The organism is Cellvibrio sp. KY-GH-1 (assembly GCF_008806975.1).
GTDB lineage: Bacteria > Pseudomonadota > Gammaproteobacteria > Pseudomonadales > Cellvibrionaceae > Cellvibrio.
Genome location: NZ_CP031728.1, coordinates 2,132,012 through 2,189,682, shown reverse-complemented (window position 1 = coordinate 2,189,682; position 57,671 = coordinate 2,132,012). Strand labels below are relative to the sequence as shown.

The window sequence follows — 57,671 nt, the reverse complement described above, 5'->3', positions numbered from 1 at the left end:
AAGTTAAATCGCCTTTAATACCAACCGTCGGTTTGTAAAAGTCGACACTTTGTTCACTGTGATCATTACCAAAACCAACAAACGCACGCACACCAACACGTTCACCATCACTAACGCCCTGGTCTGCTCCGAAGTTGCCGTGCGCCAACTCAGCAGGAATAAGCGGGCTTCCACGGCGATAATCCATGGTGAGTTGGCGATAGCCCGTTTGTTCTGATTCACGGCGCGAGGCGAGAAGTTCACCATATACCTCCGCATTACCGAGAGCTTGTAAATCGTATTTGCCTTGTACAAAACCGGTATAAATTTTTGCGGGAGAAATTAAATCTTCGTTGAGCATGCGTGGTTCAAAGGTATCGCGAATGTTGATGCTCATGGGTACCAGAACACCATCGATTCTCTCAGATCCGCCCACTCCCTCATAGCCAATTACACCAGATAGCACGGCCGGATTTGGTCGAAAACGCGTAAATGAGCTATTCGCAGGATTAGGCGCATTGGGGGCACCAATAACCGGGCCGTTTAACCCCAAGGTTTCCCAGTTACTTGCGGTTATTCCCTGAGTGCCAATCGTATTGACCGTTACACCGTTTGAACCTGTGGTAGAGATTGGGTAACACTTTGATTTACCGGTTCTTGGGTCAATATCATCATAAGACTCACCCGTTTCCGGATCGCGGAACTTATCCTGATTACAGCGCGTCCACTCGCGATCACCTAATGCCAGTGCTTTGCGCTCGTATACATCAAACGAACCAGATAGAGAAAAACGTTCTTCATCCATGCCGCCGGAAATGGATAGGCGTGTTTGCTCACCTTCACCTTCAGTGGGATGGTTGAAATCGCCCTCGATGGAAAGCCCCTCAACCGTTTCGCGGGTGATCACATTGATTACACCGCTCACGGCGTCTGAACCGTAGATGGAGGAAGCGCCATCGCGCAGGATTTCAACACGTTCAATCATCGCCGTAGGTAGTACGTTCAAGTCAGCGGTGCCTACTGAGCCTTGTGTACCTGAGGGCGCGACACGGCGACCGTTGATTAATACCAGGGTTCTGCTCTCACCTAAACCGCGCAAGGAAATGGTATTGGCTCCCGGCCCGCCGTTAGTGACGTAACCCCCGAAGGCGTTGTTAATTTGTGAAGCGCCGCCGGTAATCGCGTTGGATTGCAGCAAATCTGCCGTGGAATTAAGTCCCGCCGCCGCCGCGTCTTCGCGGGTGATCAACAGCGTAGGCGAGATAGTTTTCAAGTTGGTTTGGCGAATACGTGAACCTACCACCACCATTTCTTCAATTTCTTCTTTCGCTTTAGCCTTCTCCGTGGTTTGTGCGAGCGTTTGTGGGCTCGCCCAAAGCAAGCTGCAAACACCGGCGGCGGTAAGTAGTTTGGTTAACGGAGAAGAGGCAAGCGAGGTAACTGTTTGAACTGTGTGTGTGTGAATTGCGAGGTATAAAGTATTTTGCTTGATCATCATAACTCCTTCGCTCATTGATGTTGGTCCGCGGGTCGCTAGACCTTATAAGTTGATTTCCACAGCATTTTAACCAGCCCAATTGGTGCAAATGCTGTTTGACAGTTTAGAGACAAGCAAAAATTCTGCCGAGAAAAATACGTCACTTTTGAGATTTTATGCACGTTAACGAAGCAAAAAAGGTAAAAGTGATTTTTAGTGGAATATTTAGGTGCCAGGGATGCGAAAGCAACCCTGGTGGGGGTGGGTAAAAGGGCGGGTTACAGTGGTTGGCTAAAGCGATCGATAAGTTGCATGACTTTTTGTGCGTCGGCAATGCTGCAAGGGTTGTCCCGTTCTGCGCGAAAATAAGCATTCACCTGCTCAATCATTGGCTGCTGGATATGTTGCGGGTTGGGAATGACGATTTCTTCGTCGCCACTGCGGGTGCTGATGCGAATCACTTGTTGGCCGAAAAAATTAATGGTTAATTTTCCAGCAGTTCCGATAATTTCGCACTGGTCGCGGGTTTGCTCCGGGGCCACGGCAAAATGCCAGCGCCCCTGCAATAACACCCCGGATTCCAGTTTGGCCCAACCGTGCACTGCATCATCGGCGCGATTAAATTGCCGTTGATTGGTGCCAAAGCCGCTGGCATTTATCACCTGCCCAAACCAATACAACATAAGATCGAGCTGATGGGGCGATAGATCGTGAAATAATCCACCGCCTGATAATTCCGGATTCACTCGCCAGTTGTCTTCTGTAGTTGTAATAATTTTGGAAACGGCGGGTTGCAGCATCTCCAATTGCACCATTAATGGATCACCGATAACGCCACTGCGAATCAAATCGTGCATTTTTATAAAGCAGGGTACATAGCGGCGATAGTGCGCTGCCACTACCTTGCGGCCAGTCGTTTTTTCTGCGGCAATAATTGCATCGCATTCAGCCGCATTTAAAGTGACGGGCTTTTCGATATACACATCCTTGCCGGCCTGCATGGCAGCAATGGCGTAATCTTTATGTTGTGCGGGAGGAGTAGCAATATAAACAGCATTAATGTCCGGATTGGCCAAGAGTGCTTCGGCATTGTCGTACCAAAGGGGAACTTGATGGCGCTGGGCATAATCGCGCGCTTTGTCACCGTTGCGGCGCATTACCGCGTGTAACTCTGAACCCGGCGCCTTGTAAAACCCCGGTCCGCTTTTTACTTCGCAAACATCGCCAACACCAATAATGCCCCAGCGGATTTGTTTCATTCGTTATTCACCTATTACAAGCAATGACAAAAAAATTAACCTCATAAACTCCATTACACCAAGGTAATCTTGTCTTTTTCAATCAGGATCTTACGTTGCTTGTACAGTAAACTCAGTGCATTTTTGTAATTGCCTTTGCTTACGTTAAAGGCTTTGTAAATAGCATCGGGTTCGCTTTTGTCGGTGAGGAAGGAAACTCCGCCGCGCTTTTGCAAATCCGCGAGAATTTTTTCGGCAAGATCTTCTTTACTGTCGCGTGCGTGTTGTTGCAAGCTCAAATCAATTTTGCGATCGGCGCGAATGGCTTTAATAAAGCCTTTTACTTTTTCGCCGTAGAGTAGTGTGCGAAACGCATCATCGCGAAAAATCAAACCCAGGTGCGAGTTGTTGACAACTGCTTTGTAACCCATATCGCTGCGGCCACAAATAATTAAATCGACTGCTTGTTGTGCGCGCAGGCCACTGGCGCGCTCTTCTAAATGGCGGTTTAAACGCGATGAGGCGGTAATGCGGCCGGTGTATTCATCCAGATAAATACAAACTACATAGGAGCGGCCCACTTCCATGGGTTTATGTTGTTCGCTGTAAGGAACTAATAAATCTTTGGGTAAGCCCCAATCCAGGAATGCGCCGACTTGATTAACTTCTTTCACTTCCAGAAATGCGCATTCCCCGACAGTGGCGTGCGGGGTGAGCGTGGTGGCAATAATGCAATCGTCCGAATCCAGATAAATAAATACGTCCAGCTCATCGCCAATAGTCATGGCCTCGGTCACGTAACGTTTGGGCAATAAAATGTTGCCAAACTTGCCGCCATCCAGAAAAATGCCGAAGTCGGTGCGCTTGATAATTTTTAAACGATTGTGATCGCCTACCCGTAACATAGAAAACCTGCGGTGAAATTGTCGAATGTTGATAGCTATACAGACGCCTAGTCTATGCGCGCACTGCCACGATTGCCAGTTAAACCACGGGTTTTGCCGGGTTGCGGCCCTTTTTTATCTGATAGTTGATCTGATGAGTTGATGTGTTATGCAGGTATTTTCGTTTGCTTACGCCGGGCGTGAGTTTGTAGTCGCGGCAACGCCAGCGACCGGGGAAGAGTGGGTGAATGTAGATGGTGAACGAGTGTCCCATTTGCGCAATTTTAATCCAATCAGTGAGCACCGTTTTGATCTGCCGGATTTGGGTGAAGTGCGGGTTGGATTTCAATTAAATCTGGCTACTGCCAGTGTGATTTATCAACTGTGGGTGGGCGGTACCCAGGTGTTGGGGGCGCAAGCGCGTTTGCAGCTAGTGCGCGAGGACGAGGGCGCTGTTGCTACTGAAACGGCGGATGAAACTGTCGCTGCTGCTGCGCCTGCACCAGCACCGGTAAAAAATACCTCCTGGGTTTCCCTGGCACTGGTCGGATTTAAATTATTAAAAACCGTACAGGTTATTAAAGTCGCATTGCTTGCTGCATCGGTCGCTGTGTACAGCGTGATGTTTACCCTGGAGTTTGCCATCGCGTTAATTGCAGTATTGGTGTTCCATGAATATGGCCATTTGCGCGCGATGAAAAAATGTGGCCTGCCCACTAAAGGCATGTACTTGATTCCCTTTGTCGGTGGTTTGGCCGTGGGCGACATGCCCAAAAGCCGCTGGCAAGATGTGTATATCTCCATGATGGGCCCGGTGTTTGGGTTGGTAATGACACTGGTGTTTTACATTTTTTACCTGGTGACAGAAAGTCATTTTGCTGGACTGGTTGCCTCCACCAGCGCGCTGTTAAATTTATTCAATTTGATTCCGGTATATCCGCTGGATGGCGGGCGTGTAGTGAAATCGCTGGTATTTTCCGGGCGCAATTATTTGGCTCTGGTTGCACTGCTCGGTATTTCGGCGCTGTGTTTTGTGTTCGCATGGAAAATGGGTTTTTATTTCATCACCTTTTTTATTGTTATTGGGGTGGTCGATATTTTAGCCGGTTGGCGGGTAGGGCTTGCCGAAGATATCACTCCTCTCAATCGCTACGGCATCTGGTTTTCGGTGTTCTGGTATCTGGCGATCGTCGCGATGTTCCTGGGGATGATTGTGCTGATCGCACAGGATGCTTTGCCAGGATCAGAAATCGCCATGAAGGTTTTGGCATCTTAATTTGCAAAATATTTTTGCACCCTTAAAAAATCAGTGAAAAACAAATAGCCCATCGCAGTATGGGCTTTTTTATGCACCTAAATCAGCAGTTTTGTGTTTCTGATCTACACTGTGTGAAGGCTTAGGCCAGTCGATTGAGTGGTTAAGAAAATCGACTTCTTCCAATAATTAAGAAAAGGAAATGCTTATGCACGCGCACCCTGTTAGTTCATCTCGCTCTAACTCTTCATCTCATTTTTTTTCTTCCCGATTGGCTCCGTCTCGCAAAAATATTCTGGCCACGTTGATTGGGTTTTGTTGTGCCACCGGTTTTGCTGATTCTGCCGTGGCGCAAATAGGCAGCGCCAGTTTGGGTGGTGTGATTGAAACACGCGACCAACCATTGGCAGGTACCTCGGTCACACTGGTAAATACCGCTAATGGCTACAGTGCAAAAACCACAACCAAAGCCGATGGTAGCTATGTAATTACTGGTTTGGCACCCGGAGAGTATCGCCTGGAAGTTGCGGGTAAAAGTTTGCAGGGGCAGCAGCCAATTAATCTGCGTGTGGGTCAAAAAGTAAATTTAAATATCGACCTTGAACAACAAAATCCTGAGCAGCCAGTAGAGGAGCTGTTAGTGCTGGGAACTCAAGTGAATTACAACGTGGGCGGTGAGGTGGGTACCAATATTACCCTTGAGCAAATTGAAGCCCTGCCGCAAACCACGCGCAATTTTTTGGCGTTTGCCGACCTCGCGCCCGGTGTGCAATTTAATGAAGGGCAGGATGGCAGTACCAGTATTCAGGGCGGTGCGCAAAGCCCCAACGCCATCAATGTTTTTATCGATGGCGTAGGGCAAAAAAATTATGTGCTACGCGGTGGTATTAGCGGGCAGGATGCGAGCCGTGGCACGCCCTTTCCGCAGTCGGCTATTTCCGAATACAAGGTGATCACCCAAAACTATTCAGCAGAATATGATCAATTAAGCAGCGCGGCGATTGTTGCCGTGACTGCATCCGGTACCAATGAATTCAAGGGTGGATTTTTTTACGATTACTCTGATGAAGGTATGCGCGAGAAAAATCCCAATGAGCTTAATGCCCATAAAAAAGTACCCAGTCAGCAAATCCAATACGGCGCTAATGTTGGGGGTCCAATTATTCAGGATACGCTGCATTTTTTCCTCGCCTATGAAGGTAAAAGCAATAGTGACCCGCGCGAGGTTATTGTCGGCTCAGGTTACGATGCCAATAAATTGCCTGAGGGAATTCGTGCGCAATTGGGTGGAGTTGCTGCCGATTTTGAAGAGGATTTAATTTTCGGTAAGTTGAGTTATGTCGTTAACGATGAGCAAAAAATTGAACTCACGGCCAAGTATCGCGATGAAACTGAATTGACCGGTATTGGCGGTCAGAATGTATTGGATTTTGGCACCGATAAAAATAATGAAGAAAGTCGCTGGGTGCTCAGCCACAACTGGCGTACTGAAAATTGGGTCAATGATTTTCGTTTTACCTACGAGGATTACACCTTTAATCCGCGCCCACATACGTTGGGTAACGGAACTATTTTATTAAACGCGGCAGATCGCACGGTATTGAATACTGGAGCAGGGCGGGATTTTCAAAAGAAAAGTCAATCGGGCTGGGGTTTGCAGGAGGATTTCACCTATCTTTCACTGGACGACCATCAAATTAAAACCGGCTTTAAATACAAAGCAATTGAATTATCGTCGGCGGAGCAGCAGCCCTATAACCCGCAGTATAAATACAATATCGATTATTCCTGGACACAACCCTATCGCGTTGAATGGGGTGCACCTCTGGCCAATATTGGCGATGGCACCGCGCAGAGCGACAATCAACAAATTGGTATTTACATTCAGGATGACTGGAGCGCGACTGAGCGTTTAACGATTAATGCCGGTGTGCGTTGGGATTATGAAAAATCGGATTCCTATCTGGATTATCAAACGCCGGATGCGGTAGTGACTGCACTGCGCAATTGGCCGAATCTGAAAAACTCCAATATCAATATCGACGATTACATTAGTACAGGTCGTAACCGCGATAGCTTTACTGGCGCATGGCAACCGCGTGTGGGTTTTAGCTATGACATAGGCAGTGACTACAACCTGGTTGCATTCGGTGGGGCGGGGCGCGCCTATGACCGCAACTTGTTTGATAATTTGCAATTGGAGAGAACCAAAGCCACCTTCCCAACTTACAGCATAAATTTTGATTCGGAAGATCCACAACACAATTGTGATCCTGCTGTAGAGTCCAATTGCGTCGCCTGGAATCCAAAATATTTAACGCGTGAAGGATTGGAGGAATTGCTTTACTCCAATACGGGCGGTGGTCGCGAAGTCTTTATGGTGAACAATGATTTAAAAACGCCTTACTCGGATCAATTCAGCTTGGGGTTGCGTGGTACCTTGGGGGATTGGGATTCTGAAATCAGTTTATCGCACATAAAAAGCCACGACGGGTTTGTGTGGATGCTGCTAAATCGCCGCCCGGATGGTAGCTTTTTTGAGTCGGGTGCCAGTTGGGGGCAGCCCTGGGGGTTCGGTATTCCCGGCTACAGTAACGGCTTGATTGGAATGAATGGTTTGGAATCCGAAGCGGATTCACTCTATATCAAACTCGATAAGCCCAAAGCGGATGATTTTTGGGGAATGACCATTGCCTATACCTATACCGACGCGCAGGAGAATCGTAAAGCCGGCGAAGTATTCGCGTTGGATTACCCGAGTATGGATGATTACACATGGTTCGATTCTGTCTCGGTACCTGAGCATCGTTTGGTGATTGCTGCGTTGTTTGATTTGCCGGGCGGCGTGGATTTTTCGGCGAAATTAAATCTGGAAAGTGTAAAAACTTATATGGGAACCGATTGCCGCGCGGGTTGGAACGCCTGTAAATACAACACTTTCAAACCCGAGAGCGATGGCTTTATTGGTTATAAACAGTTAGATATCGCGTTTAGCAAACAAATCCCGACGAATTCAATTGCTGATGGCAGTACTTTGAATTTGCGTCTGGACGTGCTCAATTTGACCAATGCCGTAAACCACGGTGGCTATCAAGATTGGTTTGGTGGTGCGGGCGAAGGCTTGCCAGCCAATTTCGCACAACCTAACGGCACGTTTGCTGGTCCACCTATGACGATCAAACTGGGTGTTAACTGGAATTGGTAAGGAACTTCAAAGCAAAAAAATCCCCGGATTTCCGGGGATTTTTTTATCTGTTGTTTTGTAGTTACAAAAACGGGTCATCTTCATCGGCGGGAAAGTAACGCTCAGCGGTAATAACTGCGGGTTTTATTTTATGCGCGAGTAGGTCATCAACATCCTGATTCACTTTGGTAACCAGCTGTAAGGCTTGATCCCGATCCAACGATTCCAGCAATGCATTTCCCCAGATGGATACGTGGCGCAAATAAATGGTACGGGTGTCCGATTTTTTGGCCCATTCTGCGGATACCTGACGGCCAATACGATCTACTTTATCTTTAATTTCTTTGGCTTCGCTTGGACTTTCAATTTGACTAAGTAGCTCATTGGTCATCTTGGTCCAACCGCGTCCGTATAGCTCCCAGCCATTGTAAAAGCGCACAATCCAGGTCATGTATTCCTGTTGAGTCTGGATTTTTTTATTAACCTCATCGGCCTCAAAGGCTTTCACAAAGTAGGCGCGTGGGGGCATGGTTGCCGGCCAGTTTTCGTCACGTGCCATTTTTTGGGTGCTACAGGCAAATAAGCTGGAGGTTAACGCAAGTAATGCCAGCAAACGAAAGATCGGTGCGGTGTTCTGCATAGGTTAATACGAACTCTGGGTAGCTAGGTTTGAGATAAGTGTGGCGCAGGTTTGTTGCAATAGTATAAAAGCAGCGATGTTTAGAATACAGGGGCTTTTGTGCGCGGTTTCAGAATATTCTGTTGTAGCACCGGCAGGTTTTGCCCGCCGGTGTGTATAAGTTAACCAGTGATTTAGCGTTCGCGGCCGCCGCGAATTTCGCTGCGATCATTGGATTGGCGGCTCTCACGAGCGCCACCGTTATCGCGAAATCTTTCAACGCGCTCGGCACGCGGCTCAAAACGCGGTTGCTCACTGCGCTCAATTCTTGGTTGTTCAGTGCGTTCAATTCTGGGCTGTTCGCTACGTTCGAATCTGGGCTGTTCGCTACGCTCAATACGTGGTTGTTCAGTTCTTTGTACGGATGCATTGGGACGCTCAATACGTTGTATCTGGCGTTCCTCGCGCTGGATTTGTGGGCGTTCCTGCTGGAATCTATCCGCACGTGGAGTTTGGGTGCGCTCAATTCTGTCTCTGTTCAAACGCTCCTGGAGATGGCTTTCTTGATTGCTTGATTGGCGCTCCTGCGTGCGATTTTCTGTGTTGTTCATTCGTTCATTGTTAGTGCTTTCATTACGGCGCTCAGTGCGATTGTTCATCCGTTCACGCAATTGATCCGCGCGCGGTTGTGCCCGCTCAGTACCGGTAATGCGATTGCTGGGCGTAGTTATCTGACCAGCCTGGCGACGCTCCAGGCGCTGTTGGAATTCATCAGAGCGATTCTGGCGTTGGTCGCGCGCCTGGTTGGGAGCGATATTGGGATTGGTGCGGTTGGCCCGATCTTCACTACGCCACTGGGTGCGGTCATTGCCACGCGCATTTTCTCTATGGCCTGCATCGCCACGAACATTATCTCCACGAACATTGTCGCCTCGTAAGTTAGCGCGGTAGGATTGCGAATCACGGAAACTTTCGCGCGGGCTATTAAAACGTTCGCGGGTGTGGTTGTCGTAGTAGGCAACGCCGCGTCTGTGCACTGGATTGTGGTTCCAGCGAGTGGCATCTACGTGGCGAACTACGCTGCGACTATCGTAAAAACGATGACCGTGGTGATGGTGATGATCGACCACGTAGACACGGCGATCGCGCCAGTGACAGCCACTAAAATAGAAGCGCGGGCCGATATAAACACGTGGCCCCCAGTAGAAGCCGGACACAAATACGTAGCTGCTGGGGTAATGCCAGTACACGGGCGGATAGTCTGGCCACCACCAGTTGCCGTAAACCACGCGGGTATCGTAGGCGGGTACGTAAACAACTCGCTCAACGCTGGGCTCGATCACAATGGTTTTTTCTTCGCGAATCACACGCACCTGCTCAACTTTATCCAGGTGGCCGGAGGCATAGGCGCGGTTGCGCAGCTTTTGCACGCTGTCCATCACGCCCTCTTCATCGGCGAGGAAGGCATCGCCCAACTGTTGGGTCCACTCCAGATCTTCGCTCATGCGACGCAATACCTCGGGGAAAGCAACCAGCGCCTTCACACTAGGGTCCCAATCGCGGTTTTCTACCGCGTTGACTGCTTCATCGCCTTTGTAGCGGGTATTGTTGCGCGCCCAACGGTCGGCTTCGACCACTTCCAGTGGATAAGTAGACGCAATTAGAACGTGGGATAGAACGGTATCCGGGTAGAGCGCGATGGGCGCAAGCAGCGAGTCCAGTTGCGCGTCACTAAAGCTGGCTTGAGCTGCAGTAGTGCTATAACTGGGTCGATCTACCGCCTGGGTCGTAGTGCAGCCAACCATCAGGGGTAATAACAGGCCGATGGTTAACGCAAGTTTGCCGGGGCGTTGCAGTAACTGGCTCATGATCTTCTCGCTCGCTGTGCGCGTGTTGGGTGTTAGTTTGATCTATATATAGGCGCCGGGCGCTTAATGCTGGCTGAACTGATTCTATCCTCGACGGATTTTGCCAATTCCATCTTGCTTGACTAATCGGGAGCCGCCCCGATAATGGCGCACTTCCTCCCAAATCGACCTATAACCCGGGAATTACGAATGATTGACGTCAATTTTCAGTTGAAAGGCAGCGCTATTACGGTAGTTGTGCTGGCCATTATCCGCTACGAACCCAAAAGTCTGGTGGATGAGCTGAAAGAAAAAATTGCCCAGGCGCCCCAGTTCTTTGTGAACTCCCCAGTGCTAATCAATCTGGATCGTCTGGAGAACCCCGAAGCCCTGAAAAAAGTAGGGGATTTGCTGACAATTTGCCGCGAACTGGATTTACAACCACTAGGTTTTAGCGGCGTACCTGAGGTATTGTTAGCGCCAGTCAACAAGACCGGTTTAGCGGTACTACCGACCCCGAACGAACGTGCGCTCAAGTTGCCAAAACAAGAGGCAGCCCCCAGTGTTGAGAGGGTGGTTGAAACCGTTGTAGAAACCGTGATTGAAGAGCGGGTTGTTGTTGAAGAGCGAATTGTCCAGCGCCAGAGCAAGGTGATTACCCGCCCGGTACGGTCCGGTCAGCAAATCTACGCTGAAGGAGCGGATTTGATTGTGCTGGCACAAGTAAGCGAAGGTGCTGAAGTACTGGCCGATGGCCATATCCATGTCTACGGCACCCTGCGTGGCAGAGCGCTTGCTGGAGTGCGCGGCGATGAAACTGCGCGTATTTTTTGCCAGCAGCTGGAAGCGGAGTTGGTATCTGTCGCGGGCAACTTTGTACTGCAGGATTCTCTGCCCAAAGAATTATTGAAAAAACCAACACAAATTTCCCTGCAAGGTGAAAAAGTGGTGGTGGAAGCCTTAGTAAGTAATTAATCGATTGTCAGATCGACGATCAAGCAGTACCGCAGAATAATGTTGTTGTATTGCAAACTCATGTCATTAAAAAATTTGCTATTTAAAGGAGCCCTCCCTTGGCCAAGATTATTGTTGTCACTTCCGGTAAAGGCGGTGTTGGTAAAACCACTTCAAGCGCAGCGATCAGCACCGGTTTGGCCATGCGCGGTCACAAAACAGTGGTTATCGATTTTGACGTGGGCCTGCGTAACCTGGATTTGATCATGGGCTGCGAGCGCCGTGTGGTTTACGATTTCGTAAACGTAATTAAAGGCGAAGCCACCCTGAACCAGGCGATGATCAAAGACAAACGCACTGAAGGTTTGTATGTATTGCCTGCATCACAAACTCGCGATAAAGATGCATTGACCCGCGATGGTGTAGAAAATGTTATCAATGAACTTTCTAAAGATTTTGATTACATAGTGTGTGATTCACCTGCGGGTATCGAGCAGGGCGCATTGATGGCTTTGTACTTTGCTGACATCGCCATTGTAGTGACCAACCCGGAAGTATCTTCGGTGCGCGACTCGGATCGTATCCTCGGTATTCTGCAAAGCAAGTCGCGTCGCGCTGAGCAAAACCTGGAGCCGATCAAAGAGCATTTGTTGTTGACTCGTTACAACCCGACGCGCGTAGACGCGGGTGAAATGTTGAGCGTGAACGATGTGGAAGAAATTCTGGCAATTCCATTGCTAGGGGTAATTCCTGAATCAGAAGCGGTACTGAAAGCGTCTAACCAGGGTGCTCCGGTGATTCTGGATGAAGCAACCACTGCAGGCCAGGCGTATAACGATGCGGTAGATCGTCTGCTCGGCAAAGATATTCCTCACCGCTTCCTGGAAGCGGAAAAGAAAAGTTTCCTCAAACGTTTGTTGGGGGTGTAAAGCGTGAGCATTCTGGATTTTTTAATCAAAAAGCGCGCGCCTTCCTCGGCCTCGGTGGCCAAGGAGCGCTTGCAAATTATCGTTGCGCACGAGCGCAATAAACGCAATCTGAGTCAGCCGGATTTTCTGCCGCAAATGCAACAGGAAATTATCGCGGTGATTCGTAAGTACATTCACATTGAATCGGATCAGGTTTCAGTTAATCTCGACAACTCTGATAACTGTTCGGTGTTGGAGTTGAATATTACTCTGCCGGATTAATCGGTGTGATCGCCGGATGCTTGAGTAATAAACATTGCAGTAGCAAAAAAGGGATGCACCGCCTGGTGCGTCCCTTTTTTATTCAACTGTAAGAGTCGTGGCTGAAATTACAGAGTTTAATGGGTTGATGGACATTCATGTGCAGCATAAGCCTGCGGATCACTTGGTGGTATTCGATTTCGAAACCACGGGGCTTTCGCCAGATATGGGCGATAGGGCCATTGAAATAGGGGCGGTGCTGATTGAAAACGGGCGGATTACTGATCGCTTCCAGCAACTAATGAACCCGGGTATACGTATCCCACTATTTATCGAAAACCTCACTGGCATCACCAACGCCATGGTAAAAGGCGCGCGCAAGAATGCGGATGTGATGGGTGAATTCTATGAATTTATTGCCGGGCATAATCTGGTTGCACACAATGCCAGTTTTGATGAGCGCTTTCTGCGTGCGGAATTTCGCCGGATTAAAAAACATTTTTCCGGCGGTATTGCGTGCAGTTTGCTAGCCGCGCGCCGTATTTTTCAATTGGCTCCCAATCATCAATTGGCAACCTTAGCTAGTTATAAGGATTTGCCCAATGAAGGTATTTATCACCGTGCATTAGCTGATGCGGAAGTGACTGCGCATTTATGGTTAAGTATGTTGGGCGAACTGCGCGAGCATCATCGGCAGGAGTCACCTACATTTGATTTTATGTATCGCTTGACCAAAACTCCCAAGCATCAGTTACGAAAGTTTTATCTACAAACCACTGCCAAGGAATCCAACTGAAATGCAGCGACAACCATCATTCAAACTTTTCATTTTATGTCTGGCAGTGTTGTTACTCGCCAGCTGCGGTACTTTGATTAAGCCAAAAGTGAAAACCGGTTTAATTCAGTTGGAAAAAGGTTCCTACAAACTGGATCCGTCTCATGTGGCGGTACTATTTAAAATTAACCACATGGGGCTCTCCACCTTTGTGGGACGCTTTAATAAAGTGGATGCCAGCCTGGAGTTTGACCCAATGAATATTGCTGCCGCGAAACTTTCGGCGGTTATCGATATTGCAAGCGTCGATGTTAATAATGCTGATTTGGAAGAAACCTTGCGTGGTAGCAGCTGGTTTGATACTGAAAAATATCCGCAAGCATTTTTTAAAACGACTAGTGTAAAAGTTATCGATGAAAACACCGCCGAGTTTAGTGGTGATTTAAACTTGCATGGTGTAACTGCCCCTATCAATTTGAAAATTCACTTCAATGGCGGCGGTAACAATATGCTCACCGGCTCCTATACCTTGGGTTTTAGTGCGACGTCATCAATCAACCGTTCTACTTTCGGCATGGATTATTTAGTGCCCGCTATTGCCGATCAGGTGGATCTCGAAGTATTTGCCGAATTTCAACAACAATAGATCTCGCTATTAAGGAGTTGTTATGTCTGAGCGTTTTTTGATTGGTGGTAATGGACAGCACACCGTGCAATTAAATTTGCGCATGGCCAATCGTCACGGACTAATTGCCGGTGCAACGGGTACTGGTAAAACGGTGAGCCTGCAGGTATTGGCCGAAGGGTTTGCCAAAGCCGGTGTGCCGGTGTTTATGGCGGATATTAAAGGCGATCTTTCCGGGTTGGCCAAAGCGGGTAAGCCACATCCCAAAGTGGATGAGCGTGTGCAATTAATGCAAATCAGTGATTACCAGCAGCGCGTGTTTCCTTGTGTTTTCTGGGATCTGTACGCAAAAAATGGCCACCCGGTGCGCGCCACTATTTCGGATTTTGGCCCCTTGCTGCTGGCGAATTTTTTTGATCTGAATGAAACGCAAACCGCTGTGCTTTACGCGGCTTTTAAAATTGCCGACGACCAGGGCATGTTGTTGCTTGATTTAAAAGACCTGCAGGCCATGCTCAATTGGATGAAGGACGAACGCAAAACGCTGGAGGATGAATACGGTGGAATCAGCGAAGCGAGCATAGCGGCGATTCAACGCCGATTGATGATGCTGGACCAGGAAGGTGCCGATAACTTTTTTGGTGAACCGGCATTGGATTTAAACCACTTAATGCAAACGACCCTGGAAGGTACCGGTGTAATTAATATTCTGGATGCAACCACGCTGGTGAATCAACCAAAGCTCTACGCCATCTTTCTTCTTTGGCTGGTCTCCGAATTGTTTGAAAATTTACCAGAACAGGGCGATGCCGATAAGCCAAAGTTGGTATTCTTTTTCGATGAGGCGCATTTGCTGTTTAACGGTGCTCCTAAGTTGTTGGTGGATAAAATCGAACAGGTGGTGCGCTTAATTCGCTCCAAAGGCGTGGGTATTTATTTTATTTCACAAAGTCCGGCTGATATTCCCGATAACGTTCTTGGGCAGCTTGGCAATCGTATTCAACATGCGCTGCGCGCGTTTACGCCCAAAGACCAGCAAGCGGTAAAAGTGGCTGCGCAAACCTTCCGCCCTAATCCCGCGTTTTCAACCGAGGGTGTGATCACTGAATTGGGAATTGGTGAAGCGCTAGTATCGGTATTGGATGATAAGGGATCGCCCACACCGGTAGAACGTGTGTTTATCGCACCGCCTGCATCGCGCATTGGGCCGCTAACGACTGAAGAGCGAGTTGAAGTAATGAATCGCTCACCGTATAAAACTATTTATAACCAAATGATTGATCGCGAATCAGCTTATGAAGTTTTGAAAGCACGCGTTACCCAGCAACAACATACAGAACAGCAGCAAAAAGTGCAGGAACAATTGCGTGTAGAGCAGGAGCGTATTTTCAAAGAGCAGCAAAAACAACAGCAACAAATCCAGCGAGAGCAAGCGCGTGCACAACAGCAAGCAGAGCGCGGTGGTGCGCGGCGTGAGTCTGCAGCAGAAGCGCTGGCAAAAAGCGCAGCGCGTGCTATAGGTAGCAATTTGGGGCGTCAAATTGTGCGTGGCATTCTCGGTTCCTTGTTGGGTGGTCGCCGTTAGGTGATGTAATTTGTATGCTGGTAATCCTTGTCTATAGTCAATAACACGAAGGAGGCGAACAGAAAACAGGCGTAAGTAATTTAAGTGTCAGGCTGCGGCCAGGACGTGCAGCCCGACATGAAAATGTTGGGAATACAGCATGAAAAAAATTACGACGCTCGGCCTGATTTTGTTTCACTTTCTGATTCTTATTGCCGCCAGTGGAATTTCCATGGCGGCAAATGTTAATCCTGTCTACCTCGCGCAAGGTTGGGATGATAAAACCCGCCAGCAAATGTATTACACCTCGTTTGGCTCCCGCTTTATTCCCTACGATTGGTTTCTGCTGTTGGAGCAAACAGGCTCCACTGAACTATTGCGCAGCCCTGAGCATATGACTGCCCTGGGTTTTGTTCCCGGTGCAATCAGTGAATTGAATCCAGATGGTTTGCCCGTTGGGCTAGTGCGCGATAGCGATAAACAGCAGGGCGATTATCTCGGTTTAACCTGCACGGCTTGCCATACGGGGCAGGTAAGTGTGCAAGGACAAACAATTTATATCGATGGTAGTCAGGCATTAATTGACTTCACGCGTTTTGAACACTCAGTGCTGGATTCATTAAAATCTACTGTTGCGGATGCAGAAAAATTTGCGCGCTTTTTCTTGTCGATAATTGAAAAAAATCCTTCAGTAACCGCCGCTTCTCTCAAACAACAAATGACCACACGTATTGCCGAGTTGGAGCAGCGCTTCACGGCGAATGCTACCGATGTTCCTTATGGTAAAGGCCGTCTGGATGCATTCGGCCAAATTTTTAATGCGATTGCAGTAGAAGCATTACAGTTACCGGAAAACGCTCGCGCACCTGATGCCCCCGCCAGTTACCCGGTGTTGTGGGACGCATCCCATCTCGATGTAGTGCAGTGGAATGCATCGGCACCTAATCAGGAACCGGGGCCATTATTTCAAAATGCAATTACGGTGCTGGCCGTGTACGGCACTGTGTCTGTGCCTAAAAATAAATTGACCTATCACTCGTCCATTCGCATCAGCAACCTGGGCGATTTGCAGAGCGGCTTTTACAAATTAACCGCACCCAAATGGCCCGTTGAGTATGCCGGGCAATTGGACGCAGAAAAAATAGCACGCGGTAAATCGCTGTATGAACAGCATTGCGCGCGGTGCCACACCTATGTCGACGCGAGCGATGTAAAGCGCAAGTTGCGCGCGGTATTAACGTCGGTAGCTGATGTGGGTACTGATCCGTTAATAGTCGATAATTTTGCAAATCGCCGCGTAAAAGCGGGTGTGTTGGAAGGCGACCGAGTACTTCTGGTTGCGGGCGATGCTCTCGCTGTGGAAGCAAAGCCCATAGATTTGGTGACTCATGTTGCTGCCGGTGCCTTGGTTAATCAGCCCTGGCAATCGCTCAAAGCAATTATTAACGAGCGTGAGTCCCGCTACCCAAAACCGGAGCAACAAAATGATCGCGTCTACAAAGCGCGCCCTATTAATGGCGTGTGGGCATCGGCGCCTTATCTCCACAATGGCTCGGTACCGACGATTTACGATTTACTATTGCCCGCCGTACAACGCCCCGCAATTTTTTATGTGGGTAATATTGAATTGGATGTTGTTAAGGTAGGGTATCTGACAACTGAAACTCCCAATGCCACGCTATTTAATACCCACCTGCGCGGTAATTCCAACGCGGGCCATGAGTACGGCACTCAATTGAGTGATGAGCAGCGCTGGGATTTGGTGGAATATATAAAAAGTCTTTAGTGGCGTTTGAAAAAATAAATGTCTACATCGTGCATAGTGGATGGGAAAATCTATTTTGGGGTTACTCGTAAAGCTCCCCGCACAAATCCAGATAAGTTAAATACAACCGCAAATCAAATTCATACTGATGGTAGTTGGGTTCCATATGGCAGCACAGTTGGTAAAAGGCTTTGTTGTGTTCCTTTTCACGAAAATGGGCAAGCTCGTGCACGACAATCATTTTTAAAAATGCTTCTGGTGCATTGCGAAAGACGCTGGCGATTTTAATTTCATTTTGGGTTTTGAGTTTGCTGCCTTGCACACGGGTGATGTAGTGGTGTTGCCCTAACGCATGCTGGATCACCTTTATTTTTCCATCGTAGGCAACCCGGCTGAGCGGTTGGGCTTTGCTCATGAATTCGCTTTTCAGTGTCTGGGTATAGGTATAGAGCGCATTATCCGTACGAATGCTATGGGTATTCGGATAGCGCCTTAACAACACCTCTGCTAAACGACCTTCATTAATAAGAACGTCCACTTGTTGCAGTGTTTGCGGTGAATAGCCGGTCAGGTATTGAAGGTGTTTCATTGGAAGTAGGTAATCGATAGATCGCAAATTGGGGACGCGCATTATAGGCAGAGGAATTTGCTTCTCCTACCTGGGAGTTTGTAATTTCTGGGCGAGCGCTGCATTTTTTGCATTATCTTAGGGCGATTGTGCCTTCTGGTGAGGCGATGTCTACGTTGTCATACGCTAAATGTGTCGCTCCCTTTTACATTCACAGGTAAATTTGGAGCTTTCATCAAAGAAAACCACCTTCGCGAGTCGTTGCCTATTTTCTGGCTTGAATTATGCAGATAGGGATTTAACCAGTAGTAAATCGCATGGAGGTAATCAATGAATAGTCACCATGTTTCTCCCTTGGCAATGGGGTCCCAACATCTATCCGGTCAACCGCCGGTCATTCGTTTTCATCATTCAAAAATACTTGCATTATTCCGTGCATTAGACAGCGCGCTTATTGTTGCGCTGCTTTGGGTGGGAGTGCACTTTTTTTCCCTTGAGTGGAGTAATTTCCATACCGCATTTGCACTATGCGCGGTAATTATCTTTGGTTTTTTTGCCGAGACGAATGAAGTTTATTATTTGTGGCGCGGCGACTCCATGATGAAACTTTCGTTGCAATTATTGTTGGCTTGGTTCGCTACCTCGGTGTTTATTATGTTTGCCGCGTTGCTCGCTTATTCGCCCAACAAGGAGGGATTCTTTGCAATAGCCCTTTGGGTGTTGGCGACCCCCGCCGCGATGGTAGCTATGCATATTGGCCGGAGAGTTTTTTTGGCCAAGCTGAGAGCCAATCCAACGGAGCCGCGACGGGTGGCAATTGTTGGTGCTAACGACTTAGGTTTGCGCCTGATCAATTCCATTCAAAGCATGCCTTGGATGGGCTACAAAATAATGGGCTTTTACGATGACCGGGCAGCCAGCAATGATGTTGATCGTCGCTTGGTGGGGCAGCACATTGATGTGAAAGGCGGTCTTGAACAACTGTATGCCGATGCTCACGATGGTAAATTGGACATTGTATTTATTACCTTGCCGATGCGAGCAGAATTGCGCATGCATGCTGTGATTGATCGGCTGGCAGATACTACGGTATCCCCTTATTTGATTCCCGATGTTTTTAATTTCGATCTTCTCCATTCGCGGCTGACTTGCTTGCAGGGAATTCCCGCGCTGAGTATTTATGATTCACCGCTGGTGGATAATGGCTGGGCCAAACGTCTGGAAGATTTTGTGCTGGGATCACTAATGCTACTTGGGCTTTCAATTCCCATGTTGGTGATTGCTGCAGGTGTAAAAATCACGTCCAAAGGCCCTGTGTTTTTTAAGCAAACTCGCTATGGATTGGGCGGCGATCCGATCAAGGTCTGGAAATTCCGTTCCATGAGTGTATGCGAAGATGGGCCTAACGTTGCCCAAGCAAAAAAATCAGATCCGCGTGTAACGCCCTTTGGAAATTTTTTACGCCGCACGTCGCTGGATGAGCTGCCGCAATTGTTTAACGTGATTTCTGGCAGCATGTCGTTGGTGGGGCCTCGCCCGCATGCTGTTGCGCATAACGAATATTACCGCGGACAAATTAAAGGCTATATGCTGCGTCATAAAGTTAAACCGGGCATTACCGGTTTGGCGCAAGTGAATGGCTTTCGCGGTGAAACAGAGACGTTGGATAAAATGTCCGGCCGCATTGCTTATGACTTGGAATACATTCGTCACTGGTCACTTTTGCTGGACCTAAAAATATTGTGGCAAACCATCTTTAAAGGATTTGTTGGCCAGCAGGCTTACTAATGGTTGGTGAGTACAAATTGGACAAGCGCGAAAAAAGTAAAGCGCCTTTTTTATGGCTTGTCAGTGTGGTCGCGGCGGGTAGTTTGCATGCCCAAACCCGACAGCCGGAGGAAGGGTTCGCGATAGTTGCTGGGGCTCAATATTCGGCAGACAGCAACTTTTCGCGTACTGCTGAAGCCAGTGATGAGCAAATTGCGCGCGCGCTAGTGGGGTTAGGTTTTAATAGAACCGTATCTGCGCAGCAATTTGCTTTCAAAGTTTCTACCAGCCAATACCGCTACGCGGAACGCGATTATCTTGACGAAAGCGCCTGGGATGGAAGCGCAAGTTGGCGTAGCCATTTTAGTCATAGTTTGGGTAGTGCGTTTAGCATCGAGCGCACTGAAGCGCCGGTCGATCAATTGGAGTTTACCGGACTCGATCTGGTGGCGAAGGAGGATGCCAATGCCCGTCTGCTTTTCGGTGAAAGCCAACGATTGGGATTGGTGGTTGGTGCCCATCAATTACGCCAGTCCCATTCGAATAGTGACCGTCAGTATCTGGACTTTGAAGACCAGGATTTATTTGCTGAACTGCGTTATCGTGCGCCCGGCACATCTCAACTCAGTCTGCGGTATCGAACGGGTGAACGCAACTATGAGTTTCCTGCGTTATTGGCGCAGGATCTGAATTTTGATTATCACCAATGGGAAATTGAAACAGGTTGGAAGTTAACTGCGCGCTCTGAGTTGACCGGAGTAGCAGGTTATTTTGAGCGTGAGGGTGCTACTAATGATGACGAAGGTGCTTTAGCGGGTTTGACTTGGACCTGGCAGACAACTGCAAAGCTGGCGACCGAAATTGCTTATAGTTTGAATCAGCCTGCGCTCGGGGAATCAACTGATTCTCCACTTGAAATAAATAACTCTTCAATTACCTTTCGCTGGAAGTTATCGACCAAGCTACAGTGGAGCGCTAGTGGCAGCTACACCGAGTTTGAGTATGATAACCCTGAATCTGAATCGCCCCGGATTGAGCGCAATATCGCGGTTACTCCAGTAGCGCTTGAGTGGGAACTGTCGGATAGTGTTCGCCTGCGATTGGTCGGTCAATGGGTGGAACGACGCTCTCCGATAGTGGCGCGTGATTATGAGGGCCATTTAATTACAGGCGGATTGGCACTGGTGTTTTAAGTGTATCTCCTGAGTTCTTATATAGTCCGAGTTTTTCCAGCGCAAATTGATATTTATTAGCTGCAATACAATCCCGCATTTGTTGCGCGCACAATTTTCCTTTGCTTGACGCCAACGCCGAATCCAGAAATATTTTTTTCAGCCATTGCGCGGCTGCATTCGCATCGGCTTCGGCCCAATGCGCATTAGTCAATCCGTTAAACTCGGGGTGCGCCGAACACACCGCTTGCGCGTGATAAGGGACCAGAAAACTGTTGTCCTGATTGCAAAAATCCATGTTGCCAGACCAGGCGGTTACGAGTGTGGGAGTATCTAAAAGCATTGCCTCGGCGATAGTAAGGCCGAACCCCTCCGAGCGGTGTAAAGATGCATAGATGTCCGATGTGTGCAGTAGCCCCAAAATATCGGCGCGGCTCCAGTTTTGATCGATCAGTTGAATGTTTGGATGTAGGGACATCAATGCCAGTAATTGTTGTTTTTCAGTAGAATCGGCTCCGCTGTTTGCTTTCAGTATGAGATAGGCGCGGTCATCGGGGCTAAACGCTTGTGTAAAAGCGTGAACCAGCGCCTGCGGATTTTTGCGCTCCATTGCACTGCCAAAGCTAAAAATGTTGCTAATTAAAAATGCATCCTCATCGATACCCAGGCGGCCCCTGATACCCGCAGTTGGTGCGTCGGTCGCAACCGGGTGGGTAACTGTTAAAACGGGAATACGCGTATAGCCTTGAATAACATTAGTCGTGAATGTTGAAGGTGTGAATATCGCATTCATATAATTCAGAGCATTCACCCATTCGCGCGGGATAATTTCCAGCTCCCAAGCCCAATAACCTATGTTGTAGGTTTGACGAAATTTTTTTATCCCCATTTGTAAGATTGCCGTTGGCAACATGGGGGGGTTCAAATGGAAAATGCGGCATTGACAATCGCGTTCCAGATCATTGGCTGGCCAGTGCCACGCAATTTCTACGGGTTTGCGAAACCAATCTTCAACGCTGACACATTTCACCCGGTAGCCATCGGCAGCTAGTTGCTGTGCACATAACCGGGCGGATTCACCTATACCAGAAATACTTTGAAAGAAGCCAATAACTTCAATGACCGGCTTTTCTTCTTCAGGAAACTGCGCATTACTTTTGGGAATTAGTCGATGCAACAGGTGGGCCCGTAATTGCCGATAGACAGTGCGCGCAAGCTTGTTCAGAAATGGCTTCATAAGTTATCCAAATCGCTTAGTGAAATCTGCACCATTGCTGAATGCGTAGCAAATGGGGTGATATTTTTGCAGGTGCGATACTAAGTGCTTCCTGTAAAAAGTTTTTTGCTTCGGGTCTAAAAACCAGCAGGCTAAGTATTAAATAGCTAAACGCTCCGGTTGCTGCCGTAGATAATATTTGTATTGTTAACGGCCAATCTCGCAAATGACTTTTTACGACCAGGCAGATGCCTAACATTGTTGCTGAGGCAATATAGCTTGGAAATATAGTTTTCATAATCACGGTGTACGAACAACCAAAATGGTATTGAAAAATAACCAACCCTAGTAGCGCCGAAAAATACATAGAAACCAAATACGCGAGTGCGGCGAAGGTGAGCCCTTTTTGTACCCAGAAATATCCCAGGAGCATAGTGACCAGCAATAGGCACAGGGTCGTGGCTAGAACCCACAGTGTATGTCCTTGCGCGGTAAGCACAGCGTTAACCTGGAAACGGATCAGCAGTGGTGCTGAGCCAATCGCAATCAGGCTCATCAATTCTCCACTCGCACGCCATTTATCACCAAACACGAGTACGATAAATTCTGGCGCTATCGCGGCGGTGCCAAAAAATATTGGTACTATGATGAAGCTGCTCATACGCATTATGCGCAAGCAGGAATTCGCTCGCGCTGTTACATCTTGCAGGCGCGCGAACGCAGGTAAAGCGGTTTGCTCAAGTGGGCGCACTATGATGTCCTGCAGAATAAACAGAGCGCGCCCACCTATTCGATAGGTTCCCAGCGCCGCTGGGCCCAGTAAGAAACCTACGATAAATTCCAATACTGAATTGCATAACGTGTTGATTAACTGGGCCAGCATAAGTGGTGAGGAAAACCTCATTGCACTTTTCGCTTCTGACCAGCTGAAAGTAAAACTGGGCCACCAACGCGCGCTAACTAACGTAATAACTGTTACCAGTATTTGACCGCTTAACTGTTGTCCGACCAGCGACCATACTCCGTATCCTTGTAGTGCCATTAGCACGCCTGTCACACCTGAAATAAAACTGGCACTGATACTGCGCAATGCAATCGCTTTGAAGGAAAATTCCCGGCGTAATTTTCCTTCATGAACAACCTTGATTCCCTCGAGTAGAAAAATAATTAACATTGCTTGTAATATGGGCGCCGCAGCCGGGTCATAAAAGTGTTCAGTAACCGGAATGCCAAATAACCAGATCAGTGCGATAAATACTAAGGCGTAGACTATGTTGAGAAAAAAGCAGGTAGATGCATACACCTGACTCCAGTCTTCACGCTTGACTATCGCCTGGGATATGCCGCCATTTAAGATAACTTTTCCAGCTTCAACGACCAAAATTGCAAATACGGCCAAGCCAATCTCTGATGGCGAGAGTATTCGCGAAATAATGATAAACACCAGAAAGCTGACAATACTCATGCTGCTTGCAGCAAGGCTCATCCAGGCAGTGCTATTACCTAATTGCTGTTTTAAACCCATATCGATGGTTCACTTATAATGTCAGTGCAGACTTTTTCCTTGTCGCAAACATAACTGTAAAAACACCGCGATATCGAGTGTATAGCGGCGTAATAATCTGCCCGGCTCCAGGCATAAACGATAAAACCATTCCAGACGCAGTTTTTGGATCGTTTTCGGTGCACGCGGTTTTTCGCCGGCCAGAAAATCCAGCAAGGCACCAACACCGATCAGTACTTTGGTGTTTAATCGCTGCCGATGCTTGAGAATCCAATGTTCTTGATTAGGATTGCCCATGGCAATTAACACTACATTGGCACCACTGGAATTAATCGCGTCGATTAACACCTCAGCATCGCTTGCCTCGTCGTATCCGTTGCGATAACCCACAACCTCAATCTGCAAATCCGTTTGTAAATGTTGCGCCGCTTTCATGGCGATTCCCGGTTTTGCGCCAACCAAAAAAACCTTGGCGTCTTTGCCCAGATGCTGCAAAAACAAGGGTGTGAAATCTGTACCGTTTAAGTTTTCGCGGAATTTCTTTCGATGAATTAACCAGGTTGCAATATCAATGCCTACGCCGTCATTCACGATAATGGTATTGCTGTTGGCCAGTTCATTTTTTAACGCTTGGCATTGCACAATAAAATTAGTATTGGCAAACAGTAAGGTGGTCTGCTGGTGCTCCATATTGTCGCGCAGCTGACGGGACAGATCTTTGCTGCTGGTCGAATGAATGAAAAAACCGCCCAGTGGAATAAGTTCAAAAGATTCATTGCTCATCACGCAAATACCTCCGTATCACTAAATTTATGTGGCGCCAACATTCGTTCAGTCACTTGTTGCCAATTGAGGACGGTGTGTTTGTTGATAACCGTACTCGGCGACAACGCGCGCGTAATAGCGGCGACGATTGATTCTTCGTTGCCAATGTCATAGCCAAAACGATTGGTGTAATCCGCCGCAATATAGTGAGGGCAAATCGCGGGCAGACCAAAAAATGCGTATTGCGTCAGTTTGAGCGATGTATCGCGCAGATACGCTGGCAGATTTACGCTGGAGTAGGGCGCTATACCCAAGGTGGCGTGCTTGATGTACGGCAAGGTTTGGTTGAATGGCATTTCACCGTAAACACTGACATTACTACCATAGTCAGGGTGCCGCGGGTGGCAGGAACCAATGATGTGGAAATGAATTTGCGGAAAACGTCGGGACGCAATGACAAAAAATTCGGGGTCAAACAGCATCGAGCCGACTGATATTGCATGTATGCCTTCGGTGTAGGGTGACGGATTCGCTTTTTCAGCAATCTCCGGATCTATTCCCTGTGGAGCAAAAACCAGATTATGCGTTGAGGGGATGGTATCGGCGAGTGCTTTGGACGGCAGGACGATAGTGTCAATTTTTTTAGCAATGCGGTTGAATGTTCTACTGACATAAGCGGCGACATCAATGGTGTCCAGTGCATCAGAAGCGCGGTAAATAACTTTGGCTTTGGGATTCAGCCGTTTGATTAAATCAAAAAAAATCGGTGCTACGCCGCTTTCAATAATGATTACATCCGAGTCTGCGATCCAATCGCGCAACACGCTGTTCAGCCCATAGCTGTACAGGTGATACATCAAAGATTCAAAAGGCCTTACACGGATGGGGTGGATTAAGGTTTTCCACAAATAACATTCCACGCCTTCATAAAACACAATTTTATTGGCCTGCTCGTCTAGCGAAATTCGAGGGTCGTGTTTATAGCGCGATAAAAAACTGTAACGCAGGGAAAAAAAACGTGTGCATCCCAGCTTGGCTAATTCCGCGGCGATAAAATGCATGCCGGCTTTCCGTGGCGAACGATAATCATGCGCTGACAACAATAAAAATTTTGGTCGGGTGGACGCCGGCTTAGTCGCGTCCAACGGCATATTTAATTCTATGGCAGCAGTGGGTAGGGACATAGGTTGCTCCTTCATTTTACATTCGACTTGACGCTGGATTTAGCGCTGGACTTGATGCTTGTTTTGGTGCTGGACCGGGTAGTGGACTTGGCACTGGATTGCTTGCGGGAAGTAGTCGCTACGGCTTTGAGCGCGCTAGGAGCCAGCGGCGGACTTAAGGAGTGGCTTTCCGGGCGATAAAAATAAGCTTGCAGGGGGATCCATTGTGGCGATAGCGTCTGGTTAGCTCCGCTGAGTGCGAAATGGTAATTACCCCACCAGCGGCCAGCGGCCCAGTATGTCCAGCCGCGCCAAGGTGGCGCCTGCGTTAGTTCCAACAGGCGCGCCAGGGTTGCAATACATTCTGTCGTAGCCGGTACCCCGAACTCCCCCAGGAACAACTGTTGGTTGTATTGAATCGCCCATGCACTAATGCGTTCAAATTTGCTGTTGAATTCATCGGCAGGCCTACAACCAGTTCCAGTGGCTTCGGTATGGGTGCCGGAATAATCTTTGTCGGTGTATTGATGGACTTCGAGCAGGGTGCGTTTGAGTGGATCGACCAGATCATCAAACTCAGTGGCATTGCTCGCTGTTAGCCCTGCAAACCAATCGTGCACACCGCTCCAGCGCCCGCCACCAATAAAAATCAGGTTGGATGATTCAGCGGCGCGCAGCGCTGCCAGGGTCTGTTTCGATAACGCTGCCCAATCTGCGAGCGGCATATTGGCAGGTTCATTCATCAAGCCAAAAATCGTTTGGGTCGGGTCGTCAAACTCTTTGGCTACTTTTAACCAAAAATCAACAAAGCCTTCATCCAACGGACCTTTGTCGCCCAGCTTACTGCGGTAGTAGGCGGCGAAATTATGCAGATCCAGCAGTACGCAAAGCCCTTGGGCGTTGGCACTGGCAACTGTATTACGCATGCGTCCCAGTTCGGCGCTATCCAGTGGGCCCTTGAGGGTGGGTTGCAGGCGTTCCCAACGAAATGGGAAACGTATGATATTGGCGCCCTGTTGGGCAAAAAACGCCAGGTCGGTTGCGAGCGGGTAGGTGTAATCCTTGTAGGGAGTACCTGGTAGGCTTTTCAAGTTGAATTCAGCCCCGGCTACGTTTACGCCCGTGAGGCGCGCCTGATCGAGGCAGTTCGCCATAGTATTTGAACCCAGTCCGGCAAGGGCGCCGAACAGTGCACTAAAGCCAGCTGATTTAACTGCATTGCTGGAGGTCATGGCTGAGGCTCCTCTGCAGTAGTTAGTTGACGGTAAAGCGATAGGTAGTGATCGGCGACGGCTGGCCAGGCGTAGCGGACGGAGAAGTTCCGTGCGCTGGCTTTACGTTCGCGATAGGCGGCATCGCCTTGCTGATGGAGCTGCAAAAGCTGTGCTATTGCCCCACTTATTTGAGTATCAGGGTCAAAACAGTATCCCAGGTTCGATTCGTCTATCAGGCGCTTGAACGGGGGGATATCGCTGAGTATCGGTGTAAGGCCTGCGCTCATGGCTTCAATAGGCGCTATTCCAAACCCTTCATGGCGAGAAAGGCACAAGAAATAGCTGGATTGGCGAATCAAGGAGCGAATCTGGTCGTCAGCGGGATTCGCAGCAAGTGTTACCAGGTGGCTAAGGTCCAGGGTCTGTACGCGATCCGCCAGATCGCTGAGGCTGTGGTCGTACTCGCGCCCGGCAATTATCAAACGCCATTCAGGGCGTAGCTTCTGCAACTGGGCAAACATATCCAACGCGGTGAACAACCCCTTATTTGAAGACCAGCGGCCAAAATAAATCAGCGTGGGCGTCAAGTGTTCAGCGGCTTGCCCGGCGTACTTTTCTACATCCACGCCGTTCTCTATGACCTGTAGTTGGCTGGGCTGGGTAATTCGTTGAAACATATCGCCATCGTTGGTGCTGGTTGCTACGACTTTGCTATAGGCCAACGCCGAGAGGCGGGAAACGCTTTTGAAGTAGAGCTGCTTGGCGCGCGAGGCAAAGCTGGTGTGAAAAAAGCCACCGTGCGTAGAGAGCAAGAGCGGGCGCTTGTGGAGCCACTTGGTCAGGGCAAGAAAGTCGTAGAAAAAATCGACACCGTGTACATGGACTACATCGGTGTCACGTAAATACTTGAAGACCCCGGGGCAGATCGGATATCGACTGGAACCGCGATAGGGCAGGCGAATAACCTCGATACCGTCAATCAGTTCACGCTCGGGCAATAATTCAGTGGAATTACGAAACAGGCGATTCAAGGTAATGATGCGCGTAATGCCCTGCTCACTATTGGTCTGGTGGCGGGCGATATTGCGTACCACTTCTTCCATTCCGCCAATGGAGGGCAAATATTGGCGCACTACATGAGTGACTTTGAGAGGGCTGGCGCTAGTCATGGTCATGGCTCCTTGTCAAATTGGCGGGATGGGCAGGTTGTTGCAAGCTGGAACCCAGTAGAAACCAGAGCATCGCAGCACTCTTCAAAGCGAAGAAGGAGAAGCCGCTGATACACAACAGCAGAGATAGGTAAATTGCGGCGAGCGCTCTAAAGCGAAGGCTGGTTTCATTGGGTGTGGGAAGTAGCCAATAGCAAGCCCATAGCAGTAGGCATAACGGAAGGCTGTAAGTATTGAACAGATGAGCGTAGCCAACGTCCGCATAAAAGACGCCGTTGCTCACTCCCAGCAGGCTGGCCAGGTCAAAATCCAGCAGCACTTTGCCGCTGAATTCCAAGCGGCCATGAAAGTCATCGCTGGACATTTCGAAAACCGGCCCGGTAGCAATGCTCCCTAAATACAGCAGGCAAAGCATGGCGATAAATGGGACTAATGCCGCGCAATTTAATGCTGTCCCATGCGCTAATACTCTTACAGCTACCATCAGCCCGAGCGCTGCCATGGCGAAGCGGGAGTCGGACAACACCATCAGGAATACGGCGGAACCCAAAAAAAACAGCATGTCTCGCCGTTGAGCCCAAGGTTTACTTAACCCCCATACACCACAGAGGACGGCGAAGTTGCCTAGCGAAACCGGCTCAAGGAATACCGAGGAAACTCTGTGATCCCCCAATAGTCCGGGGAGGAATGTGCGTCCTATACCCTCTGGGCGAGTCCCGTTTAACTGCAGTTTGCTTTCGCGTACATAGTCGGTAATGGGTTGTAGATTCCCGGTATTGACGTAGTAACTGAAAATATTGAAAAAATTGGTGTAAATATCCAGAAACAGTAATTCAAAAAGCCCGAGCAGACTGACCATCACGATGGCAGATTTGAAGGCTCTGTCTGCCAGCGTGACGTTACCCAGATTACAGCCCATCCAGAAGAAAATGATCGGAATTAATAAATCGCGAAAGGCTTTGGCGTTGAGCTGATTATTCACCAGCGCGAGGATGCACAAGATCGCTGCTATCACGCACGCCAACGTGATTGTGCCGGGCAGCAGGCGTTTGATAAGGAAAGGCACGCAGGCCAGTAAGATCAGAAATTCACTGACCCCGATTAGCGCCCGCGACACAGGTATTGCCAACGTATTAATCAGGCACAAAAGTGCCTGGTAACCAATGCAGCCGAGCAGTATGGCGACGGCCAAGCGTTGTTCCCAATGGTTTTGGCGAGCGGAAGCCAAGTAATGGGGTTCTGGGACTGCGTTCGTTGCGGTTAGGTAAGTCATGTATCCCGCCTTAGCGATAGAGTGCACTACCGACGAGTCTTACGCCTAGGTCCCGCAATCGTTGGCAGATACTGACCAGGTTACGGGTGCGAGTCTGGTGAATATGGGCAACTAGTAGTGCGGCGCCGGAAAGCGTCGCCACAACCTGAGCATCCCGATTGGCATCCATTGGGGTCGTGTTGATGAGTACAACATCAAAAAGTTGCTGGGACTGGTTTATGTACTCGCGATATTGGGCGCCGGCAATTAATTCCTGGGGGTTGGGCGCCTTGGTACCCGCCGGCATTAACCACAGTGATGGAACCTCTGCTATGGGAATTGGGGCGAGTGTTTGTCTCCCCGCGAGGCGGTCGGCGAGGCCAGGTGCATAGGGGTGTAAACCAAATAAGCTGTTCAGATCCGAATTGCGGAGGTTGGCGTCGATCAACAGAGTACGAAAGCCGAGCTGCGCGAAACTGATTGCCAGATTAGCGCTGGTCAGCGCCAATTCATCGGCGTTATCGCTGGCTAACAATGCCAGCGAGCGCTGCGGATTCGGTTGAAAGTAGCGCATTTGCAATTCGCTGCGCAGACTTCGCAGGGCTTCCGCCTGGGGACTATCGGGTTGAAACAGGGCGCTCAAGCGAGGGTTCAGCTTGCTGGTGCTGGCGGGGCGTTGCGTGTAAGCAAATTGTTCAGCGAGTATGGCCTCAACATCTGTTGATTTGATCAGACCGAGTTTTAACGCTGCATCACCAAAGCGCAGGCCAAATTGGGATTGGGCCTGGCTAATCACGCTGAGGTCTTTTGGGCTCAATTTGCCACGGGCAACCAGCATTGAGCCGATACGTTGCGCGTTGTCTTCTTCACTATTTAGGGATTTGGCAATATCGTTCATTTACGTGCCTCCTGCATTGTTGAAGTGACTACGTTTAGCCGGGGGATACTTGCCAGAACGGGCAATCCTACGCCCAGCTCCAAATCACTGATGTGGCGAATACGCTGATTCAACCATTCAAGGCAAAGTGCAATGCCAACACCCAACAGCAACCCGGCGGTCAGTGCCAGGAACAACGCGGTGCTTAAGCTGGGAGTTGCCGGACGGCTAGGGGCCATGGCTTTGTTGAGCACTGCGATATCAGTTGCGGCTATTTGGCTTTCCAGCCTGGTTTGAGCGGTGCGTGCCAGCGCCGCGTCGTAAGCCGCTTGAGCGTTGTCTACCTCCTGCTTCAGAAGTGTGAGCTCATTTCGGCTTCTACTCAGCTGTAAGACCAAGTCTTTCTGCGCGGCCAGTTCCGCGCTTAGTTGGGTCTCTTGTGCTTTGGAAATTTCTACTGAGGATTGCAAACTGCCGCTGATCAGCTCCTGCATTCTGTTGAGTTGTTGTTTGAGTGCATCCACGTCGCCTTGTGCCTGACGATATTGCGGGTGATTTTCACCCACTTGGTTGGCGAGCTCCTTGAGTCTGGCTTTGGCTTGTGCCAAATCGCTGGTCAATTTTTGAACTTGTGGGTTATCCAGGGCGCGGGTTTCCAGTTGGTTGCGTTTGACATTAACAATTTGGTCGCTGCGGCTTTTTGATGCCAGTCGTTCGCTCTGAACCGCAATCAAGAGCGACGATAATTCCGCCAATTTGGCGGACTCCAAGTCCAAGCGGTCTGATGTCGCTAGAATGTTGTGCTGCTCTTGATAACTGGACAGTGCATTTTGTTTATCAATTAATTCAGCACGTAATTGAGTGAGCTGCTGGTTATACCATTCGGTGGTTTGCCGTGCTGGCTCGGTCCGCAGCTCCAGGTTGGTGTAGATGTAAGCTTGCGCGTAGGCATCTGCTAAGGTGGCAGCGAGTTCGGGATTGCGGGAGCGAAAGGAAATCGTCAACACGCTGCTATCGCGTTTGGGTAAAACTTCCATTCCCTGCCCCAGAAATGCTTGCAGGCGGCGTCGATCGAGATCGGCATCCCCGGTCAGAGCGACAGCGTTGCCTAAATTCTTGGAGTGCATCAAGTCGAGGCTATCGATAACGCGGTTGGCAACGTTCCGGCTGCGAATAATGTCCGCCTGGGTGCTGAGATAAGAGGCATTCAGGCGAGTCGGCTGTGATTGCCCGCTGATGGGGTCCCACCCCCGGCTGTCCACTATTAAATCTGTCGTGGCCAGGTAAAACTTCGGTTTTAATATCAAACCGGCGACCGTTAAGGCCAAGGCTGTCAGGGTGATGCTGATAATAATCCAGCGACGCGCGATCAAAATCGCGAACAGGCTCTGTAATGTCAAAGTGTACATTTGTTGTTTCATCCCTCTCTTGAGTTACTGCTAGCGGGGCCTTAAAAGAGACTTTCCTTCACCACCAGAACATCGCCATCCATCACTGAATCTTCCGGTTTCGCCTTTAGCTCCAGCAATTTGCCGTTCGCTTGTTGCCGAAGTAATTTGACACTGCCATTACTGGCCCGGGCGGTGGGGCCTCCACCAGCGCTTAATGCTTGGGTTACATTCAAAGGGCGATCAAGCGGGTACATGCCAGGGCTGTGCACTTCACCGTTCAGGTAGAACCGTCCCGCGTTGGGCACGTACAACGTGTCGCCGTTTTTAAGCCAAACCGGCGGCGTGTCTCCCGCTTCATAGTTCAGTAGTTGTTGTAAGTCATATTCGGTGCGCTCCTGCTTGCCTTGGGTAAATCGGGTCAGAATCAATCGCTCGCTACCTGAAGGAGCTACTCCACCGGCCCATGCCAGTGCTTGGGTCAGGCTGGTTGGGCCTTCCAATACCATTCTTCCCGGACGATTTACTTTCCCCAGAATTGCCACTACCTGACTGCGATATTGCGTAACCAGAAGATTGACTTGTGCGCTCTTGAGAAAATTACCGCGTTGGTAACTTTCGGCGATAAGTTCAGCAGCATCTGCACTGGTTTTTCCCGCAACCTGGATGCTGCCCAGCAGCGGAACAACCAAGGTTCCTTTGGCCGTAATCTGACCTTCCGCCGTTAACTCGGGCTGACCGTAGACAGAGACTTTTACCTCGTCCCCGGTTCCCAGCGTATAACTGTCAGGGGTCGAATCGCTCCAGGCCAAGGGAATTGCACACCAACTGGCCAGGAGTAACAGGCCGGTTTTACTCAATCGGGAAAAACACACAAACGTCATTGTGACTGTCCTTAAAACTATTCCGGGGGTTTTTACTGCAAAAGCGAGGCCTACTTGCTGTTGGGTGGGGCCTGAACATCAAAAAATGCGACTTTGATTGCTTCGCGTCTGACTGCGTAGGTAAGAGCGGTACTTTTTATTACTGAAAAAGAGAGCGGCCTCTTACCTTTAGCAAGCATCAAGCTTTGCTGTGTTTACTTTTGGTGCATTTTTGGTGAGGAGCTTTGGAGAGCAGGTGCTTGCACAGAATTGGTGTGGCAGATGAGTTTTTTGCATGGAAGGCGTTTAGAGCCTTGGTGTACAATGCGCGCCTACTTTTTACCCTTCCCATCCTTCCTAACTCAGGACTTATCTATGTTTGATAAAAGCCAGACTATTGCTTCTTTCGATCCCGAAATCTGGGCCAGTATCCAGAATGAGGGCAAGCGTCAGGAAGAGCACATTGAGCTGATTGCCTCTGAAAACTACACCAGCCCAATGGTAATTGCTGCTCAGGGAACCAAACTGACCAACAAATACGCAGAAGGCTATCCAGGCAAGCGTTACTACGGTGGCTGTGAGTATGTGGATGTGACTGAATCTCTGGCGATTTCACGTGCGAAAGAGTTGTTTGGTGCGGATTACGCCAACGTACAACCACACGCGGGTTCGCAAGCTAACCAAGCGGTTTACGCTGCGCTTTGCGCACCAGGCAATACCATCCTTGGAATGAGCCTTGCGCACGGTGGTCACCTGACTCACGGAGCCAAAGTGAGTTCATCTGGCAAGTACTACAACGCCATCCAATACGGCTTGAACCCGGCGACTGGTTTGATCGATTACGACGAAGTTGAGCGTTTGGCGGTAGAACACAAGCCAAAAGTGATCGTTGCTGGTTTCTCTGCTTACTCTCAAGTAGTGGATTGGCAACGTTTCCGCGACATCGCCGACAAAGTTGGTGCCTACCTGTTTGTGGATATGGCGCACGTTGCCGGTCTGGTTGCTGCGGGTCTTTACCCTAACCCGGTGCAAATTGCGGACGTAACCACCACTACTACCCACAAAACCCTGCGCGGTCCACGTGGCGGTTTGATTCTGGCGAAAGCGAACGAAGAGATCGAGAAGAAGCTGAACTCAGCCGTATTCCCCGGCGGTCAAGGTGGTCCGTTGATGCACGTGATTGCTGCAAAAGCGATCAGCTTCAAAGAAGCTATGAGCCCGGAGTACAAGGCTTACCAGCAACAAGTTGTAAAAAATGCAAAAGCCATGGCAAAAACCTTCATTGAGCGCGGTATAAACATCGTATCTGGCGGTACTGAAAACCACCTGATGTTGGTTGACCTGATCGGCAAATCCTACTCAGGTAAAGATGCGGATGAAGCGCTGGGCAAAGCGCACATCACCGTGAACAAAAACGCTGTACCGAACGACCCACGCTCACCGTTTGTGACTTCTGGTATCCGTGTTGGTACGCCAGCAGTGACCACTCGCGGCTTCAAAGAAGCTGAGTGTGTGCAATTGACCAACTGGATCTGCGATATTTTCGCTGCTCTGGAAGCGGGCAATGCCGACGAAGTGATCGCCAGCGTAAAAGCGCAGGTTGCTGATCTGTGCAAGAAGTTTCCGGTTTACGCTGAATAAATCAGCGCGCATTACCCTCCTTACGAAAGTAAGAAAACCTAAAAAAGGTGGCCATTTTGGCTGCCTTTTTTATTGGCTATGGCAGGTGTGAGTATTGGGTTGTCGCATTTACGCGGTGAATCCGCAGCTCACGGAACGCTATCCTATCGTTATCGCTTTGGCACCTTTATCGATTCTTACTAAAAGAAATTTTTTTAATAACCCTGTCACCTTGTTCATCGTTTTCATCTGCTAAGAAAAAATCTTTTAATTACCTCAAACCTTGTTTTAATAATTATATTTTCAAAAATTGACAAAAATTAGATTATTTTTTCGCGCATTGTAATAAAAACTGGCGATTTATTGTGTTTTGGCTTAATTTTGTACAGGTGAATTAATGATCGGGAATCTGTATGGCCAACACTTCTACTCGCAACTTAAAGCGCTTTTACTGGGTGTTTGTTGCGGTGGCTTTATTAGTTGTGGCTTATCAACTTTCCAGCGGTAATGGCTTTAACTCTGAGATGCGTTTGCAAGAACCCTTGGCGCTACCTGGTGCCCCTGAACTTGTTAGTCCGGAGGCGCGTTCCGACGCCGAAACAGCGCTTGCTAGCGCCGAGTCGGTGCTGGCAAAAAACAAGCAGCGGGTTGCGGTGGCTTCCCAACCGGTGAAATCTGGCGCGATTGAAGCGGCCAGCGCGTGGCAAACCGGGGGTAGTAACCCCACCAGTATTCCACTGCCCAATGGCGTGGTGGTTTACGAGCCGGTCAGTGTTGATATGGAGTCACCGGCATATCCCATGCCGGGTGAACAAGTCAGCTTGCCGTTGCCCGGTGGTGAGAAGCTGGTAGTAAATGTAGAAAGCAGCAATGAAAATCCAAATGGGGATTACTCCTGGCGAGGGCATTTGGACGGTCAAGGCACAGATTATCCGGTGGTAATGACCTATGGCGCTAATTCGGTATTTGCCACAGTCACGACACCCAAAGGCAGTTACACCCTGGAGTCGGTAAACGGGAGTGGCTGGATTTACAAAAACCCTTCCGAGTTTGAATTGTCGGAACCGGGTAAAAATGATTACCTTGAAATTCCTCATGTGCACGAGCATGAATGAGTTGCGAGTTTAAAAATTAATGTTAAACGGAGGCCGTTATTTTATGAGTATACAAACATAGCGTTAGTGTGAGTTTGGCTTTAATGGATGCGCGCAACAATTTGAAAAATGGTTTTCAAATTTTGTTAATCACGGAAGGTTTCAGTAAAGTCAACTGAGATCATTTTATGAAAACTTTCGTTCAACAGCTTATTCGCTCTACCTCTGCAATTGTTTTATCTGCGTTAACTTTGCCTGCATTAGCGGCCTCTACCGTAGTAGATGTTTTGGTGGTTTACACCGATGGTGCAGCGGCACTTTATGGTGGCGATCCGACCACTCGCATCAATCAAATTTTTCAGGTAACCAATCAAATTTATGCCGACAGTGGCGTAGATCTTGAGGTGCGTGTTGCCAAAACCATGAAGGTCAGTTACACCGACGACAACGGCGCAGAAACTGCCCTCAATGCAATTACGTTTAATCAGGATGCGGCGTTCAGCGGTGTAGCTGCAGCGCGTGAGCAATACAAGGCCGACATGGTGGTGTTGTATCGTCCCTTTAAACAAATTCATGGTAGTTGTGGTGTGGCTTGGGTAGGCGGCGGTAACGGGGGAATGAGCAGTGGGCACAAAGCCTATATGTTTGCCCACGTTGCGATTAATTCCTGCGGGGATTTTGTGACTGCACACGAATTGGGCCATAACATGGGTTTGAAGCACTCACGTAAACAAGATGGCGTTGGCGGTGTGTTTCATTACGCACTGGGCCACGGAGTCGTTGGTTCATTTACCACCATCATGGCTTATCAAAATGAATTTAATGTGGATTATTGGGATGGCAAGGTCTACAAATTTTCCAACCCGGATGTTTTGTGTAAAAACCAACCCTGCGGTGTAGATCGCAACAATACGTCTACCGGTGCTGACGCGCGCTATGCGTTAAATATTACTGGCCCTCAAATTGCGAATTTTTATGCAGGTGCGCCAGCGTCTTCTTCAGTTGCTTCATCAAGCTCTTCGAAATCGAGTTCAAGTGCGCCGGCTGTTTCCAGCAAATCGTCCAGCTCGGTCAGTAATGTTAGTTCTGGCGATGCGGCTAAATTGAAAGCAAAACTTGAGTCGGCGCGTGCGACGCACTCAGCAGCAGTGGCGGCGGTTAATGCCAATAAAATAGCTATTACTGAGAAGACTGCGTTAGAGCGTGCTGCAAAAACCGAGTTGACCAATGCGACGAAAAGTTTAACCACGGCAACTAAAAATTATGAGAAAGCAGTCGCGAAATACAATGCGCTGCTTGCAAAAGTAGATCCCTTGGTCACCCAGTTGAACAGTGCTATGGCGGCGTATAATGCAGCGACTACGAGCACAACTAAAACGGCTAAAATGACGGCATATAATGCACTCGTTACCAAATATAATACGTTGGTTGAACAAATTACGGCGGCATTAAATGAAGCCAACGCGGCGCAACAACAAGTCGCACCTGCAACAGCCGCGCTGACGACGGCGACTGCGGCTTATAACGCAGCGGTCGCGGCGAGTAACGCCGAGCGTGCAAAAACAGATGCATTAAAGTTAGCGGTAACCGATGCGCTGGCAGCGGTAAAAGCGGCCGAAGCCGAATACAAAGCTGCTCTCGCTGCGTGTAAATGTACTGTGTAATATTTTTTCGTTAGTCCGTTTTGGGTCTGTCTGTTGCCCGGCAATCGCCGGGCTTTTTATTAGCGTTTGGGTGGCTGACGCTTTTGCTCCGACGCGGGCGGCGGTGCTGATGAAACCCAGCCTTTTACCAATAAACCCAGGCTCAAGCCGCCCAGGAATACCAGCCAAAACGCCACCACCGGCAGGCTTTCCAGTCCACTCTGCAAATTCATCCCGAACACCGCCGACACGCTCATCAACGGAAATGCCACGGCGGCGAGAATATTTAGTTTGTGCTGTGCGCGGTTACCGATTTCAGCCGCGCGTGCCTGAACTTCTGCGCTGCGAGCAAGACGGAATTCCAACGCTAAACGAGCGTCCGCCAGTAACAGTTCAAAGCCCCGTGCGATATCCACACTGCGATCACGCATATCGATAAGGAATGCATCATTCCCGAGCGATTCGCGCGCGGTCTGCAAAGCGAGTTTCATATTGTTAGATGAGCGAGCGAGTGGAATAAGGCTGTCGATAACGGCGAATAACGCGTCGATATTGCTCGCTTTCTCAAAGCGATTTTCAAGCGCGATATACAGCTGTTGGTAATCCTCCATGTACTTGGTCAAGGCGTGGTCGCCGTGGTCAATGCCCTTGTATTGCCATTTGCCCTGCGGCAAGCGCAGAAACAGCTCGTGCTCGCGCTCATTGCCATCAGTTTTAGGTGGTGCATGCAGTACCAACAATAAATGCCCGGCTTCAAAAATTGCACGTTGGGCGCCCCAGCTTTCGCTGCCCAGGCGCGCCGTAATTTCAGCGGGCAAATTCCATTTGTATTGGCTTCGTTTCATCAACTCGCTCCTGGTGTGTGGAAATCGATAGTTATTGTGGAAAGCAATAATTATTGTAGAAAACAATAGTCGACAGCAGTCTAAAGTAAAAATGGTAATTGGTAAAAGCAGCGACAGCCCCCTAACGAGGGCGACTGCGGGGGCTTTTTTGGGGATGATATCAGGGGAGGGGTGGTGCTGCTGATATATGAATTGATTGGAGCGCAAGAGGTAAGCATACTGCGCACAGCGGCCAAACTGGGGCTGCATATACAGTAAAAACTGCCGTTGCGTGCGGCGCTGGAATAAGCTCTGGGATGAATTATGTCTTTACGTGTGACCTTAATAATTTTAGTTTCATGCTTAACTATTTCCGCTTGCGATAAAAAAACAATCGATGAACCCATTTGGGAAAAGCCGGATACAAAAACAATTAATTGCGGTGATTTCACTTCTGAAGAAATACCTGGCGGAACCCTTTATAACAATGTTTGGAACAAGCAGGCTGTTAAAGGATTTCAATGGCGGCAGTGCCTGGAGAAAAGCTTAACAGCTGATCTGTTTGGCTGGTCATGGGAATGGCCAACAGATAGCAATTTCATTTTTGCTTATCCCCAAATTAAAGTCGGCATTTCACCCTGGGATCCCCGGTCAACAGCGAATGCCGGTTTTCCGTTAGAAAATACCAGTGTGCGCAGCCTGATGGTTGAGCATGAATTGGAAGTGCAAGGTAATAGCGAACACAACATCGCTGCGTCGCTATGGCTTACAAGCACCGGCGACATTGGCAATAAACCTAACCCATCGATCATCATTGCCGAGCTGATGATTTGGAATTTTCAAACACCAAACCACATGAGTCCTGGTGGAACCCATATAGGGAATGTGCAAGAAGGTGACCAAAACTGGGAGGTGTGGGTGGATAAACACTGGGGCGATGTTTCCGGCGAAAATAGTAATAAATGGGTTTATATAACCTTTCGCGCAACAGAAAATAATCTCAAAGCAAAATTTGATGTGATTAAATTTACCGATTACGCGATTGAAAAAAACATTTTACCCCAAGAGTTTTACATTGCAGATATAGAACTGGGCACTGAAATTAAAAGTGGTTCAGGCCTGGTGTGGGTTAAGCAATTTGATGTGAATGTAGAAAAATGATTCTAACGATTTTTTGTAGAGCGTAGGTTGGGCAGTTATGCCCAACGTTTTTGATCAATAAATCCAATGATGCTCAAATAGGGATTTAACTTTAAATCGTCCAGAAATGCTTTTAATTCTTTAATGTTGGGCATTGCTGCCCAACCTACCCACAATCTACAAGGATGCTTGTTTCTTAAGATGCCCCTCAATCCTGCCAAGCACAAAAGAAATACTGTTGATCGCGCGCGGCGGTAATTTTATCCGCTCATTGATTCGGTCAAACAACAACTCCAACACACACGCCTGACACCACAACTGATAAATCGCATCATCATCCGTATTGCTCGGCAGGGGCTTGGCAATAGCGGTAAGGAATTTGCCCTCGGGCGAATGAATTTCCAGCCGGGATTGTTGAAACGAGGTGTATTGGAATTGATCGAGTTTAATAACGCAGGAGGTGGGGGAAGCAAGGGGAGAGGTAACATTATCCATAATAAAAATCTCGCGGTTTGGTTGTATGGCATTCGCTCCCATAAGGTCAGAATTTATGGGGGCGACTGAACGGGGTTCTGACCACCGGTCCAAACCACACCGGCCCACCCGAAGGTGGCCCCGCCCAGCCGCCATAACAACAGGCAAAGTGTAGCCGGACGCAAAGACACGCTTTGCGCCGGTTTTGAGTTTGTGCGGGAGTACGAGGCCCGGCTGCGGGTTTTACCGCAGCGCGGGCAGGTTAGGGGATGAGGTTGGGGTTGTCAACGCGGGGTGGTAATGGGTTGTAATTTATGTTGGCGGGCAATGTAGCTATGGTCTTTAATTGGCTTTTCTTGTGCTGGGTGCATCATTTGGTGGGTTGTTGTGGGTTTATGAACCCCAAAAATATTTAAGGTCGGAAATAGGTAGCGCATTAAATACTAAGTATTATGAGTGATATTATGCGAGAGAATGGAACTGCATTTACATATGGATTTTAAGTTAAATATTTTCAGAGAAAATATAAAGGTTAAGAGTATTTTTTGTGATTAATATAATTATTAAAAACAGGATTAATTAATGATGTTTATTATTGGTCGTTTGCTAAATACCCTTTCATATAGATCAAATAAGGAAATTAAAGAATCTCTCTATAAAAATGAATATTTTATACAAAATAGATGGGGGTTTGTTGAGGGGAATATTGTTGCTTGGTCAAATAGTTTCCTTAAATACAATGTTTTAATTATATTGCTTGCTTCTTTAGTTGTGGTGAACTTTGTTGAATGGCTTCCAGTGCTGAAGCCATGGGTAAAAAACATGTTCCCAAATTGGACGGCATTGCTTGATTGGCAAAACGAGTTTTTAGCTGCTCAGCTGACAATTGTTGGTGCTATTTATCCATTGGTTATTGGTCTCATTAGTGTGCTATTGCAAAATAAGTCTGCAAGATCTGTGATTTTCCTGATTTATCAAAAATATTCTGGATTTATGTTTTCCGGCCTTAGTGGGTTGAGCTTGGTGGCTTTCATTATTGTTGGATATTTTTTTCAAAGTTTGCAAAGTAATTTAATTAATGTTGCTTTTTATGCGACATCTGCAGTTTGGTTTATTTTCAATATTATATTAACGGCGTGGTTTTTTGCGCAAACTTTTAAAGTTATTAACGAACGGTCGCGGAATGAGTTAGTAGTGCAGTTTTCAATATGCGAGTCCTGTGAGTTTGATATCAGGGAAAGAATTAAAAAACATCTCATCCAAGACCCTGTTGGCTATAAAATGTTAACTGTATCGAATGAGGGTTGGTTGAAGGTTGGTTGTTTTTGGTTTCGAGAGTCATACGAGGAGTTGATTGTAAACGTAAGTGGTGCGAAACGCCCTAAAGATATTAGATTTCGATTTGTTGGTTTTGCAATCCTAATTCAGTCATTGGTTTTAAGATTGAAAAAGATAACAGGCGCCGAGATTAAAATAGATCCAATGTTTAAGTCTGTAGGTGGGAGCGATTTTGTTGTGGCTAAATATATTGGATTTAAAATTAATCCAATTGCTAAGTTTTTTTTAATAAACTCTGTATCGTTTGGAAAAGGGATTGGTTGATCCCCTCCGCGAATATCGGACACCTTAGAAACTGAGTAAACTTACTCCAGAGGTGATCCATGAGCAAGAATTCAACCCCAAAAGAGAATAAGAAGTATACAGCCGAGTTCAAAAGTGAGGCCATTAAACTGGCCGAACGATTGAGCGTAGCGGAAGCCGCCGAAAAACTGGGCATATATGCCAGTCAAATTTACAGTTGGCGTAGCGCACTCAACAATAGCCGTACTGATGTTGAAAGAGAATCGCTCCTCGCCGCTGAAAATGCACGCCTCAAGCGTCAGCTCGCCGAGCAAGCAGAGGAGCTCGAAATCCTAAAAAAGGCGGCTACCTACTTCGCGAAGCATCAAAAATAAAACGCTACGAATTTATGCTGACAAATAGCGCGCTATATTCAATCGCGATGATGGTGCGCGTTCTGTTGGTTTCGCGAAGTGGGTATTACAGCTGGCTTGATAATCGTGAAATGGTTAGTTGGCGCATGCAGCAAAGAGAAGCGATTGATGCGTTGGTAAAGGCAGCATTTGAGGCTGGAAAAGGCCGGTATGGCGCGGATCGGATTTTTTATGATTTGGCGGAGCAAGATAATCCGCTCGACATAAAAACCATTCGGAAAAGCCTGAAACGGCAGGGGTTAATTGCAAAAGCGGCCAAGCTGTTCAAGGTGACTACGGACAGCAATCATACACTGCCTGTTGCGCCCAACCTGTTGGCTAGAGATTTTTCTGCGCAACAACCTAATGAAAAATGGGTGACCGATATTACTTATATTCAAACTACAGAAGGTTGGTTGTATCTGGCCGTGATGATTGATTTATATTCTCGAAAAGTTGTTGGTTGGTCGATGAGCAAACATATTGATGCGCAATTGGTTTGTGATTCATTGATGATGGCGTTGTGGCGACGAAAATTCCCAAAAAGCGTTATTGTTCACAGTGACCGTGGCAGCCAATATGTATCGCATGCGTTTAGGGATTTACTGGAAAAATATTCGCTAATACAGAGTATGAGTCGCAAGGGCGATTGCTGGGACAATGCGTGTGCGGAAAGCTTCTTTCATTCACTTAAGGTTGAGCTGGTTCACGGCGAGCCGTTGCTAGATGGAAAGCACACGCGCGAATCTATTTTTGAATATATCGAAGTGGATTACAATCGCTACCGCCGTCACAGCGCTATTGGCTTTGTTAGCCCCGAGCGCTTTGAGGCAAAAAATGTATGTTAGTTAACTGTCCGAAGTTGGCGGTAGGGATCAGGTGCTGCAGATATCAATTTATCTGTTATAGCAGATGCGGTTGTTGGAACTGCATTTGATGCACTTCGGGATAAGGACATTAAAAATTTTTCAGCATCAATTGATTATATTGCTGACTGGCATAAAAAAGTTTCCATTGCAACGGGATTTATAAATCGAGATGGTAAGCGAGATAATTGGTTGTTGTTGACAGATGGCGACTTTTGGGGGATTAACAATTTAAAGTGGTTGCTGGGTGAATATTATGATTTGGCGCGTGACTCTGTCGAGTTGATCCCGGTTAATTCTCGATTCTACAGGGAAATGTTGTCTTTGCATAAAAAAATATTCGCTGGTCGAGCTGAGCTTCTACCAGAAGAAATGGTGGAGTTGATTAATGGTTCATACCAAATGTGGTCGGTATTGATGGAATGGAAGTCATTTTCCTCCTCCTCAAATGATGTTCGAGTTTCGAGTAAGTATGAAGATATACTTTATGATTTTGTCGGATCTTGGGAGAGTTTGCCGTCTTTTATTGATAATAATAGGGGTGCAGATTATTTAGATTTACGTTGCAAAGGTTTAACAAAGCATCTTGCCATGACTGCATTAACTTCTATTGCTGCTCTCCGCTTTGATAATGTTGAAGCGGCTGTATGGGGGGTAGATATGCTAAATAATTGGTATGGAAATCTAAATGAGGATGGTTATTTTGATGAGGAATATTCGTGGCGATCAATATTAATTAATCCGATGTTGCCCTTAAAAAATATTGAAGGTTCGGAATGGGAAAAAATACTAAAAAATTGTGCTTTTAATTCGGTTTCCGCATTTGGCATGGCTTTGAAAAATGCAAGCTTGGATGTGCGAGTTTTAACTGCCTGCTACATCCTGCTAAAACCCCAAACAGATAATCATTTAGAGTTGGTTCGGTTTGTAAAGGCCTTGCTTAGTGGCGAATTAATGCATAAAACAGGCACTGTTAATCCATGGGGTGATGAAATAGCAGATGCGGGTTCTTTGATGGGAGCTTATTTTAGGCATCGTGACTATATTAGCTCTGAGGGTAGGCCATACGGTAACTGGCTTGTATCAATACTCGATTCATTTCGACGTATTAATGAGGAGCGTAAAGTGCCGGGGCGTATTTATTCTGGGTGGGGCGCAGACTCGCCGCGCAGTATGCATAGAGCTTATGTTGAAATAGGGCTGTTCTTCTCTGCAGGTAAGTGGATGTTGCCTAATACTTGGCAAGAAATAATCACATCAGGAGTTTTTGATCATGCAAGTCGAGAAATTATGATTCATGATCTTAGGGATTGGGTATCAACGGCGAGAGAAAGTCGAAATTATATTCTTTTTAATAATGATGATATCGAGTTGCGTATTTCTAATTTTTGTGAATCGATTAATAATATTATTAATGATCTTGAAAGCATTCAAGCTGAGGCTATTAAAGTTGCCAAAATTGATGATAATAAATTGTTGAAAATTGGGTTAGCTAGTTCGGCTGTGTTTAACAGTTTAAATGCCACAGCGTTTCCTTTGAGTCTGTTTTATAAAATAAACCGGGTTGATATGGTCTCTGATTGTATTCCTTATCAGTTCAATATAAGTAATTTTGAGAAAAAGTCATTGGCATCAGAATTTTCGTCAAATGTTATTAATGAAGGTGAATCTTTTGCAAACTTAATGAAGCAGCAAGTTAAAAATAGAATTTATTCTAAGCTAATTGGGTACCCCATTTCTGATTATCAGCGTATTTTTTCTCTAGAGGATTTGTCAGCGGTTGTTGTTTCTTTGGCTTCATCTTTTCCATGTCCTATATTATTTATTTGTAGCAGAAGTTTAAAAAATGCCATTAGAATGACTCTGCATGATGTGAAAGTGGCTGAGGCACTCAAAATGAGTCGTTTTGATGGGTTTGCTGCTGAATATTTATGCCATATAGGTCTGTGCGAGGTTTATGAAACTCCTGCTGATTATGATTATTGTTTGTTAACTTCAAGAGAGCTGTTTGATGTGATTGATTTTTATCAGATCGACCAAGATCGCTTTGTAGATGTATCATTTACGGAGAGTGTAGAATCTCCTAATGTGGGGGAATTGATCCCTACCGCCAACTTCGGACAGTTAACTAACATACATTTTTTGCCTCAAAGCGCTCGGGGCTAACAAAGCCAATAGCGCTGTGACGGCGGTAGCGATTGTAATCCACTTCGATATATTCAAAAATAGACTCGCGCGTGTGCTTTCCATCTAGCAATGGCTCGCCGTGAACCAGCTCAACCTTAAGTGAATGAAAGAAGCTTTCCGCACACGCATTGTCCCAGCAATCACCCTTGCGACTCATACTCTGTATTAGCGAATATTTTTCCAGTAAATCCCTAAACGCATGCGATACATATTGGCTGCCACGGTCACTGTGAACAATAACGCTTTTTGGGAATTTTCGTCGCCACAACGCCATCATCAATGAATCACAAACCAATTGCGCATCAATATGTTTGCTCATCGACCAACCAACAACTTTTCGAGAATATAAATCAATCATCACGGCCAGATACAACCAACCTTCTGTAGTTTGAATATAAGTAATATCGGTCACCCATTTTTCATTAGGTTGTTGCGCAGAAAAATCTCTAGCCAACAGGTTGGGCGCAACAGGTAGTGTATGATTGCTGTCCGTAGTCACCTTGAACAGCTTGGCCGCTTTTGCAATTAACCCCTGCCGTTTCAGGCTTTTCCGAATGGTTTTTATGTCGAGCGGATTATCTTGCTCCGCCAAATCATAAAAAATCCGATCCGCGCCATACCGGCCTTTTCCAGCCTCAAATGCTGCCTTTACCAACGCATCAATCGCTTCTCTTTGCTGCATGCGCCAACTAACCATTTCACGATTATCAAGCCAGCTGTAATACCCACTTCGCGAAACCAACAGAACGCGCGCCATCATCGCGATTGAATATAGCGCGCTATTTGTCAGCATAAATTCGTAGCGTTTTATTTTTGATGCTTCGCGAAGTAGGTAGCCGCCTTTTTTAGGATTTCAAGCTCCTCTGCTTGCTCGGCGAGCTGACGCTTGAGGCGTGCATTTTCAGCGGCGAGGAGCGATTCTCTTTCAACATCAGTACGGCTATTGTTGAGTGCGCTACGCCAACTGTAAATTTGACTGGCATATATGCCCAGTTTTTCGGCGGCTTCCGCTACGCTCAATCGTTCGGCCAGTTTAATGGCCTCACTTTTGAACTCGGCTGTATACTTCTTATTCTCTTTTGGGGTTGGTTTCTTGCTCATGGATCACCTCTGGAGTAAGTTTACTCAGTTTCTAAGGTGTCCGATATTCGCGGAGGGGATCAGCGACATCTTTCATGGTGGTATTTTTGGCTTTGCTGGTGGAGGGCGGCTTGCTCATAAGTCTCGCTAATCGAACGGGGATACTGGCTGGCTTTTTATCACACTCGGCCATTCCGAGCTATGGACAAGAGGGCGAAAACCCTTCATTTCGTGCTAGTATGCGCCCACTTTAACCATCGCTGGGGCTTGTGATCATGCATTGTCCGTTTTGTAGCGCGGAAGATACCAAGGTAATTGACTCACGTTTAGTGGCAGAGGGCGATCAGGTTCGCCGTCGCCGCGAGTGTTTGTCTTGTCATGAACGCTTCACTACCTTTGAAGTAGCTGAATTGGTGATGCCGCGCATCATCAAACAAAACGGCACCCGTGAACCATTCGATGAAAACAAACTGCGTGCCGGTTTACTGCGTGCGCTGGAAAAGCGCCCGGTGAGCATCGAGGCGATTGAATCGGGCATCAACCACATCAAACATTTTTTGCAAGCCACGGGCGAACGCGAAGTAAAAGCGCTGCTGGTGGGTGAAAAAGTGATGGAGCAGTTGAAGAAGCTCGATGAAGTGGCCTATGTGCGCTTTGCGTCTGTGTATCGCCGCTTTAAGGATTTGAACGAGTTTCGGCAGGAAATCGACCGGCTCGAGCAACAGCCTGAAGATCACAAATAGCGTTTAATTACCAACTGCCCTGAATTACCAGCATCCGGATTTGTATGGCGTTAACTCCCCAGGATTTTGAATTTATGGCCCGCGCCTTCCGTTTGGCGGAACGCGGTCTGTATACCACTATGCCCAACCCGCGTGTGGGTTGCGTATTGGTGAAGGACGGACAGATTATTGGGGAAGGTTGGCATGTGCGCACCGGTGAGCCCCATGCGGAAGTGAATGCGTTATTGGCGGCGGGCAGCTCTGTTCAGGGTGCTACTGTGTATGTCAGCCTGGAGCCTTGCAGCCACCACGGCCGCACCGGTCCCTGCTCGCAAGCCCTGGTGGATGCGGGCGTAAGCCGTGTGGTCTACGCAATGGAAGATCCCAATCCGCTGGTATCCGGGCGCGGTATTGAAATTATGCGTGCGGGCGGAATCCAGGTGGATGGCCCCATCCTTGAAGATGACGCGCGCGCATTGAATCCCGGTTTTATCAAACGCATGGAGCGCAAGCTGCCGTTTGTGCGCTGCAAGCTGGCGATGAGCCTGGATGGCCGCACGGCCATGGAATCCGGCGAAAGCAAATGGATTACCGGCCCCAAAGCGCGCGCCGATGTACAGCGTTTGCGTGCGCATTCCTGTGCAATTATTTCCGGTGTGGATTCGGTGTTGCAGGATAATTCCTCATTAACCGTCCGTGCCGATGAACTGGATTTACCCAATGGCGATGAAATCGCCCAGCGCCAACCGCTGCGGGTCATTCTGGATTCACGCCTGCGCCTGCCGCGCAATGCCTTGATGTTCAAACAGTCCACCCCAATCTTGTTAGTCCACAATGGCACAGCTAGCGTAGAGCAGCTCGAGGGCTGGCCCGAGTTTGTTGAGCTACTGGCGTTGCCAGCAAAGGATGGGCGTATCGATTTGTTGGCGGTCCTGCGCGAACTGGCGCAGCGTCAATGCAATGAAGTGCTGGTGGAGGCGGGTGCTACTCTTAGTGGTAGTTTTTTGCGGCGCGGTTTGCTGGATGAAATTATTGTTTATATGGCGCCCAAGCTGCTCGGCAGTAATGCCCGCCCGATTTTTGAATTGCCATTGGAAACCATGTCGGCATCCTTGGCATTAAAGATTAAAGACATCCGCGCTGTGGGCCGCGATTGGCGGATTACGGCGAGTCCGGATACGGAATATTAAAGCGTAATCCCTCCCAGCCTCCCTTTAATAAAGGGAGGAGAGGGGATTTGAGAGAAAAACCCCCTCCCAGCCTCCCCTTGAAAAGGGGAGGGGCTGAATCTGGCTTCGATTCAAATAGCGAAGTGAGGTTCTAGCTTCCCCCTTTGAAACGGGGCGCGTAGCTAAGGGGGACCGAGGGGGATTCAAAAGTTTTAAAGTTTAATTTTTAGAGATAGTCCCGTGAACGATCAACATCAAGCTCCAGAATCCCCACCACCTTATACTCCACCACCGGTCGATAATACGGCTTCCTATGGTCGTCGCCTGGGTGCATTTTTGTTAGATGGTCTGTTTATGATGATCGCCATGATGTTCCTGATGCAGTACCTGGGGCTCACGGAAATGGACCCGGAAAAAGCCAAGAACCCGGAAGCCATGCAGGCGGCGTTGATCGCGAAGCTGGGGGCTTTATCCAACGGGCAAAAAACCATCCTCACCATGTTTCCGTTTATTGCCTTCTTCGGCTTGCATGGCTATTTGCTGAGCCGTTACGGCCAAACCATTGGCAAGCGCATGCTCGGTATTGCGATAGTCACTATGGATAATCGCATACCACCGTTCTTCCAATTGATCAGCCAGCGCTACCTGACCCAATGGCTGGCGGGGATGGTGCCAGTGATTGGCATTTTGCTGAGATTGGTGGATATATTGGCGATCTTCCGCCCCGACCGTCGTTGCATTCACGACCACCTCGCCAAAACCAAAGTGATTGATTTGCGTATTCCTGTGGTGCAATCGCCGGATGCGGCCGTTGCGCCCAGCAACAGTTTGATCGTCTAAATACCAGCGGAGGCGCCGTCTTTAGGAGACCCTATGTTTACCGGCATTATCGAAGCGATTGGCGAAGTGGTTGCCTTGCAACCCAAAAATGGCGACCTGCGTCTGCGCATCAAAACCAACAACCTGGATTTAGCCGATGTGCGTTTGGGTGATTCTATCGCCACTAACGGTGTCTGCTTAACCGTGGTGGATTTACCGGGCGATGGCTACTGGGCTGACGTCTCGCGCGAAACCCTGGATAACACCAGCTTGCCGGATTGGAAAGTGGGCCAGCGCGTAAACCTTGAAAAGGCCTTGACTCCGCAAACCCGCTTGGGTGGTCATATCGTTTCCGGCCATGTGGATGGTGTGGGCGAGGTGGTTAGCCGCCATCCGGATGCGCGCTCTGAACGCTTTCGCATCCGTGCGCCCAAGGCATTGGCAAAATATATCGCCCACAAGGGCTCAATCACGGTAGATGGAACTAGTCTTACAGTGAATAAAGTGGATGGCGCCGAGTTTGAACTCAACATCGTCCCCCACACCTTGCAAATGACCATTATGGACAGCTACAAAACCGGCAGCCGCATCAACCTGGAAGTGGATGTTCTCGCCCGCTACCTGGAGCGTTTGATGCTGGGTGAAAAAGCCGCTGAACCCGAAGGGCAGGGTATCACCCTGGAATTTCTGGCGAAGAATGGTTTTGCCTGATCGATTGCTAACCCTGGATTAACTATGCAACTCAATACCATTGAAGAACTGATTGAAGATCTGCGCCACGGCAAGATGGTTATCCTGATGGATGACGAAGACCGTGAGAATGAAGGCGACCTGATTATGGTGGCCGAGCAGGTGCGTCCGGAAGATATTAACTTTATGGCGACCCATGCGCGCGGCCTGATTTGCCTGACGCTCACCGCCGAGCGCTGCAAGCAACTGGATTTGCCGTTGATGGTGAGCGACAACAAATCCCAGCACACCACCAACTTCACTGTCTCCATTGAAGCGGCTGAAGGTGTAAGCACTGGTATTTCGGCGGCCGATCGCGCACTGACCGTGCGGGCAGCGGTAAAGGCTAATGCGAAATCGACCGATATTGTCCAGCCCGGGCATATCTTCCCACTGATGGCCCAACCCGGTGGTGTTATGAGCCGTGCCGGGCATACTGAGGCCGGCTGCGACCTGGCCCGCCTGGCGGGGTTTGAGCCGGCGGCGGTGATTGTGGAAGTGATGAACCCTGACGGCACCATGGCGCGCAGGGCGGATCTTGAACAATTTGCCGAGCAACATCACTTGAAAATCGGTACCATTGCCGACCTGATTCACTACCGCGCCACCAAAGAAAAGACGGTTGAGTGTATTAATCGCCGTAAGGTAGAAACGCTCTACGGCGAATTTGATCTGCATACCTATCGCGATTTAGCCCGTGGTGACCTGCATTTTGTGATGACCAAAGGTGTTATCGATGCAGAGCCCACATTGGTGCGGGTGCATGTGATGGACATTGCGCGCGATGTGCTGAGCCTCAAGCGCACTTCGGTTGCCGGTGGCAAAAGCTGGACTTACCAGGATGCGCTGCGCAAAGTCAGCGAAGAAGGTAAAGGTGTAGTGTTGCTGATCTGTCACGATGAATCTACCAAGGAAGTGGAAGACAGTATCGACTGGTTAATTTCCGGCAAGCAAATGCGGCGCAGCTCGGAAGTACTCTACAAACAAGTGGGTACCGGCTCGCAAATCCTGCGGGATCTGGGTGTGCGCAAAATGCGCGTGATGTCCGCTCCGATGCGTTATTCAGCGCTCTCTGGCTTTGATTTGGAAGTGGTGGATTATATCTGCCCGGAAGGCGATTAGCCTTCTCTAAAAATGACTGTTTAAGCAGTGAGCGCAAACAGAAATTCTGATTATTTTTGAGAAAATATTATGAGCAATATCAAAGTTGTTGAAGGTGATTTTTCTGCGTCCGCTGGCAAGTACGCGCTGATCGTTAGCCGCTGGAACAGTTTCGTAGTGGAAAGCTTGAAAGACGGCGCGCTGGACACCTTGCGCCGCCACGGCATTAAAGATGAAAACATCACCATCTATTACGCGCCAGGTGCTTTTGAATTTCCGTTGACTGCGCAAAAAATCGCGGCGAAAAAAGAATTTGATGCAATCATTGCTTTGGGTGCGGTGATTCGTGGTGGTACGCCACACTTTGATTACGTCGCCGGTGAATGCACCAAGGGCCTTGCGCAGGTGTCACTGCAATACGGCGTACCGGTAACCTTCGGCGTGTTGACCGTTGATTCTATCGAGCAAGCTATTGAACGCTCTGGCACCAAAGCGGGTAATAAAGGTGTTGAAGCCGCGTCTACCGCGCTGGAAATGGTGTCGCTGTTCGGCAAAATCTAATCCCGTTTCCGGGGTTACTCGTTAGTTGGCATGTCAGTTGGAATTAATGTCAGTTGGAATTATTGATAAGGGATAAAATCAGGAGCTTAGCTCATCCGGTTTTATCCCTTATTTTTTGCTGTTGGAATTTTTTGAAAGCTTGTCGATTTATTTGGCAAGTTAAAAAATTTTGACAGTCGCTCTTTGTTCTTTATCAGGTAATTGCTCATGAGTACTTCATCAGGCCCACAAAAAGGCCACACCGCTGCCACTCGCCGCATGGCTCGTCACTACGCAATGCAGGCGCTCTACCAATGGCAAATCGCAGGTTCCAGCATCAACGCCATTGAAGCGGAATTTCGCACCGATAACGACATGAGCAAAGTAGACGTGGAATATTTCCATGAGGTTCTCCATGGCGTCCCTGAGCATTTAAGTGAGCTGGAAGAATTATTCTCTCCGTATCTGGTGGAGCGTTCGCTGGATGAGTTGGATCCAATTACCCGCGCATTGCTGCGTTTGGCAACCTACGAATTTAAATTCCGCATCGATGTTCCCTATAAGGTTGTGATTAACGAAGCCGTTGCCCTGGCGAAAAAATTCGGTGCGGAAGACAGCCACAAGTTTATCAACGGCGTGCTGGATAAAACCGCCGCTGATGTTCGTGCGCTGGAAGTAAAAGCCGAGCGCAACCAACGTTAACTCTATTGGTCCAATCAGTCATTACCGTGCCCGGCGAATTCCAGTTAATTCAGCAATTCTTCCAACGCGAGCAGGCCGAACAGCCTGCGGAAGGCGTATTGCTGGGGATCGGTGACGATTGCGCGCTGCTGCAAATCCCCCACGGAAAGCAGTTGGCTGTGTCGGTAGATACATTGGTTGCCGGTGTGCATTTCCCGGCCGATGCCGATGCCGAATTAATTGCCGAGCGCGCGCTGCGCACTAACCTGAGTGATCTGGCGGCCATGGGTGCGGACCCTTTGTGGTTTACCCTGGCGCTTACATTACCGGAAGCCAGTGAAGACTGGCTGCGCAGTTTTAGCCGCGGGTTATTTGCCTGCGCACGCGAATATAAAATTGCATTAATTGGTGGCGACACTACCTCTGGCCCGCTCAGTATTACCATTCAGGTTATGGGGGCTGTTGCTCCTGGTGCGGCGCTGCGGCGTGACGGTGCCAATATCGGTGATTTTGTATTAGTTACTCATAATCTGGGTGATGGCGCGGCGGCGCTGGCACTGATTCAAAATCGCATTGCCTGTGATGAACCATCAGCGAATTATTTGCGCGATCGTTTTTATCGCCCGACCCCGCGCTTGCAGGAGTCTGCATTGATTCGCGAACTGGTGACAGCTGCGTTGGATATTTCCGACGGTCTGGTTGCGGATTTGCAACACATCTGTGATGCCAGTGATGTGGGTGCCGTTATCGATGTAGAGAATTTGCCCTTATCGCCCGCGTTGCAGGCATTGAATAATCAGCCGCAAGTATTGGAATGGGCGCTCAGCGGTGGTGACGATTACGAATTGTGTTTTACTGTCGCACCGGAAAAAATGGCGGATATCGCCATGTTGATTGCTCAGGGAAAATTAAGCGCAACAGTGATCGGCGAAATTATTCCGGGTAATAAAGTCATTTGTGAATTTGAAGGCGAGCCATTCGAACTCGCTCGTACTGGATACCAGCACTTTTAAACGTGCGAATTTAATAATGAATACACCCAGCCTTAAACAAGTATTTACCAACCCCGATCATTTGTTTGCATTTGGTTTTGGTAGTGGCCTTGCACCCAAAGCACCAGGAACCTTTGGTACTTTGGCAGCTATCCCGATTTTTTTAGTGATTCAGGATCTGCCAATTTACCTATATGTATCCTGGCTGGTGGTGACTTTTACATTAGGTGTATTTTGGTGTGACCGCTCTTCCCGACAACTGGGTGTACACGATCACGGCGGCATAGTCTGGGATGAATTTGTCGGTTTTTGGATGACCATGTTGATGGCCCCAGCAGGATGGGTTTGGGTGCTGACTGGTTTCGTTTTATTCCGTATTTTCGATATTCTCAAACCCTGGCCCATCAACTGGCTGGATAAAAAAGTGCACGGTGGTTTCGGCATTATGGTCGATGATCTGCTCGCCGGTGTTTATGCCTGCATCGCACTCCAGTTGATTGCCTATTTTGCGAGGTTGTTGTGACTGTCCACTTTGTAGAGTCTTCCAAATTACCCACGCCCTTTGGCATGTTCAACATGCATGGTTTCAGTGATGATGAAACTGATAAAGAGCACGTAGTGTTGACCATGGGTGATATTAGCGGCGATGAACCTTTGCTCGCGCGCATTCACTCTGAGTGTTTAACGGGCGACGCATTATTTAGTATGCGTTGTGACTGCGGTCCGCAGTTGCAAGCGGCCATGCATAAAATTTCTGTGGCGGGTCGCGGTGTGATTTTTTATTTGCGTCAAGAGGGGCGTGGCATTGGTTTGCTGAATAAAATAAAAGCCTACCATTTGCAAGATCAGGGCGCTGACACTGTCGAAGCTAATGAGCAATTAGGGTTTGGCGCGGATATGCGCGACTACTCCATCCTCAAGCCCATGCTTGAGCATTTAAATATCAAAGCGCTGAAATTGTTAACTAACAATCCGCGCAAAGTAAAAGCCCTGCAAGACATGGGTATTAACGTGGTTGAACGATTGCCGCACGAAACCGGGCGCAACCCGCACAACGCCAAATATCTGGAAACCAAAAAGGGCAAGCTCGGCCATTTGTTTAATGGCGAAAATTTACCGGGCGATGACAACGAATAATTTTAGGATAAAGAAGATGACTCGAATTGCAATTGCCGGCGCCGCTGGCCGCATGGGAAAGGCGCTGATTGAATCTACCCATAAACATCCGGAAACTTCACTGGGCGCTGCCATTGTTCGCCCGGGCAGTTCTCTGATTGGTGTGGATGCCGGCGAGCTGGGTAACGTGGGTAAATTTGGGGTTGCAGTGAGTGCATCTCTGGCAGAATTCATTGATCAATTTGATGTATTGATTGATTTCAGCTCGCCAACGGCGACGCTGGAAAATGTAAAACTCTGCGCAGCACACGGCAAACCTATTGTCATTGGTACTACCGGTTTTAGCGCTGCGGAAAAAGAAGAGTTGTTAAGTTATCAAACCAAAATTCCCCTGTTGTTATCCGCCAATTTCTCTACCGGTGTAAACCTGTGTTTTAAATTGCTGGATCTTGCGGCGCGCGTATTGGGTGAAGGCTACGATGTTGAAGTCTATGAAGCACATCATCGCCATAAAGTGGATTCACCGTCCGGTACGGCGGTGCGTATGGGTGAGGTACTCGCCAATGCGCTGGAACGCGATTTAAGTAAAGTAGCGGTCTATGGTCGCGAAGGTCAAATTGGACCGCGCCCTAAAGATACTATCGGCTTTGCCACTGTGCGCGGTGGTGATGTAGTAGGTGATCACACAGTGATGTTTATGGCCGATGGTGAGCGCGTTGAGATTACCCATAAGGCATCCAGCCGGTTAGCGTTTTCCAATGGCGCCGTGCGTGCGGCTATTTGGTTGCAACAACAACAATCCGGTTTGTTTGATATGCAGGACGTATTGGGATTGCGTTAATAAAACACAATATTCATTTTTAAGGAATCAATCATGGCCGGCGCCAGCTTACTTGCATTACTCGATGACATAGCAACAGTATTGGATGACGTAGCGGTAATGACCAAGGTTGCCGCGAAAAAAACGGCCGGCGTATTGGGTGATGACCTGGCTCTGAATGCGCAGCAGGTGCAAGGTATTCGCGCGGAGCGAGAGCTACCGGTGGTGTGGGCGGTAGCAAAAGGTTCGGCTTTTAATAAATTAATATTAGTTCCTGCGGCATTATTGATTAGCGCATTTGTACCCTGGTTGATTGTGCCCTTATTAATGATTGGTGGAGCCTATCTTTGCTTTGAGGGCTTTGAAAAGCTCGCACACAAATTCCTGCACTCCAAAGAAGAAGAGAGCGAACATCACAAAGAGCTGATTGAAGCTGTAGCCAATCCGGGAGTGGATATGGTCGCTTTCGAAAAAGAAAAAATCAAAGGTGCTGTGCGCACAGATTTTATTCTCTCCGCAGAAATTATCGTGATTGCTCTGGGTACTGTGGCCGCTGCCAGTTTCGCCAAACAAGCGGCGGTAGTGGTTAGTATCGCCGTTATAATGACAATAGGTGTCTATGGTTTTGTCGCGCTGATTGTAAAGCTGGATGATATGGGCGCGCACCTGTGCAAAAAGCAAAGTGCGGCTGCACAATTCTTCGGCAACATCTTGCTTGCCGCTGCGCCCAAGCTGATGAAGTTTTTATCTGTGCTTGGCACTGCCGCGATGTTTATGGTGGGTGGCGGAATCGTGACTCACAGCATCACTCCTATTCATCACGCCATTGAACATGCAGCCCAGGCAACTGAGCCTGTGGGTTGGTTAACGTCGTCCGTATTAAATGGTGTGGCAGGGGTCGTGATTGGGGCTCTGGTGCTTTCGGTTGTGGCGGTGGCAACTAAGTTATTTCGGAAAGGCTAATCTATTCAAGGGTGTTGATCCGAAAGAGGGCAGATTCCCATGGACAGGCGCTGACGAGTCCCGTAGAATTCGCAGCCAGATTGCGCCAGGCTCAAAGCCGGGCAGCAGAAAAATACAAAATGGTTCGCACAAGAACATAAAAAGGCGAGATGAGATTTGGGTTTCATCTCGCTTTTTTACAACCAAACGTTTTACAGTCAGATTAAATTTGCCTTTATATACAACGACTTATCGCGCTGATTACCCCTAACCGGAACAATGCGACTGATTTGTTGAGCCCAAAGAAAGTGAATTCGAACCGGGTGCCATTTATAAAGTCAGATAGAAATCGAAGGTTTGATTGAACCAACGTTTGGCAGCAAGCCGCTTTCAAGCCAAAACCCAGCCAGCCCAGGAGGTTGTTTTGACTACTCAGGAATCCCTTCCTGCCCCGAAGAAGGCCATTTTGGTCCTTGCCGATGGTAGTGTGTTTCGTGGTGCCGCTATTGGTGCCGAGGGTTTATCTGTTGGTGAGGTGGTATTCAATACTGCAATCACCGGTTATCAGGAAATTCTTACCGATCCATCCTATGCCCAGCAAATCGTTACGCTGACTTATCCTCATATCGGCAACACCGGTACCAATGCGGAAGATGAAGAGTGCGAACGCATTTGGGCGACTGGCCTGGTTATTCGCGATTTGCCGCTGCTGGCGAGTAACTTCCGTAATCAGGAAAGCCTTTCTGACTATTTGAAGGCGCGCAATGTGATTGGCATCGCGGATATCGATACCCGTCGCTTGACCCGCTTGCTGCGCGACAAAGGTGCGCAAAACGGCTGCTTGATGGCCGGCGATGACATTGATGAAACCAAGGCGCTGGCTGCGGCAAAAGCTTTCGGTGGCCTCAAGGGTTTGGATTTAGCTAAAGAAGTGACTGTCAGTGAGCCCTATAGCTGGAATGAAAGCAGCTGGAAACTGGGTGAGGGTCACACCGCGCTGACTGGCGCCAAGAAATTTAAAGTAGTCGCCTACGATTTTGGTGTTAAACGTAACATCCTGCGTATGTTGGCTGATCGCGGTTGTGATCTGACTGTCGTTCCGGCAAAAACTACCGCTGCCGAGGTTCTGGCAATGAACCCGGATGGCATTTTCCTCTCCAATGGTCCTGGCGATCCTGAGCCATGCACTTATGCGATCGAGGCCATCAAATCGTTTTTGGAAACGGATATACCAGTATTCGGTATTTGCCTGGGGCATCAACTCCTGGCGTTAGCGTCTGGTGCGCAAACTATCAAGATGAAGTTTGGCCATCATGGTGGCAACCATCCGGTGCAAAACCTGGATACCAAGCGTGTATTGATCACAGCGCAGAACCACGGTTTCGCGGTGGAAGAGAGCAGCTTGCCTGCGAACCTGCGTGCGACTCACAAGTCATTGTTCGATGGTTCCCTGCAAGGTATTCATCGCACCGACAAGCCAGCGTTCAGCTTCCAGGGGCATCCTGAGGCGAGCCCCGGCCCGCACGAAGCCGATACCCTGTTCGACCACTTTATTGAATTGATGCAAGCCCGCAAGTCTTAATCGGAGCCGACATGCCAAAACGTACCGACATAAATAGTATTTTGATTCTCGGCGCTGGCCCGATTGTTATCGGCCAGGCTTGTGAGTTCGACTACTCTGGCGCCCAAGCCTGTAAAGCACTGCGTGAAGAGGGTTACCGTGTAATTCTGGTTAACTCCAACCCTGCAACTATCATGACTGACCCCGCGATGGCGGATGCAACTTATATCGAGCCGATCGAGTGGCAAACGGTTGCGAAGATCATTGAGAAAGAGCGCCCCGATGTAATCCTGCCCACCATGGGTGGCCAGACTGCATTGAACTGCGCGCTGGCACTGGCGAAAAACGGCGTGCTGGAAAAATACAATGTTGAATTGATTGGCGCGAAAGAAGAAGCCATTAACATGGCGGAAGACCGCAACCTGTTTGATCAGGCGATGAAGCGTATTGGTCTTTCTTGTGCGCGCGCGAAAATTGTTCACAGCCTGGAAGAAGCGAAAGAAGCACCGAAAGAATTCGGCTTTCCCTGCATTATTCGCCCGTCGTTCACCATGGGTGGTTCCGGTGGCGGCATCGCTTACAACTGGGACGAGTTTGAAGAAATTTGTACGCGCGGTCTGGATTTATCGCCCACCAACGAATTGTTGATCGACGAATCGCTGCTCGGTTGGAAAGAGTACGAGATGGAAGTGGTGCGCGATAAAAACGATAACTGCATTATCGTTTGCTCCATCGAAAACTTTGATCCGATGGGCGTTCATACCGGCGACTCGATTACCGTAGCACCAGCGCAAACCCTTACCGATAAGGAATACCAAATCATGCGTAATGCATCGATTGCGGTATTGCGTGAAATCGGCGTAGAAACTGGTGGTTCCAACGTGCAATTCGCCGTTAACCCGGTTGATGGTCGTATGGTTGTTATTGAGATGAACCCGCGTGTATCGCGTTCATCGGCGCTCGCATCAAAAGCAACTGGTTTCCCGATTGCAAAAATTGCTGCAAAACTTGCAGTAGGTTACACACTTGATGAATTGAAAAATGACATCACTGGCGGTGCAACTCCAGCATCGTTTGAGCCGTCAATCGATTATGTGGTTACCAAAGTGCCGCGCTTCACCTTTGAAAAATTCGGTGATGCGGATGCGCGTTTGACGACACAAATGAAATCCGTTGGCGAAGTGATGGCGATTGGCCGTACTTTCCAGGAGTCCTTGCAAAAAGCCCTGCGTGGTTTAGAAGTTGGCTCGGCCGGCTTTGAATCTAAAGTTGATTACACTACCGAAGAAGGCGCTGCAAAAGTTCGCCGCGAATTGACGACCGCT

Annotated in this window: 51 protein-coding genes (2 of these 51 running past the window's edge); 32 read left to right on the top strand and 19 right to left on the bottom strand. The window is 48.5% G+C overall.

From position 1 onward, the window contains the following. The 3 genes from D0C16_RS09475 to D0C16_RS09465 all read right to left on the bottom strand — a co-directional run. Positions 1-1,492, bottom strand: partial view of a TonB-dependent receptor domain-containing protein gene (locus D0C16_RS09475; protein ID WP_225318970.1) — the beginning only. 1,634 nt of this gene lie to the left of the window's left edge; only the first 1,492 of its 3,126 coding nucleotides appear in the window; the start codon lies at positions 1,490-1,492; its stop codon lies off the left edge, out of view. Between the two features lie 242 nt (positions 1,493-1,734). Continuing rightward, entirely contained in the window at positions 1,735-2,715 is a 981-nt protein-coding gene (locus D0C16_RS09470) for a Gfo/Idh/MocA family protein (RefSeq protein ID WP_151032091.1), read from the bottom strand. 53 nt (positions 2,716-2,768) lie between these two features. Further along, positions 2,769-3,599, bottom strand: a complete 831-nt coding sequence (locus D0C16_RS09465) for a S1 RNA-binding domain-containing protein (RefSeq protein WP_151032089.1) — start codon at positions 3,597-3,599, stop codon at positions 2,769-2,771. A gap of 148 nt (positions 3,600-3,747) precedes the next feature. On the opposite strand from D0C16_RS09465, the gene D0C16_RS09460 reads away from it, so the two are divergent. Both D0C16_RS09460 and D0C16_RS09455 read left to right on the top strand, forming a co-directional pair. After that, positions 3,748-4,854 (top strand): site-2 protease family protein, encoded by a 1,107-nt coding sequence (locus D0C16_RS09460; RefSeq protein WP_151032088.1) that lies wholly within the window; start codon positions 3,748-3,750, stop codon positions 4,852-4,854. A 187-nt stretch (positions 4,855-5,041) separates the two neighbouring features. Continuing rightward, the gene (locus D0C16_RS09455) at positions 5,042-8,038 is read left to right on the top strand and encodes a TonB-dependent receptor (RefSeq protein WP_191968680.1); all 2,997 of its coding nucleotides are present in this window, start codon (positions 5,042-5,044) and stop codon (positions 8,036-8,038) included. 61 nt (positions 8,039-8,099) lie between these two features. Here the strand turns inward: D0C16_RS09455 and D0C16_RS09450 are convergent, their stop codons facing one another. Both D0C16_RS09450 and D0C16_RS09445 read right to left on the bottom strand, forming a co-directional pair. Next, positions 8,100-8,657, bottom strand: coding sequence for a hypothetical protein (locus tag D0C16_RS09450; RefSeq protein WP_151032086.1), 558 nt, complete (start codon positions 8,655-8,657; stop codon positions 8,100-8,102). A gap of 173 nt (positions 8,658-8,830) precedes the next feature. Beyond that, a complete protein-coding gene (locus D0C16_RS09445; protein ID WP_225318969.1) occupies positions 8,831-10,504 on the bottom strand; it encodes a DUF3300 domain-containing protein in 1,674 nt (557 codons plus the stop codon). A 189-nt stretch (positions 10,505-10,693) separates the two neighbouring features. On the opposite strand from D0C16_RS09445, the gene minC reads away from it, so the two are divergent. From minC to D0C16_RS09410, 7 genes are all read left to right on the top strand, one after another. Then, positions 10,694-11,458 carry a septum site-determining protein MinC gene (minC, locus tag D0C16_RS09440; protein WP_151032083.1) on the top strand — a complete coding sequence of 255 codons (765 nt, stop codon included), beginning with the start codon at positions 10,694-10,696 and terminating at the stop codon, positions 11,456-11,458. A gap of 98 nt (positions 11,459-11,556) precedes the next feature. After that, positions 11,557-12,366 (top strand): septum site-determining protein MinD, encoded by an 810-nt coding sequence (gene minD, locus D0C16_RS09435; RefSeq protein WP_151032082.1) that lies wholly within the window; start codon positions 11,557-11,559, stop codon positions 12,364-12,366. Positions 12,367-12,369: 3 nt separating this feature from the next. After that, positions 12,370-12,627: a cell division topological specificity factor MinE gene (minE, locus tag D0C16_RS09430; protein ID WP_151032081.1), complete on the top strand. Its 258-nt coding sequence runs from the start codon at positions 12,370-12,372 to the stop codon at positions 12,625-12,627. A 97-nt stretch (positions 12,628-12,724) separates the two neighbouring features. Continuing rightward, complete coding sequence (locus D0C16_RS09425; protein WP_225318968.1) at positions 12,725-13,402, top strand: PolC-type DNA polymerase III; 678 nt, start codon at positions 12,725-12,727, stop codon at positions 13,400-13,402. A 1-nt stretch (position 13,403) separates the two neighbouring features. After that, positions 13,404-14,027 carry a YceI family protein gene (locus tag D0C16_RS09420; protein WP_151032079.1) on the top strand — a complete coding sequence of 208 codons (624 nt, stop codon included), beginning with the start codon at positions 13,404-13,406 and terminating at the stop codon, positions 14,025-14,027. 22 nt (positions 14,028-14,049) lie between these two features. After that, positions 14,050-15,591: a helicase HerA-like domain-containing protein gene (locus D0C16_RS09415; RefSeq protein WP_151032078.1), complete on the top strand. Its 1,542-nt coding sequence runs from the start codon at positions 14,050-14,052 to the stop codon at positions 15,589-15,591. 139 nt (positions 15,592-15,730) lie between these two features. Further along, positions 15,731-17,356, top strand: coding sequence for a di-heme-cytochrome C peroxidase (locus tag D0C16_RS09410; protein ID WP_151032077.1), 1,626 nt, complete (start codon positions 15,731-15,733; stop codon positions 17,354-17,356). Between the two features lie 61 nt (positions 17,357-17,417). On the opposite strand, the gene D0C16_RS09405 is transcribed toward D0C16_RS09410, so the two are convergent. After that, complete coding sequence (locus tag D0C16_RS09405) at positions 17,418-17,924, bottom strand: M48 family metallopeptidase (protein WP_151032076.1); 507 nt, start codon at positions 17,922-17,924, stop codon at positions 17,418-17,420. A gap of 309 nt (positions 17,925-18,233) precedes the next feature. On the opposite strand from D0C16_RS09405, the gene D0C16_RS09400 reads away from it, so the two are divergent. Together D0C16_RS09400 and D0C16_RS09395 are read left to right on the top strand one after the other, a co-directional pair. After that, complete coding sequence (locus D0C16_RS09400; protein ID WP_225318967.1) at positions 18,234-19,691, top strand: undecaprenyl-phosphate glucose phosphotransferase; 1,458 nt, start codon at positions 18,234-18,236, stop codon at positions 19,689-19,691. Continuing rightward, positions 19,691-20,863 carry a hypothetical protein gene (locus D0C16_RS09395; RefSeq protein WP_151032074.1) on the top strand — a complete coding sequence of 391 codons (1,173 nt, stop codon included), beginning with the start codon at positions 19,691-19,693 and terminating at the stop codon, positions 20,861-20,863. Before D0C16_RS09400 ends, D0C16_RS09395 begins: the two co-directional genes overlap by 1 nt. Here the strand turns inward: D0C16_RS09395 and D0C16_RS09390 are convergent. Genes D0C16_RS09390 through D0C16_RS09345 form a run of 10 tightly spaced genes read right to left on the bottom strand, consistent with a single transcriptional unit; the run spans position 20,835 to position 32,274 of the window. After that, positions 20,835-22,079 carry a glycosyltransferase family 4 protein gene (locus D0C16_RS09390; protein ID WP_151032073.1) on the bottom strand — a complete coding sequence of 415 codons (1,245 nt, stop codon included), beginning with the start codon at positions 22,077-22,079 and terminating at the stop codon, positions 20,835-20,837. The two genes, D0C16_RS09395 and D0C16_RS09390, sit on opposite strands and share 29 nt — an antisense overlap. Before the next feature lie 16 nt (positions 22,080-22,095). Further along, positions 22,096-23,583 (bottom strand): lipopolysaccharide biosynthesis protein, encoded by a 1,488-nt coding sequence (locus D0C16_RS09385; protein WP_151032072.1) that lies wholly within the window; start codon positions 23,581-23,583, stop codon positions 22,096-22,098. 21 nt (positions 23,584-23,604) lie between these two features. Beyond that, positions 23,605-24,345: a WecB/TagA/CpsF family glycosyltransferase gene (locus D0C16_RS09380; RefSeq protein WP_151032071.1), complete on the bottom strand. Its 741-nt coding sequence runs from the start codon at positions 24,343-24,345 to the stop codon at positions 23,605-23,607. Beyond that, positions 24,345-25,511 (bottom strand): glycosyltransferase family 1 protein, encoded by a 1,167-nt coding sequence (locus D0C16_RS09375; protein WP_225318966.1) that lies wholly within the window; start codon positions 25,509-25,511, stop codon positions 24,345-24,347. The genes D0C16_RS09380 and D0C16_RS09375 overlap by 1 nt, the downstream gene beginning before the upstream one ends. An 11-nt stretch (positions 25,512-25,522) precedes the next feature. Next, complete coding sequence (locus D0C16_RS09370) at positions 25,523-26,722, bottom strand: glycoside hydrolase family 5 protein (RefSeq protein WP_151032070.1); 1,200 nt, start codon at positions 26,720-26,722, stop codon at positions 25,523-25,525. Further along, entirely contained in the window at positions 26,719-27,873 is a 1,155-nt protein-coding gene (locus tag D0C16_RS09365) for a glycosyltransferase family 4 protein (RefSeq protein WP_151032069.1), read from the bottom strand. Before D0C16_RS09365 ends, D0C16_RS09370 begins: the two co-directional genes overlap by 4 nt. Next, positions 27,866-29,146, bottom strand: coding sequence for a polysaccharide biosynthesis protein GumE (locus tag D0C16_RS09360; protein WP_151032068.1), 1,281 nt, complete (start codon positions 29,144-29,146; stop codon positions 27,866-27,868). Before D0C16_RS09360 ends, D0C16_RS09365 begins: the two co-directional genes overlap by 8 nt. A gap of 10 nt (positions 29,147-29,156) precedes the next feature. Next, the gene (locus D0C16_RS09355; RefSeq protein WP_151032067.1) at positions 29,157-30,023 is read right to left on the bottom strand and encodes a chain-length determining protein; all 867 of its coding nucleotides are present in this window, start codon (positions 30,021-30,023) and stop codon (positions 29,157-29,159) included. Next, entirely contained in the window at positions 30,020-31,411 is a 1,392-nt protein-coding gene (locus tag D0C16_RS09350; protein ID WP_225318965.1) for a Wzz/FepE/Etk N-terminal domain-containing protein, read from the bottom strand. The genes D0C16_RS09355 and D0C16_RS09350 overlap by 4 nt, the downstream gene beginning before the upstream one ends. 41 nt (positions 31,412-31,452) lie before the next feature. Then, positions 31,453-32,274 carry a polysaccharide biosynthesis/export family protein gene (locus D0C16_RS09345; RefSeq protein WP_151032066.1) on the bottom strand — a complete coding sequence of 274 codons (822 nt, stop codon included), beginning with the start codon at positions 32,272-32,274 and terminating at the stop codon, positions 31,453-31,455. A gap of 354 nt (positions 32,275-32,628) precedes the next feature. Between D0C16_RS09345 and glyA the strand changes: the two genes are divergently transcribed. The 3 genes from glyA (at position 32,629) to D0C16_RS09330 (ending at position 36,631) form a co-directional block, all read left to right on the top strand. Further along, on the top strand, positions 32,629-33,894 hold the full coding sequence (glyA, locus tag D0C16_RS09340; RefSeq protein WP_151032065.1) for a serine hydroxymethyltransferase: 1,266 nt from the start codon (positions 32,629-32,631) through the stop codon (positions 33,892-33,894). A gap of 392 nt (positions 33,895-34,286) precedes the next feature. After that, complete coding sequence (locus D0C16_RS09335) at positions 34,287-34,988, top strand: hypothetical protein (RefSeq protein WP_151032064.1); 702 nt, start codon at positions 34,287-34,289, stop codon at positions 34,986-34,988. 167 nt (positions 34,989-35,155) lie between these two features. Then, the gene (locus tag D0C16_RS09330) at positions 35,156-36,631 is read left to right on the top strand and encodes a M12 family metallo-peptidase (RefSeq protein WP_151032063.1); all 1,476 of its coding nucleotides are present in this window, start codon (positions 35,156-35,158) and stop codon (positions 36,629-36,631) included. A gap of 59 nt (positions 36,632-36,690) precedes the next feature. On the opposite strand, the gene D0C16_RS09325 is transcribed toward D0C16_RS09330, so the two are convergent. Continuing rightward, on the bottom strand, positions 36,691-37,455 hold the full coding sequence (locus tag D0C16_RS09325; protein WP_151032062.1) for a hypothetical protein: 765 nt from the start codon (positions 37,453-37,455) through the stop codon (positions 36,691-36,693). 303 nt (positions 37,456-37,758) lie between these two features. Here D0C16_RS09325 and D0C16_RS09320 point away from each other — a divergent pair, with 303 nt between their 5' ends. Further along, entirely contained in the window at positions 37,759-38,595 is an 837-nt protein-coding gene (locus D0C16_RS09320) for a hypothetical protein (protein ID WP_151032061.1), read from the top strand. Between the two features lie 156 nt (positions 38,596-38,751). On the opposite strand, the gene D0C16_RS09315 is transcribed toward D0C16_RS09320, so the two are convergent. Continuing rightward, a complete protein-coding gene (locus tag D0C16_RS09315) occupies positions 38,752-39,069 on the bottom strand; it encodes a hypothetical protein (protein ID WP_151032060.1) in 318 nt (105 codons plus the stop codon). A 561-nt stretch (positions 39,070-39,630) separates the two neighbouring features. Here D0C16_RS09315 and D0C16_RS09310 point away from each other — a divergent pair. From D0C16_RS09310 to D0C16_RS09300, 3 genes are all read left to right on the top strand, one after another. After that, entirely contained in the window at positions 39,631-40,650 is a 1,020-nt protein-coding gene (locus D0C16_RS09310; protein WP_151032059.1) for a hypothetical protein, read from the top strand. A gap of 59 nt (positions 40,651-40,709) precedes the next feature. Beyond that, positions 40,710-41,869 (top strand): IS3 family transposase gene (locus D0C16_RS09305; RefSeq protein ID WP_370458202.1). Its coding sequence is split into 2 segments (ribosomal slippage): positions 40,710-40,962 and positions 40,962-41,869, totalling 1,161 coding nucleotides; the frame shifts between segments, so codons are not numbered across the junction. A gap of 210 nt (positions 41,870-42,079) precedes the next feature. After that, entirely contained in the window at positions 42,080-44,053 is a 1,974-nt protein-coding gene (locus tag D0C16_RS09300; protein WP_151032058.1) for a hypothetical protein, read from the top strand. On the opposite strand, the gene D0C16_RS09295 is transcribed toward D0C16_RS09300, so the two are convergent. Then, a protein-coding gene (locus tag D0C16_RS09295; RefSeq protein WP_225318661.1) for an IS3 family transposase occupies positions 44,016-45,175 on the bottom strand; the annotation gives its coding sequence in 2 pieces (ribosomal slippage) (positions 44,016-44,920 and positions 44,920-45,175; 1,161 coding nt in all). The genes D0C16_RS09300 and D0C16_RS09295 overlap by 38 nt on opposite strands. Before the next feature lie 254 nt (positions 45,176-45,429). On the opposite strand from D0C16_RS09295, the gene nrdR reads away from it, so the two are divergent. The 14 genes from nrdR to carB all read left to right on the top strand — a co-directional run. Continuing rightward, the gene (nrdR, locus tag D0C16_RS09290) at positions 45,430-45,897 is read left to right on the top strand and encodes a transcriptional regulator NrdR (protein ID WP_151032057.1); all 468 of its coding nucleotides are present in this window, start codon (positions 45,430-45,432) and stop codon (positions 45,895-45,897) included. 44 nt (positions 45,898-45,941) lie between these two features. Further along, a complete protein-coding gene (gene ribD / locus D0C16_RS09285; protein WP_151032056.1) occupies positions 45,942-47,066 on the top strand; it encodes a bifunctional diaminohydroxyphosphoribosylaminopyrimidine deaminase/5-amino-6-(5-phosphoribosylamino)uracil reductase RibD in 1,125 nt (374 codons plus the stop codon). A gap of 219 nt (positions 47,067-47,285) precedes the next feature. Continuing rightward, positions 47,286-47,885, top strand: a complete 600-nt coding sequence (locus D0C16_RS09280) for an RDD family protein (protein WP_191968679.1) — start codon at positions 47,286-47,288, stop codon at positions 47,883-47,885. A gap of 33 nt (positions 47,886-47,918) precedes the next feature. Next, positions 47,919-48,575, top strand: a complete 657-nt coding sequence (locus D0C16_RS09275; protein ID WP_151032054.1) for a riboflavin synthase — start codon at positions 47,919-47,921, stop codon at positions 48,573-48,575. A gap of 24 nt (positions 48,576-48,599) precedes the next feature. Next, entirely contained in the window at positions 48,600-49,715 is a 1,116-nt protein-coding gene (gene ribBA / locus D0C16_RS09270; RefSeq protein WP_151032053.1) for a bifunctional 3,4-dihydroxy-2-butanone-4-phosphate synthase/GTP cyclohydrolase II, read from the top strand. 69 nt (positions 49,716-49,784) lie between these two features. After that, on the top strand, positions 49,785-50,255 hold the full coding sequence (gene ribE / locus D0C16_RS09265; protein WP_151032052.1) for a 6,7-dimethyl-8-ribityllumazine synthase: 471 nt from the start codon (positions 49,785-49,787) through the stop codon (positions 50,253-50,255). 207 nt (positions 50,256-50,462) lie between these two features. Then, positions 50,463-50,936: a transcription antitermination factor NusB gene (gene nusB, locus D0C16_RS09260; RefSeq protein ID WP_151032051.1), complete on the top strand. Its 474-nt coding sequence runs from the start codon at positions 50,463-50,465 to the stop codon at positions 50,934-50,936. Between the two features lie 5 nt (positions 50,937-50,941). Further along, positions 50,942-51,928 carry a thiamine-phosphate kinase gene (thiL, locus tag D0C16_RS09255; RefSeq protein ID WP_225318964.1) on the top strand — a complete coding sequence of 329 codons (987 nt, stop codon included), beginning with the start codon at positions 50,942-50,944 and terminating at the stop codon, positions 51,926-51,928. 16 nt (positions 51,929-51,944) lie between these two features. Further along, positions 51,945-52,430, top strand: coding sequence for a phosphatidylglycerophosphatase A (locus D0C16_RS09250; RefSeq protein WP_151032050.1), 486 nt, complete (start codon positions 51,945-51,947; stop codon positions 52,428-52,430). Beyond that, positions 52,427-53,044 carry a GTP cyclohydrolase II gene (gene ribA / locus D0C16_RS09245; RefSeq protein ID WP_151032049.1) on the top strand — a complete coding sequence of 206 codons (618 nt, stop codon included), beginning with the start codon at positions 52,427-52,429 and terminating at the stop codon, positions 53,042-53,044. The genes D0C16_RS09250 and ribA overlap by 4 nt, the downstream gene beginning before the upstream one ends. Before the next feature lie 16 nt (positions 53,045-53,060). Next, positions 53,061-53,864: a 4-hydroxy-tetrahydrodipicolinate reductase gene (gene dapB / locus D0C16_RS09240; protein WP_151032048.1), complete on the top strand. Its 804-nt coding sequence runs from the start codon at positions 53,061-53,063 to the stop codon at positions 53,862-53,864. A gap of 33 nt (positions 53,865-53,897) precedes the next feature. Then, the gene (locus D0C16_RS09235; RefSeq protein ID WP_151032047.1) at positions 53,898-54,806 is read left to right on the top strand and encodes a DUF808 domain-containing protein; all 909 of its coding nucleotides are present in this window, start codon (positions 53,898-53,900) and stop codon (positions 54,804-54,806) included. Between the two features lie 403 nt (positions 54,807-55,209). Beyond that, the gene (carA, locus tag D0C16_RS09230) at positions 55,210-56,367 is read left to right on the top strand and encodes a glutamine-hydrolyzing carbamoyl-phosphate synthase small subunit (protein ID WP_151032046.1); all 1,158 of its coding nucleotides are present in this window, start codon (positions 55,210-55,212) and stop codon (positions 56,365-56,367) included. An 11-nt stretch (positions 56,368-56,378) separates the two neighbouring features. Next, positions 56,379-57,671: the start of a carbamoyl-phosphate synthase large subunit gene (gene carB, locus D0C16_RS09225; protein ID WP_151032045.1), read on the top strand. 1,926 nt of this gene lie beyond the right edge of the window; 1,293 of the gene's 3,219 nt are visible here — the first part of the coding sequence; it begins with the start codon at positions 56,379-56,381; the stop codon falls past the right edge of the window.

Bases quoted from the DNA above. Each gene is read 5' to 3' on its own strand.
- ribBA (WP_151032053.1), top strand. From the start codon at position 48,600: ATGCAACTCAATACCATTGAAGAACTGATTGAAGATCTGCGCCACGGC.
- D0C16_RS09235 (WP_151032047.1), top strand. From the start codon at position 53,898: ATGGCCGGCGCCAGCTTACTTGCATTACTCGATGACATAGCAACAGTA.
- glyA (WP_151032065.1), top strand. From the start codon at position 32,629: ATGTTTGATAAAAGCCAGACTATTGCTTCTTTCGATCCCGAAATCTGG.
- D0C16_RS09465 (WP_151032089.1), bottom strand. From the start codon at position 3,599: ATGTTACGGGTAGGCGATCACAATCGTTTAAAAATTATCAAGCGCACC.
- D0C16_RS09355 (WP_151032067.1), bottom strand. From the start codon at position 30,023: ATGAACGATATTGCCAAATCCCTAAATAGTGAAGAAGACAACGCGCAA.
- D0C16_RS09460 (WP_151032088.1), top strand. From the start codon at position 3,748: ATGCAGGTATTTTCGTTTGCTTACGCCGGGCGTGAGTTTGTAGTCGCG.
- nrdR (WP_151032057.1), top strand. From the start codon at position 45,430: ATGCATTGTCCGTTTTGTAGCGCGGAAGATACCAAGGTAATTGACTCA.
- D0C16_RS09375 (WP_225318966.1), bottom strand. From the start codon at position 25,511: ATGTCCCTACCCACTGCTGCCATAGAATTAAATATGCCGTTGGACGCG.
- D0C16_RS09365 (WP_151032069.1), bottom strand. From the start codon at position 27,873: ATGACTAGCGCCAGCCCTCTCAAAGTCACTCATGTAGTGCGCCAATAT.
- D0C16_RS09470 (WP_151032091.1), bottom strand. From the start codon at position 2,715: ATGAAACAAATCCGCTGGGGCATTATTGGTGTTGGCGATGTTTGCGAA.
- D0C16_RS09410 (WP_151032077.1), top strand. From the start codon at position 15,731: ATGAAAAAAATTACGACGCTCGGCCTGATTTTGTTTCACTTTCTGATT.
- D0C16_RS09395 (WP_151032074.1), top strand. From the start codon at position 19,691: ATGGTTGGTGAGTACAAATTGGACAAGCGCGAAAAAAGTAAAGCGCCT.
- ribD (WP_151032056.1), top strand. From the start codon at position 45,942: ATGGCGTTAACTCCCCAGGATTTTGAATTTATGGCCCGCGCCTTCCGT.
- D0C16_RS09385 (WP_151032072.1), bottom strand. From the start codon at position 23,583: ATGGGTTTAAAACAGCAATTAGGTAATAGCACTGCCTGGATGAGCCTT.
- D0C16_RS09350 (WP_225318965.1), bottom strand. From the start codon at position 31,411: ATGTACACTTTGACATTACAGAGCCTGTTCGCGATTTTGATCGCGCGT.
- D0C16_RS09405 (WP_151032076.1), bottom strand. From the start codon at position 17,924: ATGAAACACCTTCAATACCTGACCGGCTATTCACCGCAAACACTGCAA.
- D0C16_RS09450 (WP_151032086.1), bottom strand. From the start codon at position 8,657: ATGCAGAACACCGCACCGATCTTTCGTTTGCTGGCATTACTTGCGTTA.
- D0C16_RS09360 (WP_151032068.1), bottom strand. From the start codon at position 29,146: ATGACTTACCTAACCGCAACGAACGCAGTCCCAGAACCCCATTACTTG.
- nusB (WP_151032051.1), top strand. From the start codon at position 50,463: ATGAGTACTTCATCAGGCCCACAAAAAGGCCACACCGCTGCCACTCGC.
- D0C16_RS09335 (WP_151032064.1), top strand. From the start codon at position 34,287: ATGGCCAACACTTCTACTCGCAACTTAAAGCGCTTTTACTGGGTGTTT.
- ribE (WP_151032052.1), top strand. From the start codon at position 49,785: ATGAGCAATATCAAAGTTGTTGAAGGTGATTTTTCTGCGTCCGCTGGC.
- D0C16_RS09315 (WP_151032060.1), bottom strand. From the start codon at position 39,069: ATGGATAATGTTACCTCTCCCCTTGCTTCCCCCACCTCCTGCGTTATT.
- D0C16_RS09250 (WP_151032050.1), top strand. From the start codon at position 51,945: ATGAATACACCCAGCCTTAAACAAGTATTTACCAACCCCGATCATTTG.
- D0C16_RS09275 (WP_151032054.1), top strand. From the start codon at position 47,919: ATGTTTACCGGCATTATCGAAGCGATTGGCGAAGTGGTTGCCTTGCAA.
- D0C16_RS09370 (WP_151032070.1), bottom strand. From the start codon at position 26,722: ATGACCTCCAGCAATGCAGTTAAATCAGCTGGCTTTAGTGCACTGTTC.
- D0C16_RS09330 (WP_151032063.1), top strand. From the start codon at position 35,156: ATGAAAACTTTCGTTCAACAGCTTATTCGCTCTACCTCTGCAATTGTT.
- D0C16_RS09320 (WP_151032061.1), top strand. From the start codon at position 37,759: ATGTCTTTACGTGTGACCTTAATAATTTTAGTTTCATGCTTAACTATT.
- D0C16_RS09325 (WP_151032062.1), bottom strand. From the start codon at position 37,455: ATGAAACGAAGCCAATACAAATGGAATTTGCCCGCTGAAATTACGGCG.
- minC (WP_151032083.1), top strand. From the start codon at position 10,694: ATGATTGACGTCAATTTTCAGTTGAAAGGCAGCGCTATTACGGTAGTT.
- D0C16_RS09415 (WP_151032078.1), top strand. From the start codon at position 14,050: ATGTCTGAGCGTTTTTTGATTGGTGGTAATGGACAGCACACCGTGCAA.
- D0C16_RS09345 (WP_151032066.1), bottom strand. From the start codon at position 32,274: ATGACGTTTGTGTGTTTTTCCCGATTGAGTAAAACCGGCCTGTTACTC.
- D0C16_RS09390 (WP_151032073.1), bottom strand. From the start codon at position 22,079: ATGAAGCCATTTCTGAACAAGCTTGCGCGCACTGTCTATCGGCAATTA.
- D0C16_RS09445 (WP_225318969.1), bottom strand. From the start codon at position 10,504: ATGAGCCAGTTACTGCAACGCCCCGGCAAACTTGCGTTAACCATCGGC.
- dapB (WP_151032048.1), top strand. From the start codon at position 53,061: ATGACTCGAATTGCAATTGCCGGCGCCGCTGGCCGCATGGGAAAGGCG.
- D0C16_RS09310 (WP_151032059.1), top strand. From the start codon at position 39,631: ATGATGTTTATTATTGGTCGTTTGCTAAATACCCTTTCATATAGATCA.
- D0C16_RS09400 (WP_225318967.1), top strand. From the start codon at position 18,234: ATGAATAGTCACCATGTTTCTCCCTTGGCAATGGGGTCCCAACATCTA.
- D0C16_RS09420 (WP_151032079.1), top strand. From the start codon at position 13,404: ATGCAGCGACAACCATCATTCAAACTTTTCATTTTATGTCTGGCAGTG.
- D0C16_RS09455 (WP_191968680.1), top strand. From the start codon at position 5,042: ATGCACGCGCACCCTGTTAGTTCATCTCGCTCTAACTCTTCATCTCAT.
- D0C16_RS09380 (WP_151032071.1), bottom strand. From the start codon at position 24,345: ATGAGCAATGAATCTTTTGAACTTATTCCACTGGGCGGTTTTTTCATT.